The sequence below is a fragment of the Roseibium salinum genome, assembly GCF_026240905.1.
Taxonomy (GTDB): domain Bacteria; phylum Pseudomonadota; class Alphaproteobacteria; order Rhizobiales; family Stappiaceae; genus Roseibium; species Roseibium salinum.
This window is the reverse complement of record NZ_JAPEVI010000003.1, coordinates 4605331-4663001: the sequence shown is the minus strand read 5'-3', so window position 1 is coordinate 4663001 and position 57671 is coordinate 4605331. Positions and strand designations below refer to the sequence as shown.

Here is a 57671-nt window from a genome sequence, read left to right as displayed (position 1 = left end):
CGACCGTATAGGCTTCAGGGTCGGTCCTGTCGTAGCTGAACTGGATTTCATTGAAGGAAATTGTCGAGAAGTCCAGAAACGCCTTCGAATGAAGCCGGGCCTCGTCCGGGGAAATGCTCGAGGTCGCGGAGAGCTCCTCGTCGATCTTCAGGATCGATTGCAGGCCGACTTCCGCCCGGATGAACATCGGCGACTGGGCAACCGTCTTCCACAAGGTGCCCATGCAGAACAGGAGCACCGGGATCAGCTGGAATATGATCGTCTTGTGTCCCGTGACATAGGCAGGGAACAGGAAGGCCACGACGCCCAGCATCAGGAACGTGGACAGGCTGCCCAGAAGGATCAGGGACACCCAGTGCTCGACCGACCGCACCAGCAGCCTTTCCAGGACATCGGATCGCTTGCGGTAGGCGGCGGCAACCGCCTCGCTCTTGGCCGCGTTGAGGCGCAGCTCCTTTGCGCCGCGGAGGATATCGACGATCGCGTCGAGCATCTGTGCCTGCATGCGCTCGACCAGCTCCAGGATGCCGCGAAAGCGCCGGTCGATGACCTTGTAGCCGAGCGCGCTCATGCCGATCGTCGCCAGAAACACCACGAACGCGGCCGGAGACAGATAGAGAAGGTAGACAAGCGCGATGCCGAGCAGGACCATCTGCTGAATCGCATCGACGACCAGCGGAAAGGTGACCGACAGGTGGTTGGTTTCCTTTGCCACGAGATTGTAGAGCCGGCCGCGGCCGAGGCTGTCGGCAACCAGCAGTTCCGATTTGCGCAGCTTGTCGGCGATCCCCAGCCGCTTGCGGTTCAAGAGGTCCTCGATGACCTCCATGGAACGGACCAACGCAATCTGGTTGGCGAAGTAGTAGAGCCCGAAGGCTATCAGGAACGTTATCCAGTGCAGAAGGCTGGGCCGCAGCCCGTAGGACACCGTCTCGGCGACATTCGTGACGATAATGATCAGCGACGCGTTCGCCAGCCCCGCGACCAGCGTGAGCCCCAGCATTGCCCGAAGCTGTCTCGGTTCCGCCTCCCTGATGAAATCGGCCAGCACCATGGTCAGGCAGCTCCAGTCGGCACGATGGTGCCGAGGTCGAGGGAAACCCGCCGGTCGCAGCAGTCCCAGTATCTGTCGTCATGGGTGACGGCGAGGACCGTTTTGCCGCGCGCTTTGAAGTCGGGCAGCATTTCCCGGTAGAATACGTCCCGGAAATGGCTGTCCTGATCCGCGGCCCATTCGTCGAAAATGTAGACTTCGCGGTCCTCCAGCATGCACAGGATCATTGCCAGTCGCTTGCGCTGCCCGGTCGACAGATCGCGTGTGGTGAACCTGCCCTTCTCGAAACCCACCTTGTCGCTCAATTCCATGCGTTCGATCAGGCGCTCGACCTCCTCCTGCTCGACGTGCTCGAGGCCGAAGGGGCGATCGAAGAGGTGAAAGTCAGTGAAGATGGCGGAAAAGATCTCGCGGAACTCCTGGCGGTTTTCCTTCCTGATCTCCACGCCGTCGCATGTCAGCAGACCGGAGTCGGGCACGTATAGCCCGCAAAGCATCTTCAGCACGGTAGATTTTCCGCTGCCGTTGCCGCCGGTCATGAAGACGATCTCGCCTCGGTTCAGGCTGAAATTCAGCGGGCCGGCGGTGAAGGTGATCATGCCTTCGCTGTCGACATACCGGAAAGTCGCCTTGGTCAGCTCGATGGAGGAGAAGCTCCGGAAGGGCGAGTTTTCCCGCGGGGATTTCCCGGTCTTCGCTGGAAGCCCCTCGTCGAGGCGCCGTTCCAGGTCGAACACGTGACCGAGCCCCGCCTCCGCGCGCCCGATGAGCCGGATCACCGACGTCACCGCCGCCATCGGGCCGACGGCGAAGACGCTGACGGCCATGATCTTGTAGATCGTATCGGTGTAGCCGCCGAAGAATATCGGCAGAACGAACACGACCACTCCGACCAGAAGCAAGATGAAGGCATTGCTGAACTGCAGCAGCGTCACCCACCGCGCGCCGTCGCGCAGAACGACCTCCTTCAGCTCTCCGGTCCGTTCGCTGAAATGCGCGAACAGCGCATCGTTCTTGTCGGCATTCAGCCGGATTTCCTGAAAGCCGAGCGTGAAATGGGACAGGTTGTCGATCAGCCCGGCCTCATGGACATGCACTTCGGTCAGATATCCGGTCAGCGCCTTCTGGCGGTTGAGGAAGACCATGATGCCAAGGGCAAGGAACGCGGTCACCACCGCAAAGGAGACCAGCGACAGCACTGCAACATAGGCAAGGAGGGACAGCAGCAGAACGGCGCTTTGCGCGGCACCGATGATGAGCGGCAGTGTCTGGGAGAGGTGATCCGTCTCCTGGGCGACGGTCAGGTAGACATCGCCCTCGCCCATCCGCTCCAGGGTCCGCAGGTCGACCTTCCTGATCTTGCTGACGACGCGCCGGCGCGTCGCCTCCAGCCGAGCCTGCACGAAGCGGTTTGCGTGCTGCAGGGAGGTCCGGTTGGACACAAGGAAGAAGGCGAGGGTCAGCAAATAGACAATCAGAAGCTGAAGACTGATTTCCTGGCCAAGCAGCGACTGCTCGGCGGCCTGATTGATGAGACCGACCAGACCGGCATTTCCAAGCCCTGACAGGCCGGTTATGACGAAGATGAAACGACGGCTGGCAGGCGGCCCACCTCTGATCAGGCGGAGTATGTTCATTTAACATCCATCGTGGTGGTTATTCCCCCGGAATGGTCCCCGATGGGGTACCTACCTTACCGTGCGCGACTCGCGACTGCTGCGCTGCGGCAGCGCCGGAATGTCCGCCCTGGCAACTACTGGTCAAAATGTATTTTCCAATCAGCCACGGCCCGAATGCTATTCGCGCGGCCCGATGCGCGCAAGCAGAAGAACAGCGTCAACCATCGTTTTTTCCGAAAAGTTTCCTTTAGAAAAATCCGTGTTTTACCTTGAAAGGACTGTCCCTTGTGCGATCCTTTGGATACCGTGGAAGTTCAGTCGACCGGGTGAAGCGGGGCGCGTCTTTGGACAGCCTTGGCACCAGTACCGGCGACCGCGTCAGGAGTATCCCGTGGCCAAGGGTAAAATTCGCGATTTCATCGAAGATCAATTTCTGATTGAATTCGACGAGACGTTCCCGGAGACTTCCGACCTCTTCAAGGAGGGGGTGGTGGATTCCTTCGGGTATATACAGTTGATCCGGTTTCTGGAAAAAGAATTCGACATAAAGTTCACCGAGCAGGAAATGACCGGTGGCGTCATGGTCAGCCTCGAACAGATCGAGCAGGCCGTGGCAAAGAAGGTTGCGGAACGTTCACAAGCCTGAACTCGTGTAGGTTGCATTTCATGTGCGGTATCGCCGGCATATCAAATCCCGCTGTTCGCGCCGAGGCGCTGGCCGTCGATATCAGATCGATGCTCGCCCATATCGGCCACCGGGGACCGGACGGAGCCGGCTATGTGGTCGACCACGGCTTTGCCATGGGAGCGGTCCGGCTTGCCATCCTCGACCCCCAGTGGGGCGCGCAGCCCTTCAGCGACCGGTCCGGCAGATACTGGCTCTGCTATAATGGCGAGATCTACAACTACCGCGAACTGCGCATGACGCTGGAAGCGGCCGGGTACAGTTTTCAGACCCGCTGCGACACCGAGGTCGTTCTCAATGCCTGGATCGCCTGGGGTCCGGATTGCCTGAAGAAGTTCAACGGCGGCTTCGCCTTTGCGCTTTACGACAGTGCGAGCGGAGAACTCGTCCTGGCGCGCGACCGGTTCGGCAAGCGGCCGCTCTTTTATGCACAGCACGGCAACTCACTGCTTTTCGCATCAGAGATGAAGGCCTTCCTGGCAATACCGGGTTTCGCCTTCGAGCAGGACCCGGGGCAGTTGTCGTCGATCCTGGGCCAATGGACGCCCCTGCCCCACCAGTCCGGTTTCCGCGGCATCGACAGCCTGCCGATGGGACAGTGGCTGTCCTGGAAAGACGGCAGTCTTGTCACGCACACCTATACGGATCTCAGGTTTGATGCCGGACCCGATGTCGCCACGCAGGCAGAGGCGCTTCAGCTCGTCCGGGAACGCCTGACCCGGAGTGTCGAACTGCGCCTGCGCAGCGATGTCGAGGTCGGTGTCTATCTCAGCGGCGGCGTGGATTCGGCCATCGTCGCCGCGCTCGCCGGGGAGTTCTCCAGCAGGCCGCTGTCGACATTCTCTGTCGAATTCGAAGACGCGGAGTTCGACGAATCCGCCGAACAGAAGCTGATCTCGAACCATCTGGGAACCCGCCACCACGCACAACGCATCACTTATGCGGACATTGCGGACAGCACGCCCGAGGCGGTCTATCACGCCGAAGTTCCGGCGTTCCGAAGCGCGTTCGTGCCGATGTATCTGCTGGCGAAACGCACCCGGCAGGTAGGCATAAAGGTGATCCTCAGCGGGGAAGGCGCCGACGAGGCATTTCTCGGGTACGACCTCTTCAAGGAAACCCTCCTGCGCGAGGCCTGGAACCAACTTGCCGAAGACGCCCGGCGCAGCAAGCTGGAAAGGCTCTATCCGCATCTTTCCCACTATGGGCCAGAGGACATTGCGGCGGTCACCGGGCTCTACCATCAGTTCTCGAGCGAGAAGATGCCCGGCCTGTTTTCCCACGAACTCCGGTTCCAGAACGGTCAGTTTTCCGCGCGGCTCCTGAACGATCCGGCGCCGCCGTTTCAGGCGATTTCCGATTATGTGGCCGCAAATGGCGGCTATCAGAAGCTTTCCTCGGTCGAAAAGGCCCAGTGGCTCGAATACAAGACGCTTCTGCCCGGCTATCTGCTGTCGACTCAAGGGGAGCGCATGAGCTTCTCGCACGGAGTGGAAAACCGCTGCCCGTTCCTCGACCCGGAGGTTTTTGCCCTTGCGACGTCGATCAACCTGAAATTCGATGACGGCTTTACCGAAAAGCGTCTGCTGCGCGAGGCCTTTAGGGGCCGCCTGCCGGATGCGATCATCGACAAACGCAAATTCCCCTACCGCGCACCCGATGCCGCGGCCTTCGCAGCGCAGCGTCCGGATTACCTGGACCTGGTGCTAAGCGACGGCGAACTGGAAAAAATGCCGTTCCTGAATGCGAAATTCGCGCAGCGCCTGGCGAACAGGGTGCTTGAACGGCCGGCAAGCGAGATCAGCACGAAGGAAAACCAGACCTTCCTCTATCTCCTGTCCATATGCCTGCTGCACCGGAAATTCGTGCAACGCCAGGGCTTGAGCGAGCCGATTCTGCCGCCGCTGGAGAAAGCCGTGAACCTGGCCGAGACAGGCGGCGCCTATGCCTCCCAGGGGAACTTCAATTCCGTGACATAACGGCGGATCCCGGAAAGGATCTCTGGATCTGAAAAAAGGCCCGGTTTGCCTCGAGCGCCGAGGCTTTGTCCCGGTCGGCACTGCCGCTGCAGGCGTTCATATAGGCCTTGTAGCGCGCGATCGCCTGCTTGTTGAGATGTTGAAGCCGCGCCAGATGCTGGCGGAGGGCCGTCTCGGCGTCGTCCGCCAGGACATCGACGAGCCCGGAGCCGAGCGCATCGGCCGCGCTGACCGGTTTGGTCATCAGCGTCATGTAATGCGCCTTCTGATGACCGATGCGGCGGACGAGAAACGGCAGGACGCAGGCCGGAAACAGCCCGAAGAGCAATTCCGACAGTCCGAAACTGGCGGACTTGTCCGCAATGACGATATCGGACGCGGCAACAAAGCCGACACCCCCCGCGTTCACCCGGCCTTTCACGAGGCTGATGGTCACGAAGGGCCCCTGCGCAAGCTCGCGCCAGATGTCGTAGAGCGGCTCGGGATCCCCGGCGGATCCGGTCTCCGAGACGGCCTTGAAATCCCCGCCCGCGCAAAAGACTTCCCCGTTTCCCTCGATCACGACAATCGAGACCGGCTTGCCGTCCGCTCCGGTTCCACGGGCGCAGGTTTCAAGGGCCTGCGCGAATTCCTCGACCATCCGGTCGTTGATGGCATTTCCCGCATCGGGTCGGTTGAACCCGATCCGGCACACACCCCCGGCGATACTGACGTTCAGCGTCTCAAAGCTCATTTTGATTGCTTTCCGCTGCCGGGCACGCCGAGGACCAGGGCCGTGTTGACGCCGCCGAAACCGAAAGAGAATTTCAGCGCATGGCGGATGGCGTGATTTGCTGCCCGGGGTCCGACCCAGTTGACTGCCGGGTCGAGAGGATGATCCAGATTGCGGGTCGGGTGCAGGCGCCCCTCCTCCATCTGCATGAGTACGGCGGCCACCTCGATCGCCCCCGAGGCGCTGAGGCCATGGCCGAATATGGACTTGGTGGCGTTGATGTGGGCGTTTTGCAACTCCAGCATCCGGTAGGTCTCCAGTTCCTCTGTGTCCCCGGCCGGTGTCCCAGTGGCGTGGCCGTTGACATAGTCAATCCCGGCCGCCGTCAACCCGGCTTCGGCCAGAGCTTTCCCTGCCGCCCTTGCCTGTCCGTCGCTGTTCGGTTCCGGGCCACGGGTTCCGTCATTGAAAATTCCCGTCCCGAGAACACTGCCATAGAGCTTCGGGCTGTTCACCCGATCCGTCCGGCTGATAACGAGCGCGGCGGAGGCTTCCCCGTAGATGAAGCCGTCGCGGTCGGCGTCCATCGGCCTGCAGGCCTTCGAGGGACTGTTCGCGAACCGGCTGGAGCCCATCGCCCCCATGGCCCGCAGGGCCTGAAGGTCGTGAGCGGATAAATCCTGCAGGGCACCTAGCGCTATGCAGACATCCACCCGGCCGGATCGGATGGCGTCGACGGCCTGGATCACGGCCACGGCCCCGCTTGCCGATGCCGCGCCAACCGTCACGGCGAAGCCGCGGATCGGAAACACCGTGGCGCAGACGCCGCAAATATCCGTGTCCTGGAACATATGACCGTGCCGCGGCGGGACATAGGACAACCGGCCGGCGTATTCCCCGAGCGCGAGTTCCCTTTCGCGGGACATCAGGTTGCTGCCACCCACCACAAGGCCGATCCGTTCCGGGTCGACGTGGTCGAGCCCCGCTTCCTGCCACGCTTCGCTCAGCACCGAAACCGCGGCCCGGGCACTGAGGCCCACGGTTCTGGCAATGCGGGGCGGCAGAATCGCCGGCGGCTCCGGCATCTCGACCCCGATGAACGGAGTGTCCCCCTCTGCCGGTTCCCGTCCCTCGCGGCCCAGATATGAAAACAGATCGGGTGTCTCGAACAGCGCCTCGCTGAACGCGGCCTTGCCGTGACCGGCCCCGCAGGCAACGCCAATTCCTGAGATCCCGATCCTCACCGGCTCACCCGGCGGATTTTGCGTGCAGAAGGTCCGCAAGTTCGCCGATGTTGCGCGGGCCGTGCAACTGAACCATCGGGATCTTCAGGCCGAGTTGTTCCATCACGGCGAGGATGACCTCGCTGCGCTCGATGGAATCGACCCCGAGATCCGCCATGGAATCGGCTTCGGTGATCGTCTGGCCGGCCAGTTCGGGGACGGTCTCGCGGATTTCCGCAATGATGATCTCGGCAATCTTGTTCGCGTCCAACTTGGTCTTCCTGATTTCAGATCCAGATATATTTCCGGTGATAGCCTTCTATCCGCTCCAGAACCAGCCGGGTTCCGTCGCCATTTTCCGGAAAGGCTCCAGGAATGATGCCGTGGTCCAGCACGCTCTCCTTCGTGCCGAAGCGGATCGCCGCGCCTCCCGACAGGAGGTTCTCGTATTCGGCAATCGAAAGCCGGTAGCGGCGATCCAGCTGATCCGGAATTCTCATGGCCCGCAACCGTTCTGCTCCCTCCTGCGTGACCACACCGCTGAAGAATTCCGAGCAGCAGCCGGACCCGTAGGAGAAGAGACCCACCCGGATCGGTTCATGCGGCGCAACACTGTCGATGGTGCCCGCTAGGGCCACGAACACCGATCCGCCGGCCGTGTTGCCGACCCTTTTGCCGTAGGAAAGGCTCGGCGCCAGCCGTCTGTCGAAATCCTCGGCAATCGCATCGGGCTTTGCCTTGTAAAGCTTTCGCATCAGTTGCCTGTGCGCGCCCTTGACCATGCCGCCAAAGGGCGTGTGAAAGCAAAGCTGGTCGAATGTGGTCTGGAAGTCCGCATTCTCGACCCGGCGCGAATAGTCTTCGAAGGCGGCCGTGCAGCAATCGAGATAGGCCATCAGCGACAGATCCGCATCGCCGGCTTCCGTATCCAGCCCCGGACGGCAGGTGTCCATCACTTCGAAGGCATGGTTTCCGTAGGCTCCTTGGTCGAGCCGGAACACGTGCGGCTGATCGGAAACAAGCATGGCCACGGCGCCGGCGCCTGAAGTCGGTTCCGAATAGGCCCACTCCTGGATGGCGGCGGCATCGGCAAGCGCGAAGCGGGAGATATCCGTTGCGATGACCAGCGCCTTTGCGCCGGGCGAAGTCTGCGACAAGACGAAATTGACCGCCATCTGCAGACCCGCGGTGCCGGAATAGCAGGCCTGTTTCAGTTCGAACAGGCGGCAATTGGAGGGCAGGTCCAGATGTTTCTGCACGTAAGTGCTGATCGACTTGCCGAAATCGATCCCGGATTCGGTGCAGGTGATGATCATCTCGATCCGGCCGCGCTCGTCTTCGCTCAGCCGGTCGACAATGGGTTTTGCTGCATTGACCGCAAAGGTGATCGGGTCCTCGTAAGGCAGGGCGACGGCTTTTTCCTGCATCAAGAGGTTTTCGAACCGGGGCAGGTCCAGGCCGCGATGGTCGCAGAGTTCGCGGACATCGAGATAGGCCATGCCGCCGAACACATTCATGGCTTCAATGCCGACCGGAATCGTCATCACGCTGTCTCCAGCCGCACGGGCAGGCGGCCGAGGCCGCGCGCATTCATCCGGTCGAGCCGCCACTGCGGATCACCGGCAAGTTCGATCCGCGCGTATTTCTGAAGAACCGCCGAAAAAGCGACCTGCGCCTCCAGCCGGGCCAGCGGCGCACCGATGCAGAAATGGGCGCCGCCGCCAAAGGTGAACTGCGCATTTGCGGGCCGGCCGACATCCAGCCTGTCCGGATTGGCGAAGCGTGCCGGATCGCGGTTGATGGCGCCGGTCAGGCCGAGGACCGGCGACCCTTTGGGGATCAGTGTTCCCTCGACCTCGAAATCCTCCAGGGCAACGCGCAGGATCATATTGCCGCCGGGCTCCATGCGCAGGAATTCCTCGATTGCCGTGCGCATCAGGCCCGGATCGGCTCTCAGACGGGCCATTTCCTCTGGATGGCGCAGCAGAAGCAGCATGCCGTTGCCGATCAACGTGACGGTCGTCTCATGCCCGGCAACCAACATGGAGACGAGATTTGTAAGCGTCTCGTCCTCGTCCAGCGTGCCGTCCTTGTAGGCGCGGATCGCCAGCCCCATCAGGTTGTCTTCATCGGCGTCCTGCCGCGCTCTGATCTGCTCCCGCAGGAAGGCCTTGAAGACATTGAGCGCTGCCAGCGCTTCCGCCTTCTGGTCCGGCGTCATCAGGATGTCGCCGATGCGGATCAGAGATGCGCTCCAGGCGCCGATCTGTTCATCAAGGTGGGCGGGAATATCGAAGAGTTCGCATAGAATGCGCAGCGGCAACGGACCGGCAAAAGCCTCGATGAAATCCACTTCGCCGCTCTCCGGCATCGCGTCCAGCAGGATCCGTGTCTGTCTTTCAATCAGCGGGACGATCGCGCTCATCGCCTGCGAGCGGAAAGCCGGCTCATAGACCTTGCGCATGCGCCGGTGGTCGTCACCGTCGCAATTGATCATTTGCCACTGGAATTCGCTGAACAACCGGTGGCCGACCGGGTCGTTGGCACGGTAATCGTCGGAATTCCAGCCGCCTCGCCATTGCCGCGTGTCCCGCCCCATGCCGGTCGATTTCGCGACCCTTGCGAACGCCCTGTGGCCGAGGATGAAGTAAATGCCGCTGGCCTTGTCCAGATGAACGCTGCCAAGGTCCTGAAGGCGGCGCAATTGAGGATAGGGGTGTTCCAGAAATTCCGGATCGGACAGCAATGGCCACCAGTCGATGTCACCGCCGTCAGGGCTCCGGAACTCGTTCATCTGCGCGTCTCTCAAACAATTACGCCTGGGTCTCAGGCTGAATATCGGGACGAAATCGGGTGCGTTCGCCGAGCACTTTGAAGACGGGGCCACCCGGTTACAACATTTAAAATCTGTCTCAATTGAAAGGGTTCGAGAATTCCGAAGGGTCCGGGCTCCGCCTCGCCTTGTGTCAGGTCAAGTGTTTCCCAACGACATGTCGGCGTCAAGCGGTGAGGCACCGACCAGCAACCCGCTGCCCCCATGTCCACAACCGAGCCCGGAAGCCTGCCGGAGGCTCCGGCACGCTATTGTCTCTCCCTTGCCGGGTGTTACCGGCCCGTGCAACAAAGGCGGACTGCGGCGTCTCGACCAGGGTCCTAGCATGCTTTCCTCATCCCCGTCCCTTCCCACGGTCTTCTGCTTCGCCGGGCAGGGGTCGCAGTATTTCCATATGGCCGCCGATCTCATGGACGCCTATCCGGTTTTCAGGCAGTGGATGGAAATCGGCGATCGCATCGTGCGCAATTGCGAGGACTTTTCGCCGCTGGAAAAGATCTATTCGGCGGACCGCAAGGCAAGCGACCCGTTCGATCACCTGGAGCATTCGCATCCCTCGCTGTTCATGACGCAGTTCGCGACCGCCAAACTCCTGCAGCAGATGAAGCTGAAACCGGACATGCTGCTGGGAGTGAGCCTGGGGGAATTCGTGGCCATGAGCGTTGCGGGCATGATCCCCTTCGAAACGGCCTTGAAGGCGGTCGCCCGGCAGCCCGCGCTCTTCCGCAAGAACACACCGGCGGGGGCTCTCATTGCCGTGCTGGCCCCGGAAAAGATCCGCACCTCCTCCCCTCTCCTTTCCGCCGTGACGGAAATTGCCGGCTTCAATGCCGAAGCCCACTGCGTCCTCGCATGCCTTGCCGGCGACACGCAGCGCGTCCTTGATGAATTGCGGCGCCTTGATGCGCCCTTCCAGATGCTGCCCGTTCCATTCGCCTTTCATTCCGCCTGGGTCGAAGCCGCGCGGCACGACTATCTGGCTTCGGTTGCGCGCCTTTCCTTTGAAACTCCCTTCTGGCCGGTCTGGTCGGCCTGTTTCGGCAAGAAGATCGACACGATGGATGCCGGTTCGAGCTGGCGGATCGTGCGGGAACCGATGCAGGTGCGCCGGACCTTTGCAGGTCTCGAAGCGCAGGGCGGCGCGAATTATATCGATCTGAGCCCGACCGGCAGTCTTGCCGCCGTGCTGCGCCAGGAGCTTTCCGGCGAAACACGGTCGACAATCACTAACGTTCTGTCGCCATTCGGCGGAAACCTGAAGCGCGTGGAAAGTCTCTGCGCAGTGCTCGCGCCGTGATCCCGCCTATTCCAATGGGCAACCAGGCGTTTGTGCCGTCATGGCGCTTCGACAAAAAATATAACTTTTGAGTGTATTTGCTGGGTTTTACAATTAACGTGAAACCATCCCCGGAGAAACAGATGCGCAATTCTCAGACTTGGACATACCTCTGCCGGTCCCTCGCCGGTTTCGCAGCGCTCATTCTCGCGGCGTGGATGGTGTCCACCCCGGCCCTTTCCGAAACTGCCGCGAGTCTGCCTCCCGCGGACAAAGCGGTCATTCCGCCGGCGCCCGATTACGACGAGGCGTCGAGCTGGCTGGCCCGGCCCGACAATCCGGACGCGTTTGCCGTCGATATCCTCTGGGTCTATCCGACCGTGCTCTACGATCAATCGGCCTGGCTGATGGATATCACCCGCAAGGACCTGATTGCCGGAGCGGCCGAGACCGTGCACAGCGAGGCGCTGGTCTTTTCCGGGCAGGCGAACCTTTATGCTCCCTTCTACCGCCAAATGAACCTTGCCGGGTTCAACCTGCCCGAAGACGAGCGCGATGCCCTGACGGCCCATGGCGAAGAGGATATCCGGCGGGCGCTGCGCCATTACATGGAGCACTACAACAACGGCAGGCCCTTCATCGTTGCCGCCCACAGCCAGGGCTCCTATGTGCTGACCCAGTTGATCGTAGATCATTGGGGCAAGCTCGGCATCGAGGCTCAGCTCATTGCGGGTTATCTGATCGGCTGGTCGATCACCGGCGAGGACCTGCAGGACAACCCGGCCATCGATATCTGCGGAGAGCCACGTCAGACCGGCTGCTTCATCAGCTACAACTCGGTCGCTGCCGGAAAGCAGGGCGAGGCGCCGATGATCCTGAAGGGAGCGATCGTCGTCAATCCGCTGACCTGGACCCGCGAAACAAAACTTGCGCCATCAAGCCTCAATCTCGGCTCGACACTGTTCGACGGGGAAAACCCATGGCGGACCTATCCCGGCTTTACCTCCGCGCAGATCGCCGATCACGGGCTGGTCGTCGCCCCTGCCGACCCCGCCCTTCTGGAAACCCCGTTCTTTCCGCAAGGGGTCTACCACAGCCTCGACTACTCGCTGTTTTTCGAGAATATCAAATCCAATGCGGCGCAACGGATCCAGGCCCATCTTGCCCGGAAAAACGGCCCTCCCCCGCAATAGCCGGATGGCGGCTGCCTTCCAGCTACGGCAACTAGCCGCGATGCGCATAGATGTGAAAGACCGGTGCGCCGCCTTCTGACATCGGGTGGCTTTCGATGCTGCAGCAATAGCCGTGCTTTTCAAGGTCGGCGCGGATCGTGCGAAGTTCGTCCTCGCCCCGATGAATTTCCACGAGCAGCTGGCGGATATTCCGCCACAGGTCCGGTCCGATCCCGTCCAGCACCGCGCGTTCCTGACCTTCGGTGTCGATCTTCAGAAGATCGATCGGACCGATCGCGAGCCGTTCCGCCACCGCGTCCAGCCTGTCGATATCGGCCGTGATCTGTTCGGTGCGGAACAGTTGCTCGACAAAGGCCTCGTCATCAATCATTTCCTGGGCGCCGGTCCTGTCGATGATCGCCCTGATATCGGCGCTGACGCCAGTGCCAAAGAGAAGAGTGCGCAGACCGTCCGAGAGGGTTTTTCGGGCACCGGCCTCGGAGGAAGAGAGGGCGGTAATGCCCGGGCAATATTCGAACTCGATCTTTCCCGGTGCCGAACCGAGCGCCATGTTGAAGATCTCAACGGTGCCACCCATGTCGGCCGCATTGGCCCTGAGCGCGGCGAAGGCTGCAGGCATGGGCTCAAGGGCACAAATTCTTGCCTCTGGACACAGATCGCGCAGTCGCAGGCAGAACAGCCCGATATTGGCGCCCACATCGACAAAATTGCCCCCGACCGGCAAGGTCAGTCCGTGCCGGCTGAAATCCGCGGACATGACTTCATGCCATCCGAACCCGACTTCATAGGCATTGACGCAACTGACCGTGCGTCCATCCGGCAGGGTGGCGGTCTCAAGATTCACCCGCATGTCTCCTCCCCGGCTGCTTCATCAGCCGCTCGTAAACTTGTGCCCTTCTGCAGAACGGCTCGGCCACACCACAGAGGGAATAGCAGGCCGAAGTATTTGCGGCAAAGGGCTGAATGTGGATCGGCTCCACTAACAGACCCCGCTGGCATATGGAAATTCAATAACTTGTGACACCGATCGGCGTCGAGACCCCTCGCTGCATCACACACCTTGTGGAGCCGATCCACATACCGCCACTTGATCCCACCTGATCCCGGAAACGCTTTCTTGCCAAGTGCTCTTGCGCGTCACAACAGATCAGGCATCTGGAACTTATCTTTCTGCTGCCCTTGCACCCCAACCAGACGGAAAGCTAATCAAGCAATCAATTAGCGGCGGGAAACGTTATCTCACAGCGGTGACCGGCCGGCAGACCGTTTTCGGGATTGGGCAATTCAACTCGCAGACCGAATGTGTTGCTGGCCGCATCGAAGACCCGGTCAATTATCGTAACCTTACCGGTATAACGGCCACCGATCGGTTTGTTAGGCAGCACGACTGCTTCCATTCCAGGATGGATCCTGCCGTATTCACTCACGGGAATGAACGCCTCCACGTGTAGTGGGTCCAGCTTGGCGATGGTCGCCAATTGGCTGTCCTGGTCGAGATACTCGCCGCGAAAGAGTGCCCGTTCGAGCACGACACCGTCGATCGGGCTCCTGATGGTCTTCTGTTCAAGGACACGCTTTGCCCGGTTCAATTCCAAACCGGCGATCCGCTTGCGCATCCGGGCAATTGCCAGTTCGCGGGTCACGACCTCCAGTTCAGCGATGGCTTCCTCAAGGCTGTCCGTCGATGTAATCTTGCGCTCCGCAAGCGTGCGCGTGCGCACCAAACGGCTCTTTGCAAGACTGTATCGGGCCTCCTGGGCTTCGATTTCCGAGGTGCTGGCAGCTTGTTCAGACATCAGATCGACGGTCGCCGCTTCCGTTTCTGAACTTAGCCGGGCAATGATCTCACCCTTGTGCACATAGTCACCGCGCTCAATCAGCACTTCACTCAACAGGCCCGGGACCAGGCTTCCAACCTTGACCACAACCGCCGGATCGATAACGCAGTCAAAGGATTGCGCGGCAAGCGGTGATGTCATCATCAAGAAAAAGATTGTCCCAAAGGTGCATTTCAGGCGCATAGGCACGCCCTCAATTCGACTTCCAGTCCAATGCCCCATCAAAATACTCTCCGGCACAACCCTACTCCGCACTGCCTGAAAACGCTAGCAACACGCCGAGCCGCCGATCCTGGGCGAGCAAAGCCTTGCGGTCTCGCGAGTGAGCCTGTTCGGCCCGCCATTGGGCCGCAGTGAACAACGCTCTGCCAGCGGACGGGCCGATAAATCGCCCGGGCCGCCGCAACGCTTTCAGCAGAACGAGATCCAGCAACGGGTCTTCCAGCGACAGGATCTTTTCTGTTGTCCCGGGTTCCCCCCGTCGTCCGGCCCGGCCTTCCATCTGCCTGTCGATCCGTCCGGCATCGTGACGCTCGCTCAGGATGACATGCAAGCCACCGACTTCGATGACGGCCGGATCCAGTTTGATGTCGACGCCGCGCCCTGCCATGTTGGTGGCAACGGTAATACGTCCGGCCTCCCCTGCCCGGGCAATGATTTCGGCTTCTTCCGCGCTCTGCTCCGCATTGAGAACCGTGTGCTCTAGCCCCGATGCGGACAGCCATTCACTTGCCGAACGCGACGCATTGACGGAGCGGGTGGCAATGAGTACTGGCCGTCCTTCGGTCACGAGCGAGGCAGTTCTCTCGGCGATCGCCTGCCATTTCGCTACCAAAGTGGGGCAAATGCGAGTTCCCAGATCGCGCTTCTTGGAGGGCACATTGGGAGGCACGCGAAATACGGCGGTCCGGTAGACGGATCGGAATTCGGGACGCACCTCGCGGGCCGTTCCCGTCATCCCGGAAAGGCGCCGATAGCGGCGAAAGTACCTCTGATAGGTCATGCGTGCGATCGTCTGTTTGCGACCGGTCACCTGACAGCGTTCCTTCAGTTCGATCAGTTGGTGCAGTCCATCGCTCCACGAGCGGTCCGGCATGATGCGCCCTGAATATTCATCGATGATCTGAACCTTGCCCTCTCTGACGAGATAATGCTCTCCTTTGTAAAACAGCAGGTTGGCCACGAGCGCTTGACGGGCGGCCTCCTCACGGCGGACGCGATTGCTCCAGATTCCGCCCATGATCAAGGCACGCTCGGCAATCAGGTCACGTCCGTCAGCCGTCAGGTCGATCCGTCTGTCTTCCACGATCAGCCGGAAATGAACGCCGGGGACGAAGGCGTTAACGAGGCGAAAGGCATCTTCCGCCCAGACCTGTTCCTCCGCCGCGTCGGTTTCGCGCGAAATGATCAGCGGCGTCCGCGCCTCATCGACCAAAACGCTGTCGGCCTCGTCGACAATGGCAAAATGCAAGCCGCGCATGACGGATGATTTGTTCCGTTCGCCCACCCAGGAAAGCCGGCGCAATTTGGAATAGAGGTTTCTCGGTCTTCCTCCGAAAACGATCCGGTCCCGCAGGTAATCGAAGGCGATCTCCTTGTTGCTGGCATAAACGATGTCGCTGGCGTAAATCGCCGGTCGATTCTCGTGTTCTACCTCATGCGTGATGACGCCGGATGTCAAACCGAAATAGCGGTAGATCGGCTGCAGCAACGCATGGTCTCGTTCGGCAAGGTAGTCATTCACCGTGATAACGTGCACGGGTGTGCCTGCCATCGCCGCGGCGGCTGCCGTCAATGCCGCCGTAAGTGTTTTTCCCTCGCCTGTGTCCATTTCGATGATTGATCCGTCGAGCATCGCAAAACCGGCAAGCAACTGGACATCATGATGACGCAAACCGAGCTTGCGGCGCGTGACTTCTCTCAACAAGGCGAAGCATTCAACGGCATGTTCGCTGCGTTCATAGCCTCCCAGCCGAATGCGCGGCCGCACTTTCCGGACACGCAATTCCAATTGGTCGTCGGAAAGTGAAAGGAGTTCATGCTCCAAATCATTGACCATTTGAACCCGGCGCAATAGTTCCCGGCGCCGCGACCAGTCGAGCAGCGGCTCACGGGCACGCTTGAAAAGATTCTCGATCGTGTCGAGCCAGTGCTCGCTCGGATCCGCCTGCTCCGGATAAACTTCCAGAGCAGGTGGTATCCAGGCGGCTACGGGCGCGTTTGCGAAGCCGGTGTGCAATGAAGTTTAGGCCGTCGCCTCTCCCCCGTTCTTCCTGGCAGGCGCCTTCCGGCTTGCCTTTGACAGAGCTGCCGCTTCAATGCCTTCGGCACTTTCCGCAAGGCCTTCCTCTGGAGATTTTGCCGCAGGAAACCGATCCAGCATGTCCGAGAAATGGCGCAGTGAATGCAGGTGTAGATATGTGCATTCCAGTTCGTCATTGTTGAACAGGTTCTGCAGATCTTCCGCCGAAAGATTCTTGAGTTTATCGCGATTGACGGTCATGAAACCCGACAGCGAACGTCTTTCCCCGGTGTTCAAATTGAACTGCGCCTGCATCGGTTGCAAAAGTTCGAGCGCCTTTAAACGGTCGCAGTACTGTTTCGTCCGCTGGAACCGTGCCTGATAGTCCTGCAGAAAGTTGAGCACGTTCTTGAGATATTGCGTCTGCTCGCCGTCATTGTCGAACAAGCGTTCACCGCGCCCCTCACGGTTGCAACCTTTGAAATCCTCATCGATGTGCAGAATGAAGGTCCTGCCGGATTTGTCGGTTGAAAATACGAATGGAAAGCGACGAACGAAGGCAGGAACGTATTTCCCGAGCCACTCGCCATTTTCTCCGACAAAAAGGTTTTCGGTCTGCTGAGCGCCAAGCACGACAACGGGCATGACGGCGTCTTCGTTTCCGGCGAAGACAATCGGATATTCCGCGGCAGCCTGTGCGAATTCGATTGCGGTCAACGGCACCGAGTTGACCTCCTTAGCAAATTCGTAGGTGGCCCCGGCCTTCACCGACAGATCCTTGTGCCGGTCGACAGTAACGGGATGCGCGTTATGATAGAACAGAAGTTGTGTAGACACGTGATTTCCCCTTTGATTTACACGGGTACATTGTCTAGCGGGAGAAACTTATACATTATTTTTGTTATCTTTATTTGAAGGCATCCTAGCTTTTTTAAATGAAAGACACAACGACGTCGACGTCTAGATTTGGAACAATTTCAGGAAAACCTGTCTTGACAATCGATAGAGACGCTCCGCAAGAGGTTGTTTTCCATGGTAAAATTTTACGAACACTCGACTTCCCACACGGGATGTTATCTGACTTTCGGTCAAAAAGACATCAAGCTGCAGCAATTTTTCTAACGTACGGTTACTCTGAGTATTCGATGGATCCAGAGCAATTTTTCCCCCTCCCATGGTGCTGAGAGCCGCACTCGGTAAGGTATCGCTCAATGCAGGAACCTCGCGTGCGATTTTGGCCTGATATTCAATTTGCGGTTTTTCAACGAAACGGACCTTAATCTGCTGGCTCTTGTTGCGCACGAGGTCCGCACTGCCTTCGGGAACGATCACGCGGATCGGCGGATCTTCGAACTGTGCAACGTAGGCCACGCGTTGCCCTCGCCGCACGAACCGGCCGAGAAGATCCTTGGCTCCGGGGATGACAAGCGTGCCCTTGCTGTCCGCCTTGACGACGAGTGCGCGTTCGCGGATCTGCGCATTCTCAAAGTCTGCGCGAGCCAGTTGAAGTTCCTGCCGGACGATCCGGGCATTGGCCTGATCACCGCGGTCCTGCTTGTCGAGCCTGTGCTCCAGCTCGCGAATGCGAATGCTCAGCAATGCGACACGGCCGGACAGAAGAGGATCTTCCAGCCGCATCAGCGGACTTCCGGGGTCAACCTGTTGCCCGGGCATGGCCAGCAGCTCCAGAACAGTGCCGTCGGACTGGGCATGGACAACCCCCTTTCCCGGGAGCCAGACGATCCCTTCTACGACCGTTGAATAGGGCAGCGGAATCGCAAAAAGCACAAGGCCAATGCATGACAATGCCCCACCGACGACGCCGAACGCCCGGCCTCGGTTCTTGCGCAGTTGCGGGCTCGTCAACACAAACCATGTGTGTTTTCCAAGCGGAACGCCAATCATCAGAATGACCGCCCAGATCGCGATCAATGTTCCGATGATGAAGAATTTCTGTGAGACGAAGACGGCGATGGTTGCCATGATGACAAGCCGATAGCAGAAGGCGGCTGTCGCATAAGTGACGAACCAGAAAGCTTCACCCGGCGCAGTGACCGGCGACGTTGCCGACCTGATGCCAAAAGCCGTCCGCTTGAAACAGTAGCCGAGATACTTGTTGGCCCGGCTGCCGAGGTTGGGGATCTCGAGAAGGTCACTGAGCACGTAATACCCGTCGAAACGTAGCAGCGGATTACCATTGAAAAACAGCGTCGATACGCCGCCGATCAGCATCACGTTGAAGGCGAATGCCCGCACGAGGCCGTCGCCGGCATTGAGCCACACGATCAGTGCCAGGCAGGCGAGAAAAACCTCGACAAGGATACCTGCGGCTCCGACCAGCGCTCTCTGCCACTTGCCGGTGAAGGCAGCGCTGTCGGACGCATCCACGTAAGGAACCGGCATGAACACCAGCATCATGATGCCGATCTCGTGAACATCACCTCCCCAGCGCTTTATCGCATAGGCGTGTCCGAGTTCGTGCAGAGCCTTGATCGCCGGGTAGGAGAGCAGCAGGAGAACGATGTTTTCCGTCGACAGCACCCTGTCGGTGACATTTTCAGTGAGCGCATCCCAGTTCATACCGGCCAGCACCGTGGCATAGGCGACGAAGGCGACGTAAAACATCGCCCCGAACCAGCTTAACAATGGCCGAACCAATGGATAGGTCGCATTCAGGAATTCGTTGGGATCGATCAGGTTGAGGCGGATTGCCAGTGGGTTCATGAAACTCATCATGAGCTTGCGGTTGCGACTCTTGCGGCCGCGGTCGGCGATTTCCTCGATGTCAGGCGGAACGTCGCCGAAAAGGACGTCGGCCGCATGCAGCTGCCCCAGCAGATTGACGACTTCATCCTGGGCCATCACCTTTTCACTGAGATTGTCGCAGGCAATATCCCAGACTTCCTGCATGCTTCGCTCGCCATTCATCAGACTGATGACGAAGTAGGTCTCCGGGGCAAACCTGTGGAACCGACCGGAAGTCCGGTCCTGCATTACGTACCAGAGCTGCCCTCTGAAAATAGTCCGGTGAATGCGGACATGCGCGCGCAGGCGTAGGTGAAGCTGGGCGACGCGATACCAGGACTGGCTGAAATACGATTGTTCCATCCAGCAGCCCTCAAGGTATCCAACGCCACGTGGCCAAATAGATCCAGTTGATCATCTTTTCCGTGTAGGTGCTGATGAGAAGCCGTGTATCGACCGACGTTTTCGCAATCCCCTCCATTCCGGGCCGCAGGCGCCCTGTGACCTTGTCGAGACTGGCCTCGACCCGGAAATAGTTCCGTCCTTCCTTCTGTTCGGAAATGGCCGTGATCTGCTCGATACGGTAAGTCATTGGCTCCCGCGGAAGTGCGGTCACGCGCAGCACTCCACTCTGGCCGATCTTGATGTTGCCGATGTCGACTTCGTCCACTTCCAGGAGGACCCGATAGGAATCGAGCGGCGCGATCTTGAAGAGTTCTTCGCCTCGCTCGACGACCGCGCCAATCGACTGGCTGAGATCGCCTTCGACGACATAGCCATCAAACGGTGCAACCAACCGCGTCCTGCGAAGCTGTTCGTCGATCAGCGCAAGTTGGGCTTCGGTCTGTTCCACCTGCGCCTTGATGATCAGCGCCTCGGCTCTTTCGTGCAGGGTCAGGGCCCTGTCATATTCAGTCATCTTCTGCTGGCGCGTGGTTGCCAGCCGGAGTCTTTCGAAACTCAGGTCCTGATCATCGAGCCGGGCAAGTTCCTGCCCTTTCTTCACAAGCTCGCCCGACCGGACCCCTTCATCGGCCACATACCCGTTGAACGGCGCAACGATTGTCCGCTGGACCGTGCCGCGGATAATCGCCGGCGAGGTCACGGAATAGTCTGTTGTGGCAAGGCTGAAGAACGTCACCAGCGCGACGGCAATCGCGGTCGCCAATTTGCGGCCGAAATAACCCGCTCCGAACAGCCGTTTGAGCTGTTCCCCGGCAGAGTCGAAGATCTTGAGGATTAAATATCGGTCGTTGAGCCTTTTTTCCTGAAGGACCGGACCGACAACAGCCGCGACGGCATCACACAGGTCCACCGTCGCCCCGTCGAATGGATTGCCTGCCGGCCTCTGCAGCGTCATCGCGCCTATGATCTTGCCGCCCGCCTGAAGCGGCACGGTAAGGATTGCCCCGCTGCGATGAAGCCGAGCCAGCTCCTCGTGGGCGAGACTGACCCGGTATTCCCAGGTCTCCTCGGCGGGGTAGACGATCACGGCATTCTGGTCGACCGCTTCATCCATGGCCGAGCCGATGTCGCGGATAAGGTTCATCTTGTTGCCGAAGCCGGACGCGTGCGAAATTGCCGCCACGCGGCACTTGCGCCTTTTCACGAAGCCGACGCTTACGGGATCGGCCTTGAGGCGCGTCGCCATTTCCGTGGCCAGCGAGGTCGCCGCGCTGATACCCCCCTTGGCTTCAAGCACGGAAGAAAGCATGTCGAACGCCAGCCGGCTGCGTTCGCCGAGTTCCTGCTCCTCTTCCTGGAGCCGGCGCCTGAAAAAGGCTTCCACCCAACCTGCCGCCCACTGGATCTTGCGCATGACCTCGGTATTGGCTGCAATCTGCTGCGACACCTCGACAGTGCAGACGCCATAGAGTTTGCCGTCGACGAAAAGGGGACCTGAAACGATCTGAGACGGTGCATCGTCACCGGCCGCTGCCATGGCCATGCCCTGCCGCTTCGCAAGCGATTTGTTGGCGGCAATCAGATGCTGTTCGCCGACCCGGGACCTTTCCGGCCAGTAGGCGACCGGCACGAAAGGCCCCGCCTCCGGATCGCCGATCAACACGACGCCGGTGACGTTTCCAGGAAACTGCCGGCAAAGGATAGCCAGCCAAGAGTCGATGAATTCTTCAGGAGACTGGGCACTGCGGAAACGGCTCCACAACGCCTGGTCCAGCATGGCATAGCTGACCGCTCCGGAGCCGTCTTCGCTCCGGACCGGTCCGGTTTCACTTGCACTCTGGTCACTCATTCACACCAAACTCGAACCAAAGCGGTTACTCCTCCAATCGTGGCAGCCACCTCACCGGAGACTGAACAATCCCGACAAGCGGGCAAACAGTCCCTGCCGGGCCTTCCATTCCAATGCCCCGCCCAGACCGTCGGCGTCATCGTCGTTGTCGGAATCCTGCTCATACTGATCCACTCCGTTGCCGGCATTGGTATCTGTCGCAGCATTGACAAATGTTCCGCTCGTCTCGTCGAAGACCCAGGCCGTGGCCTCACCTGCCGCGCTGACTTGCGGCAGAGATTCAAGGACACCAGCGACCTGGCCGTTTGCCTGTCTTGAGGTGGCCGCGGGTGCCGCGGACGAGCCATTGGATTGCGGAGCGGACGGACCGTTCCCTGCCGGCGGTGGCGCTAAGGTGCCGCCAAGACCGGCTGGGGCGGAATATCCATCAACTTCGTCGCCGGATATCCCGGCTGAGTGCATCAGATCCAACGCTGCCGGGTGGACAAACAACCCGAGCGTTTCGTCATAGACCCGTGTCGCGCCTGCACTGCCGTCGCCACTGGCATCCGGCAACTGGCGCACGCCAGCCTGCAGCGTTTCTGCCATGACACCTGTGCCGTTGTGTTCCAGGCCGATCTGGTGTCCGACCTCGTGAACGAGAACACTCAACAGGTCGTACCGTCCATCGGCGGGGCCGCCGGAAATCGCGAACTGCGATCCGCCGTCTCCTTCAACGAACTCTTCGTTTTGGAGCGGCGTCAGGTCGACGAACCAGCCATGACCAGCGGCGTCACGATCAATCAGGATCGCCCCGAAGACAGATTGCGCCAGTTCGCCATCGGCCAGATCGACCACCTGAATGTCGAGCTTGCCGAGGGCGGCGAGCTGTGAAGCATCGAGCTGTCCGCTTTCCCGCCAGACGACGATGGCGTCGTCGAGCAGGCCGAGGGCATCCTCGCGGGTGATCGCAAGATCGACCGATCCGACGATGGCATTCGATCCGGCCGAAAGCAGATTGTCGGAAGTATCGAAATACGGATCGTTCGTGCGGATGCTCAGCTTGTCGAACGACGCCAGCTGGTCGCCGTTCATCAGGCCGACGCCACCGTCCACCAAGGCGGAGTAGAAGCCGTGGTTGGTCACGAAGGCACCGTCGACGCTGATGCTGACCGAAGCCCCGAGCAGCGACAGGCGCAGTTTGTGATCGACGCCGTCGACCATCGCCCGGCTGTAAGTAGCGTCCACCTGGTAGCCGCCCTTCAGACTGACATGGCCGACGAGTACGAGATCATTGGCCGCATCGAGTGCGACGAACTTGTAGTCGCTCGGGCCGTAGACATCAAACGCGATGCCGGCAAGGCCTTGCGAGTTGAACGCCGTTTCCAGTTCAAGATAGGAGTTCACCTGCAATTTCGTGCCGATATCGACGGTGTTGACCTGTGCCCCGCCTTCTGCAACCAACCGCCCAGCTGACATTGCCCAGCCATCGGAGGCCGTCAGTTCGTATGTCCCGGCACCATCGAAATTGTCGGTATAGTCGAGCGTCAGTTCGGGCGGCAGTATCTGCACGGTGAAATTGTCCACCGTTGACTTCGAGCCGTCGTTACCGAAGCCGACCAGGCCGCGATTGAGCGCAACCGGCACGCCTTCAACGATGCGCGGGTCGAACGTGTAGCTGAACCAGTTCACACCTGCGACCGCCACAGTCACATTGGTGCCGTTGACGGCGACCAGCACATCGTAGCTCTGGCCGGGTTTCAACTGAACCGGTTTGTTCGACTTGACCACCTGATGCCAACCAGTCTCGTCGCGGTAGCCCATTTCGATCTGGTCGTTCGAAATATTGATACCGGCATATTTGAAATCAGTCTCCGAATAGTAATCGAAGATGATATAGGCGTTCGCCTTCCAGCCGCCGGTCGGTTTCTGCGCGGTCAAGCTGGCAGCGATTTCGTAGTAAACGGGCAAGTAGGCATCGACATAGAAGACAGCTGCGGACTGGCTGGTCTTGCTTTCCGCTGTCACGGCAACCTTGCCCTGCTGGACGACGAAATTGCCCTGATCGACCGCAAACGGATTGACCCCGTCGTTGACATCAGCCGAACGGAGAACGTCGCGGCGTCCACCTGGAATGTTGCCTGGCTGCGGGTCGGTCGGACCGCCCGTCTGATCCTGCCAGAGGCCGTGGTCGCGCTGCATGACGAGACCCATTTCCCCGAACGGATCGCCGAGCAACTGACGCACGTTGGAATACCGGCTGTAGGAATTGTGAATGCCGGTATCCGATGTCCGCGTTATATCGACGCCGTCGCTGGCGGCCTGTGCCGACAGGAAGTCGAACAGGTGCGGCGGCACCTGGCGGCTGACAGTCGCGATGCCAAACGGTGCGAAAGGCACGATGTAGCTGTTGTATTCGCCAGCCCAGTCGATCAACCGGTCGCCGCCGGTATTGCCGATCAGGATATCGAGTCCGGCACCGCCGAATGCACGGTCTTCCCAGATCAGATGTGTATCCGGGGCATCGTTGAGACCCCTGGTATCGTCGTAGCTGGTGCCCGGTCCGCCGAAGACATCGTCGGCGTTCAGGAGATCGTTGCCCCAGCCGCCGTAGGTACGGTCTCGTCCGGTTCCGCCCACGATCCAGTCGTTGCCGTGATCGCCGAAGATCCGGTCATCGCCATCCGTTTCGCGTGCAACCTGATCCCCTATCGGATCGCCGTTCGGCTTGAAGTCGATGTAACCGAGAACGTCAAAGCCTTCATTGTCGAGCTGGTTGAGGAAGTAGTGCTTGAGCGTCGACGGATCGACGCTGTCGTCCTTCCACACCACTGTCTCGCCTGCGATCTCGTCGAAAAGGATCACCCGGCGCGGGTCATACTCGTCATAGAGGTAGAACTCGCCAAGGCGGCTCTGTACCGGTTTCGGTGCATTCCAGGGATTCGTGTCCGCTCCAAAGAGCAGCACGTTGCCCGGGTTATAAGGCCGGCTGAAGTCGATCCGAACCAGGCCGATCAGGTCTCGAAGCTGGCCGTTCTCGTCCAGTTCCGATCCGGCAATGCGCGGAGCGTAACTCTCGGACAGTGCTTCGCCGCCGCCGATTGCATCGTCGCCGCCGCCACCATGAATGAAGTCGTCGCCGAGACCACCGAAGATGATGTCATCGGCAAAGCTTGTCACGAATAACGGATCGTCGATACCCGGTGCCAGATCGAACGGGGTCAGGTCGACGCTCTTTTTCAACTGATCGGCGATATTGATCAGTTCGGTCTGCACCTGGCCGGGAGTATAGATGAACTCGTTGAGTACGTTGCCCTGGCTGGTGCGCGTGTCCGGATCCCGGTCGAGCAAAGCTTCGACCCCGAAGAGATTTTCGCCATGCGTCGCGGAGTTCCGGCTGGTGTAGATCCGGCCGTCGTCGCCCAGGATACCGTCGGTGCCGACACCGCCGGAGATCCAGTCGTGGCCCCAGCCGCCGATGATGTCATCGTCCTGGGCGTCGCCGAAGATCGAGTCGTTTCCGCCCGCTCCGTAGATGGTATCGTCACCGGTTTCGCCGTGGATCTCATCGCCCGCGCCGATATCCACTTTAGCTTCGAAACCGAACATGTCGCGCATGGTCGGGTCATCGAAACCAGCATCGAGATCGAAGTGGTCAGGCCGGAAGTCAGGCCCGCCTGGCGTGTAGTCGAGCAGGCGCACGCCGCGCACGATCAGCTTTTCATTGCCATAATTATCATAGGCAAAGGACACGTAGTTCGGGCTGTCTGGATCCCATTCGCCGGTTCCGTCACCGCCGAAATTCACGTCCGGCGTAGCATCAAGGAAGCTGTTGATCCCGACGATCCGGATGATATCAGCATTGTCGCCGGCAATCGTATCGGAATCGCGTGCGTGAAGCTCACCAACCGCCGTTCCATCTTCCAGAGGATTGACTTCCATCGCAGTATTGTTGTCGAAGCCGTTGTTGCGGTCGATCTGAGTCCCTGCACCGCCAAAAATGGTGTCGTTGCCGTCAGGTCTGCTGTTCGCGGTAACCAGGCTGAAGTGGGTCGACGAACCGCCGACCAGGTCGTCCTGGCCGAGACCACCGAAGATGACATCGCATCCTCCGCCGCCTTCGATATAGTCCTCGCCGTCCGAGGCTGCCTCGAAACTGCCGACGACCTTCAGCGGACCGATCGGATCCTCGATGCCGGCAGGCGAGCGTGCCGCGCCGACATGCGCCTGCGCTGCCGCCGCGCTGTCGATCGATCCGTCACCCTGGATAACGTCGTTGCCGAGCTGGCCGAAGATCTCGTCATGCCCGGCACCGCCGGCGAGATAATCGTTGCCGAAGCTGCCGTCACCGGCATTACCGTAGTCGAACTCGAACGTATGCAGGGCGGCATAGTCGATCTCGTATTCGCTCCACCACTGTGGCCCGGACGGATCGCGGTAGTTGCGCTTGATGCCGTCGGTCAGGAGCAGGCCGCTGTTTTCACCGCCGAGGGCTCCCGGCTGACCGTCGGGTGCGTACGCATAGATCGGGTCCACACCGTTCGGTAGAGCACGGTCGGTCCTTGCATAGAGAAGGGCTCCGGCAAGCGCCTGGAACCTGGCGTTCAGGATGTCGTCGAGAAGATTGACATCTCCCGGCTCGCCCATCCTGGTGAGGTAGACGTTGTCACCGAAGATAAGATCATCTTCCTCGCGGCCGTCGATCATGTCGTTGCCGGCGCCGCCGATCAGGATATCGGGCAGGTTGGTGCCGAACAGGATGTCGTCGCCGCCGTTCTGCAATTCAACCGAGTTGATTTCCAGGATCGAGGAAAGTTCGGTCGTCTGGATCTTCTGCAGGAGGATCGGCGGCTCGTTCGGATCCGCGACGAACTGCTTGATCACGCCATGGTCGCCGAAGATGATGTTCGGCAGATCCTGCAAGAGGTTGCCGTCTTCATCCACCGCACCGTTGCCGTCGATGAAATCACGGCCCGCGACGAGATCGTCCCGCACCAGCGACGGCGCCGGTTTGAAGGTGCTGTCCGTCTTTTCGAGACCGTCATCGACGGTCGGTTCAGGGCTGTTGTCGACCGTGGCGATATCGAGCGCACGGGTCAGGATGTCCACATTGACGCCGCTGTCGCCATAGATGTGGTCGGTGCCGCGCTGACCAAAGATGGTGTCGTCACCGGAGCCGCCGGCAAGATGATCACCGGCCTGGCTGCCGTAGATCAGGTCGTCGCCAGCGCCGCCATAGGCGGTGAAGCCGACGGTCGGCATTTCGTCGTCGGTTAGATTCGCGAACAGATTCCGGGCGTCGATGGTGTCGTTGCCGTGGAACTTGTAAGGATTGGCGAGCGGGAAGATCCATTCGTCATCTTCGTTTTCGCCGTCCGGCAAATGCGTGAACGGGTCGTAGGGCTTTTCGCCGAATTCAAGGCCAAGCCGGTCGTAGGTGTGACCGGAATACCAGACACCGTCCTGGCTGGTGTCGCCATAGATGACGAGCGGGCTGTCCGGCCCGGCGCCGCCATTGATGACGAAGTGATCACCGCCGACGCGCTTGCCGCCGTCGAGGGTGACGTCGTAGCCAAAGATGGTCAGCTTGGCCATGCCGCTGGCATCGGCGCAGTCGTGCAGGGCTGCATCGAGCAGCACCAGCTTGGTGCCTCCTTCAATAATGTCGGCAATGGTGAAGCCGCCGGCATAACCTTCGATGAAGACAGTCTGGCCCACATAGAAGCCCTGATCCGTCCAGGACGTGCCCGGAACCGTCAGCTCGACCGTCGTCTCCAAGGACGTGCCGCCGCTGAAGGTCACTTCCTCGACCGCGATGTGAACCACCTGGGTGATCTCGGTCTTGAGCGCTTCGGCCACATGCACGCTGAGCACGACGTCGTCGGACGCTGCGAAAGCGGGACCGCCGAGGATCATGACCGAGTCATCACCCCAGATCTCGAAGGCATCCGCCGGAGGCGCGCCGGTGAAGGGGGCAGCGGCAAAGTCGTCGAGATTGGCAAAGCCGAGCACCATCCGCGTGTGCGTCTCGCCGGAAATCTGGACATACTGGCCAACCGAATAGCGATCCGCCTGCCAGCTCCGGCCGTCGTTGCGGAGCACGAAGTTTCCATTGACCGGTTCGCCGTCAATTTCGTGCTCGCCTGAGGCGAGATCGAAATTGCCGGTAGTCTGGGTCCAGGAGTTGCCGCCGCCATGCAGCATGGTCAGGGTGCCATGCGGCCCCTGAACGAAGGCGGTGATCACCAGCTGGGCCGCGGTCGGGATGTCCTCGCCCTCAAGCGTGATGGTAAAGCCGTCGTCGGCAATCGCGTCGTTATTGTCAACCAGGCGCCATTCGCCCGACACGGTCTCGCCGCTGTCCGGATCCAGATAGCTCAGGTTGACGAGATGTCCGACGAGGAAACCGTCTTCTTCCCATGTGCGGCCATCCGACCGCGTCAGGGTGCCGCCGAAGCCAGAGAGCACTGCAGAGGCAACCGGACCGTCGCCGATGTCGACGCCGAGAAGGTTGTAGCTGACAAGTTGGTCGAGACCGATGATCTTCTGTTCGCCGGAAAGCGGCGACGGGAAGTCAGAACCGTCGAGGACGAGGATCGAGTTGTCGTTCGGATCCCGGTAGGGTTCGCCGGTTTCCGGATCGATGATCGGAACGCCGAAGGCGTCGAAATATTCGATCGCATCCTCGATCGCAATGATCGTCCATTTGTAGGTCTCCGGATCATAGCCGTCGATGGTGACCGTCTGGCCGACCAGGAACCCTTGCGATTTCCAGTCGAAGTTGTCGCGCTGAATGACGTTCTTGCCTTGCAACTCCGGCTGCTGCGCATAGAGGAATGCGTAGTCAGAATCGTTCCAGGAGTTGTCGAACTCGAAGATCTGCTGCGCGGAGACAAACGGCGTTTCGTGCAGCGTGTCGTAGACTTCAATGTAGTCGTTGCCTTCACCGAGCATCATGTTGATGACTTCGATCGAGCTTTCGGCAGCGTCCGTGCCGAAGCCGCCGGCGCCGAAGTTGACTTTGCCGTAACTGATGCCGCCCGGGACGATCAACGGTTCGCCGAACGTATCCGTGCCGCCATAGATCGAGAAGTCAAGTTCTTCGGCCATGCCGAAGCCTTCGATTGCCGGCCGCAGCTGCACGTCGCCAAATTCATCGACATAACCGCCGACTGTGCCGTTGTTGTTGGCCTTGCTGGTATCGTGGAAAATGTTCAAGACGTCGATCTGCTGGCTTTCCGGTGGTTGCTGACCGATGGCGATCAGGAACCTGTCGGTTTCGCCCGGCAGCTTGACGCCGTTGGTGAGCGAGCGGTCGGCGCCTGTCGGGCCGCCTTCGACCGCAAGCGGTCCGCGCAGTTTCGACAGAAGATGACTGCTGACCGGGAAGACCTTCACGCCTTCGCGTGTCGATGGAACTTCGTAGAAGGGATCCGCCGCCAGTTCGACATTCTGCTGCTTGAACCAGGCATCTGCCGCCGTCGGATCGCCCGAGAAGGTGACATGGACGGCAATTCGGCTGACCTCGACATTGAGCGTACCGGAGAACCATGCCGGAAGAGCACTTGCGGCTGCACCACCCGGATTGTTTTCCAGCGTGAACTGCAGCCGGTCGTCCTTGGTGTCGTTGTCCCCGCGGATGATGGCGATCTTGAAGTCCGCGAAGTTGCCCGTCAGAGCGCCGTTCACGTCGAGTTCGCTGATGCGGACACGCTGGCCTTCAAGGAAGCCTTCGCCGAGCCAGCCCTGTTCGTTCGAAGCAAGTCCGGTGCGCAGGAGACGATCCACATGGATGTCGGATCCTGCCTCATGGCTGAGCTGCTCGTCGATGATGCCGTTTTCAACTGTCACCTCACCCGACCACAGGAATTCCGGCGTCAGGTCGGAGAGCGTCACCACGTCCAGGATCTCGTCGGTACCGACCAGGCCGGCAAAGGACTTGTCGAGCGTGATCGTCTGATGGGTTACGTCGGCGACGAAATACTGGCCGTCATAGGACGCACCAGCGCCACCGATCAGAAGATATTCGCCGACCTCCCAACCCTCGTCTTCGAAGCTGCCGAGATCGAAGCCGGTGCCGCGCGTGATGGTGCCCACACCGCTGTCATTCTCGAAGATGATCGAGCCTTCGAACAGTTGGGTCGGCCGCAACTGGCCAATCTTCTCATAGACAACCGGCACCGCAATACCATCGCCGTCGGTAATGCCGGTGACATCGGCCAGACCGTCGGTCAGGATGGCGACATCGACGGTCTTGCTGGTATCGGCCACCAGGCCGTCGAGGCCGGGCTGGCGGGTCAGCCGGATCAGATAGTCGTCGGTGCTTGTCGGGTCGTTCTTGATAAAGAGGGTCGTGCCGCCGCTTTCCAGCGTCACCGCACCTGGCGTTTCATTGTCGATGACTTCGACATCTAGAATGCCCGGGCCTGAGCGCAGGTTCGGGAAGATATAGTTCCCGTCGGCATTGACGGTAGATTCGTCGCGAACGAAGTTGATGACTGCGGTATAGGGATCCTCGGGCACGTAATCGTCCCAGGCTTCGATCACGACGCGGACCGGGCTGTCCCAGTTGGTGTGGTCGAAGGTGATCGTCCGCGATGCTTCGTCGAACTGATGGCCGATCGCGTTGAGCGAACTATTGAGCAGCTTGATCGCGGCGTCCGCATCGGTGTTCAGATCGAGACGCACAACGATAAGGTCACCAACCTCCGGAGCTTTGGAAAGTTGAACCAGAATTTCGTCCTGCAAACCGGTATATATGCCGCCGCCCAGGTCCTCTCCCTCGATGACGAGGGTCCGGTTGTCCTCGATGAAGGACCCCGGCTCGACTTCGAACACCTGCACGCCGGGCGTGTCGTTGTCGCGAACCTCGACTTCGACATTGCGCACGTCGGTTGCATCGTAAAGGTCGTAGTTTGAAATGACCGAATGCTGGATGACGACGACCCTGTCGCCCTCGGCACGGGTATCGTCCGGCGCGAAAACGTAAACGTCCTGTTCGGCCATCCAGTTCGTATGGTCGAACCGCAGGACGATCGCACGGTTGTCGATTTGCGTCGGTATGCCGTTAATCAGGATCGTGCGCTGGAAGTCGCCATCGGTGACAACTGCGCCAGGATCGACCGTCGACAGCCAGATCGTGTCGCCTTCGCCGTTCGGCAGGAAGCCCTGATTGACGCCGCCAAGGCTGACCGTCGAATGATCCAGCAGGTCGTCCCGCTCCTCTTGCGGCGAACGCGCCGCGGAGACGGTCACATAGACCACCTGTCCGGCAGCCAGTTCCTCGGCCAGGCGGACGGTGTAACGGTCGGCATATTGATCGCCGATGTTCAGTTCTTCACCGACGACGGTCCGTCCATCGGTCACGCCCCCGGTTTCTTCATTGATGACGACCAGGCCTTCTTCGGGCGAAGCCACATTGTAGTCGAAACCGTCGACCAGCAGGTTATCGTAGAGAATGTCGTCGGACGTGACGAGGTGGTCGACCGCGCCGGAAACGCCTTCCAGCTCGCGGGTAACGATGTCCTCGACCACATCGCCGGCAACGTTGATCGTGTCGGAGCCGAGGCCACCGATGACGCGATAGGAGACGCCGAATTCCGTCGACAGGACGAAGAACTCGTCATCACCTTCGAGGCCGTCGACTTCGACCACCTCGATCGTCGAATAGCGCACGTTGAGGCCTGCGCCGAAGATGCCGTCCTTGCTGATCGCGATGTCGTCGGCAAATTCGGTGCCGAGAATGACCAGCTTGTCGAAGCCGGTGCCGCCATCGACCGAGACCGGCGCATTCACGTTGTACTGCACTTCGTCCTGGCCGCCGCCGGCCCGAATGTCGGGTGCCTGGCCGATGGAGAAGCCGAGCCCGATCTGTGGCGTCGCGACGCCGTCCTCATCCAGCACGATCGTGTCGTCGGTGAAATCGCCCTGGGTCAGGGTCAGGTCGACATAGTTGATGTTGAGGTCGTCGTTGACGTCGAACACATAGTTGGGTGCGCCGCCGTCGGTCGGCAGCTTGGCCTTCAATGCAGTTTTGTAGTCGGTGATTTCCGCGCCGCTATAGCTGGTTCCCAGCACCGCGTTGAGGTCAAGCGCATCAATTGCAGCTTCCCCGGTAATATCATCTCCAGGGTTGTCCGGATCCTCACCGTCTCTCAGGTCTTCGAGGGCGCTGAGAACCGCGACACCGTCATCGAGATCTGCCTTGTCCAGCATGCCGTCATTGTTCCAGTCGAAATCGACGGTAGCGGCAAGCGCAAAGGCGCGAACGATGAAGAGGTCGTTGTCGTCGTCGCCTTCCAGGCGCAGTTCGGCCTGGTTGGAATAGACGCGGAAGATATCGTTGCCGGTGCCACCCTGTGCCACGAGCGGCGCGGTGATGCCCGGGCTCAGCCAGCCGCGGGTCGTTGCGACCAGATTGCTGAAGACATCTTCTGCAAGAAGATTGCCTTCCGCGATATTCCGGTTCGCGCCGAAGATCTGTCCGATCTGGAACGTATCGTAGCCCAGTCCGCCATCGAGCGTGGTGATCACAGTCGTATCGTCGGTGAAGAACGCATCGTTGCCACCCTGACCTTCGATGGTCAGGCGCCCGTTGAGGCCCGTGTCGTAGTTGATACGCTGGACTTCGGACGAACTTTCGTTGCCCGCGACCACGTCTTCATAGGTCGACAGCACGCCATGAAGCATGGCAACCGTGCCCGGACGGTCAAATCCGGTCTCGCCAGGAATGTCGACGCCCGCGCGCAGCAGGAAGATATCGTCTTCCGGATAAAGATCGCCGGTACCGGGATCTCTGCCGTTCTTGTTCGCAGCGGTACTGTCGATGCCATAGATGAACGCTTCGTCGACACCGTCATCCTCATCACCCTTGTCGAGGATGTTGATGATGTAGTTGCGGTCTCCGACGCCGTTCGAGCCGGTGGTATAGATCTTGTAGAGATCGCTCTCCGCCTGGCCGTCGAGCGTCAGCGTGTGCTGGGCGACGACATCTGCCGTATCCGGAGACGTCCGCGTCAGCGTGTCTTGCAGGTAGTAGACCGTCATCCGGTCTTCGCCGTCATTGGCGACGCCGGCAACCGTCGACGCGCTGCCGTAGACCCGGGTCTTGGACCCGAGGGAGATATAGCCTGCATCGCCAAGGTTCGTGCCGCCGCTGAGCCCGGTCGGATCGCCGAACTGGATGGTATCGACATCGGCGTTGCCGAAAATCTGGGTGAGATGCACCGGTGCGAGTTCGGAAGGTGCCGCGGTTCCGACCGGCATGTTGCCGGACTGGCTTCCCGGGGTCACGTCCGCGCCGGCAATAATCCGCCCGCGCAGGATGAGGTTGGTGCCGTAGTTCAAATCGTCATCGCCATGGTCGCCGCGCAGGACGATGCCTTCGGCCGCGAGAATTTCGCTGTTTTCATCGGTAAAGACGCTGTCGCCGACAAGCAGCGTCACCGTGCCCATTTCCGCGAAGACCTGCCCATTCGGAACCAAACGGTCCCAATCTGGTTGGTTCCCGGGCCCTGTTGTGTTGTCCTCGGCAAAGAGAGCCGTTCCGCTGTCGATCAGGAACAGGTGCTCGTCGAGTTGCCCGCTTTCGCGAACCGTAAGAGTGACGTCGCCAAGATAGGTGTGAGCGAATACGAGACGCAGTTCGGCATCGGTTTCCGTCAACCAGATGCTGTTGGTTGCTTCCAGTCCAACATCGTCCTCGTCCGTGTTTAACCAGGCGTTGAGGTTCTGGAGATACTGCGCAGCATTGCTGGACTCAGCGTCTCCGGCCAGCGGGTCCCCATAATTGGTCGATCCACGGCGGCTGTCGATTTCGAGATCATTGCCGAATTCACCGATGCTTGCACCGGCACCATTGGCATCGAGATCGATCGTCTGCCCGAGAATGTTCGGATTTACCTCACCGGGACGGCGGTCCACAATGGAGCCTGCAGTCGTGCGCAGCGACACGTCGCGGTCTGTATCGACCGTGTGAACATGAAGGTCGCCGACGGTTTCGTCGATGAAGATGCCGAGCGTCGTGGAAGCCGTCGTATCATAGGCACGCAGGACGCCATCCGGGCCGGTATTGTTGTAGTCCACGTTGATTTCCAGGAAATTGCCGAGACTACCGGTTCCCGGAATTCCAGGAATGCCGATACCGCCCAGAAGTCCGCTGGAAAGGTTCAGCGGGTTGGGGTTGAGCACGCGCGAGGCAACCAGCGAGTGGTCCGGGTTCACGAAGCCCGCTGCCGCAACCATGGTGATGTTCTCGCCGGAGACATCCGCCTCTTCAGGCAGAGAATCCCGGTCGTTGTCGAGAATGCGCATCGGCGAATAGAGCAGCACGTCCGAGCCGTTCGACCGGATCCGTTCGACCTGCATGTCGCCGGTCTTTTCGGTAAGCGCGATATAGCCGTTTGTCAGGACGTCGATGTCGCCCGTGCCGTTGATCTCCGTAATGCCGAGAACGTTGACGATCTTGTTGGCGGCAAGGTTGGTATCCTCGGCTGCCCTGACGATGATGTTACCGGTCGGCGTGATGCCTCCTGCTTCCAGACCCGGCAGCTCGTAGAGCCCGTTTGACGGATTCCGCCCGCGGAAGTCATAGGTCGAGGCGATGCTGGTGCTGGAATTGGCAAACAGACCCCGGCTCGCAGGCTGCTGCGATCCGTCGTTCTGGTCGAAGAAGGTGTAGTGGACTTCACCGTTCGTATCATTGTCCCACTTCACCAGGACGCCGCCGAAGAGGCCGGCGCCGGTCTGGTTGAGGCTGGACTGCAACACCAGATCGATAGTGTTCCCCGCTTCGACGCGGTCGATGTCGATGATGTAGAAATCTACCCCGGCCGTGCCTTCCCGCTGCATGCCGCGCAGATCCATCTTGATGTCCTGGCCTGCATCGACCGTGAAGGATTCCTTGCTCGTCAGCGCATGGGTGTCGTTGAAGCCTCCGGATGTGGAGAGATTGATCTTCTCCCCGGCTTTTGCTTCCGCGAGGGTCGAGGCAAGGCCGACGCTCAGGCCATTGTCCGACACTACGGCGTAGTAATAGCCGAGATCGCTCAGCCCGCCGATGACGGACCCACTGGTGCGGTCGTATTGCAGGAGCTGGCCGGTGACGAACTGGTTCGCCTGTCCGATGAAGATCTCATCGGTGAGTGCGTTGACCTGTCCGGTCTTGAAGGAGGTTGCTTCCGGCAATCCGGCGCTGTCGACGAGATCGACGTTGACCCGCGATGCGAGATAGCCATCGGGATTGCCGACATCCGCCGGCGGGTTCGAATGTCCGACGCTGCCGGATGCTTCCATCTTGAGGGTATGGGTTCGTACGAGCGATGTCGTGCCGCTGCGCGCACTTGTCCCGTAGATTGAGCCGACCGCGTTCAGGATGAAGGTCGTACCGATCGGATTGTCGATGAACCCGTTCAGGTAGATATCCGCACTGGAGGCGAAGCCTTCAATGCCGAGGCTCTTGATCTCGATGAGCGTCGGAGCGACTTCCTGTTCAATAGTAAAACTCATGGCACCCGGCGTTCCGCCAATGCCGGAGATCGTCGGATCGAACCAGACAACCGGTTGGTCGCCGTCGGCCACGCTGATGTCGTTGATAATGATGTCCTTGTCGGACTTGTTGGTGATCGAGACTTTCTGCAGGGTTTCCCGGAATGTCCAGGTACCGCCGGAGCCGGCGATGTCGGACCCGGACGCTGCGGAGGTCTTGAATGCCACGTCGCCCGGACCCGGGTTGGTGATGTCGTTGACCACGATGCTGTCGCTCAGGATCGTATCGCCCTCACCCTCGGCGGAACCGCCGCCACCCGTGCTGTCGTTCACGGTAATCTCGACAGCTTCCTCGATTTCTCCGTTGGCACCGATTGAGAGCGTCTTGACCAAGAGGGTCGGGGACCGTCCGGACAGGATCAGGACGTCCGCGTAGAAATTGATTTCATCGAGGGACGAGGATTCGTTGAGAGGATCTGCATCCCCCACGGCAAGCGAGCGCTTGCTGACGTCGGCATCGACGCTGCGGCTGATGCTGCCGCCGTTCTCCGTTGAAATCCAGAAGGCAAGATGCTCGTCTGCCCCGCTCGGAATGCCAGAGTTCGTCGGATGCGCCAGAATTGCGTCGTTGAATGCGCGCGGACCAGCTGTCACCTGGGCATCGGTCACCCCGTTGCCGGCGCCTGTGACATGCGAACGCAGGTCCGTCTCGTTGTTGGCATTGGCGTCGACGAAGCCGAAGAGCCCCGTCGCCCGGGCAAATGCCTTCGAATGTGTGTCGACGTTGTCATACTTGGTGATCAGGTCGACACCTTCATAGCCGGTGAGCTGTGAGCCTTGGCTGAGGGTCACGTCGGCATCGAAAAAGGCATCGATATCGCCGGTCGACGTGCCTTCGCCGTAGAAGCCGGCCCCGCGCCCGTCGCCTTCGGCGCGGATGTAGATGCTGTCGGAGGTCGCGGCCAGCCGCGCCCGGTTAGAGCTGAGGATCGCATTGTCGCCAAGCTCGACCAGCGTGTCAGCAGTTAGGACATCGATGTGGGTCTGCGCATCCGCGTCACCGCCGAAGCCGATCCCGGATCCCTTGGATTTGCCGGTCAGGTTGACGCGTGAATTCGCGCCGAGCTGGGCCAGGCCTCCGACCAAGGCAACAGCATTGTTGCCAAGGGCCGACGTCGTGGTGAAATTCACCGTGATTTCGGTTCGCGGTGTCACAGTGCCGACAAATCCGCCGGCATCGCCATTGCTCGACGCATTGGTGTTTGCCCGGCTTTCGGAACTGATGGTCAGGTTGTTGTCCGCAACCAGACGCGCATCGGCGCCGATGGTCGCGACACTGGTCAGTGTCTGGTGGCTGCGGCTATTGGCATCGCCGATTGCGACGAAACCGCCGCTGCCGTTGGTTGCGCGCGCCGTCGAGTTGGTTTCCGCCCAGGTGGAAATCACGACATTCGTCGATGTTGTGAGAAGGTCGGCGTTCATCGTCGCCGTAACATTCGGACTGTTGTGGACATCCGCGTCGTTCAGGGAGACCCCAATGAATCCACCACCGGATCCCTTGGCATTCGCCGAAGAAATGCCATCGCCGGACTGGGGCGCGACTTCGTCAAGCGAGACGCCGCCGGGCCCGGTCAAAAGTTGCACAGGAGACTGCGAGACGGAATTCACCGTAATATCGATCCGCAGCTGCTGTTCCGATGAGCCCGGTTGAGGTTGCGCGAGATCGACAACCAGCTGGCCGACGCCGTGGTTGGCATATGGCCCGGTAAGGCTTGTCGGCGTCAGGCCGATGACTGGCCCGCCTTCGCTGGCGGAAAGCTGGAACGTGTTCGCAGTCTTGTTGACGACGTAATAGATCTGGTTGTCGACGAGACCGCTGATACCGACATTCTGCGCGCGTACGAAGGAATGCAGGTCGGGACCTGAGCCAGGCGACAATTGAATGATGGCCTCATCCACGGTAACGCCGTTGACCGCGGAGCGGGCGACACTTGCCAACTCGCCGGTATCGTTGAGAAGTTGCTCCATCTCAACGAGCGTGATCGTGTCGTTGCCCGTGCCGCCGATGCTGGCGATCGTGTAGGTGCCGTCATTGGCACCCGCGCCGGAGATGGTGATCAGGTCACCGTTCATATAGCCTTCGGCAGTCCAGTCACCGCCCGTCCAGACGATCATGTCTCCGGCCGCATCGCGAATGAAGTCGAACGCCCCATTGACCTGGGTCGCCTCGAAGTCGGGCCCGCCGCTCAAGGTGAGCGTGTCGTTGACGATGCTGGTGATCGTATAGGTGCCGTTGCCACTGACAGAGCCGGCATTGGTCACATTGATGCTGTCGCCAACCCCAAAGCCTGCGCTCAGCCAGCTGCTGCCATCGGTGCGCAGCAGTTTCTGGGTGCCGCCGTCCTCGATGAAGTGGATTTCCGTCGTGACAACATCGTTCTTCTTCAGCTGGATCGTCGTTGGGTTGACGGCCACCACGCGGTAGGTTGCGCCGTCGGTCAATCCGCCGATCGGCGTTTTCACATAGTCGCTCGACGGCGACATCGTGCGGTCGATGTAATCGGTGACGGTGTAGATGACCCGATCGCCGGTCGAGAAGCCGTGATTGGAACCGAAGGTGATGTCATCCGACGCCGCACTTACGTCGCCGGTGCCGGCAACCGCCGCGTCGGGCGCCAGATAGCTGACCTTGTCACCGTCATTAAGGCCGTGAGCGATGATGGTGATCGTGTTGTTGGAAATATCCGTGGAGTCGAACGTGTTGACGTTGCCGAACGGATTCGTCGCCTTGGCGGCCGAATCTACGAGCTGGATGGTGAAGTCGTCCAACACCAGCACATAGCGTAAATCGCCCGCTGCCGCGCCGAGGCTGGCGTCGGCAAGACCGAGATCCGGGCTGTAGCGGACCGCGTCGCCATTCGAATAACCATGCTTCTGGTTCAGGAAGGTAATGCGTTCCTGTTCGGCGTCGATGCTGATCAGCTTGTCGATTGCCGTAACCGGCGTCAGGTCGACAACAAGCTCCCCGAGACGGTGCGAGTCCGCGGTCCTCTGGCTGGAGAAACTTGGCGAGCCGAGATTGACGATGTCCGTACCCGCTGCGTCGTGCGACAACTGGAAGAAATCGTCGCCGGGATTCGCCTTGACGACATAGTATGTATTCTCGTCCTCGAGTTCGCCGAACGGCAGGTCGGCGACCTTGATGAGGTTGTGCGTGTCGTCGAAGTCGTCGAAATTCACGGGGCGGTTGATCCCGATGATCGGTGTGTCGAAATCGCCGGTCGTCTGGCCTCGATCGGCCGTCACAGACGTGTCTGTTCCGTCGGCGAAGGCATTCACCGAGGTCAGCGTAACTGTACTGCCCGCGGCGCCGCTGGAGATCGTGTAGGTGCCGTCGCGCGCCCCCGCGCCACTGATCGTGAACTGGGTGCCGTTTGTGAAGCCGTCGGCAGCCCACGTGCGGCCATCGTTGCGAGTGATCTGGTCGCCGCCTGCGTCGCCGTTGAAGGTCATGCTGGCGTTGATGATCGTCGCGTCGATCGAAGCGGCGCCCGACAGCGTCAGTGTACTGGCGGTCGCCGCCGTAATCGTAAAGGTTCCGTTAGACCCGGAGCTGTCGGTGATGATGGCCTCTCCGCCGTTGCCCGGCCCGAAGCCGTCGGCAACCCAGCTGCCGCCGTCGAGACGCACCACCTGCACCGTCGCCGAGCCATTGGTGCGAACAAAGTCGACTGGAACGTTGTTCAGCGCCGCGCCGCGCTTCAGCTGGATTGTGACGTCGTTGACCTTGACGACGCGGTAGTCGTCGCCCTCGGTTAGCCCCAGAATGGGCGTAGTGGTCGTGCTGCCCGTCGGTGGCGTCACCGTGTAGCGGACGACGTCGTCCGTCTCGAATCCATGCGCCTTGAGCACTTCGTCGCCGTTCGCCAGCGTCTCGGTGAAAACGATGTTGTTCGCGCCCGTACTGTGGGCGAGGTCAGCCTCCTCCTCGATCGCGTCACCAGGATCGATCGTGAGATTGAATATGTCGATCATGTTCGAAAGCGACACGTCGACCGAGCTGTTGCCGAAGCTCTGTGGGTCCGGTGCATTATAGGTGACAGCGTCGCCGTCGGCGAAACCGTTGCCAACGATGGTAATCCTCTCGGTGCCTGTATTGACGTCATCCACGGCATCAAATGAACTGAATACCGCGTCCGGATTCGTGGCGTTGCCGACGGTATCCACAAGGCGAATCCGCGTCGCGTCTACGACCAGAACGTAATAGGCCTGTCCTTCGGTCAGGCCGAAATTGGCCAATGCACCGGAAGCGCCCGGATAGTATACGACCTTCTCGCCGTTCGCGAAGTTGTGCGGTCCAACGAAGGTGATGATTTCCGTGTCGCCATCGACATTGGCCGTGTCGAAGACCGAGCCGAGATAAATCAGCGTGTCATCAATATTGCCGTCGCCATCGATGACATTGATGACGTTATATTGCCGGTTGACCGAGATGACGCCGTTTTCGGTCGGGATAACGGAGGGCCCTTCGAGCCCGCCGATCAGCGTTCCTCCATTGAGGTCGTATTCAACTGTTTCACCGGTTCCCAGACCATGACGTTCCACGGACAGCGTGTTTGTCGCATCGTCCGCATCGAGGATCGTCCCACGCTCAACGGTGTTTTCGTTCACCGGATCCACCGGCTTGCCGATCGCCGAGATCGTGACCGTACCGGAGACCGTGATCACCGATCCGTCGCCAATCGTGCTGGAGACAGTCGCGTTCGCATAGGCCTCCGCATCAGACGCACCGGCCCCGAAGAGGCCGCCGATCGCGGTCCCCTTGACCCGGGCATCGCTCTCCGTCCTGCCGTCGGCGAGGATGGTTATGTTCTGCGCCGAAGCGATATCCGTATTGTTGCCGATCGACGCCGATACCGTTGGATTGGCCCTCGAGATCGAGCTGTTGATCGTCAGCGCGCCCAACAGACCGCCGGCGGCGGCTTCGCCGACTGCACTGGCGGCGTTGAAGGATTTCGCCTCGATTGTGATGTCGTTTGCCGACGTCACATCGCCGCTGAAGGTTGCGGTTGCCGAACCGTTGGCTTCCGCTTCCGTCACGGTCGCACCAACGGCTGCAGCACCGAAGGAGAAAACCTCCGTGTCGGCCGTCGCGAAGTTGCGGATCCGCGCCTTCAGGTCGATATTGCCGGAGATAATCAAATTGCCGCCTGCCCCGACCGAGGCAGTGACTTCGGCGTTTGATTTCGCCGTGGGCGCCGCGCCCTGACCACTTACCAGTCCACCTCCCGATGCTTCTGCGGAAGCGCGCGCACCCCGGTCCGTTGCGGCATCCGCCTCGTCAAATCCGTGGGACGCCAGGATTGAGATACCGGCCGCCGTGATCGTGGCGTTGCCGCCGATCGATGCATCTGCCGTCGGCAGAATGTCAACCGATGCGAAGCTTGTTCCGACCGCCGCGAGGCCCACCGACAGGGCGAACACATCGGCGGAGGCATTGTGGCTCATGCGGTTTTCGATATTGATGAGACCGTCAGAGAAGATTTCAGAGTTATCGCCGATTGCCGCCTTCGTATCGGTATGGATTTCGAGCACCGCGAAGTTGAACGTGCCCGCGATCGCACCGCCCGCCATCGCGAAGGTATCGAGGTCGGCATCGATCGTTGACCGTGCCTCGATGTTGATGTCACCAACCACTACCGTCTTGCCGATATCGGCGTTGATGCCGATGGAGGCCTCGACTTCCTTGGTGTTGGCATCGTCGTCGCCGATCGTCAGCTGCGTGAACGAGGCACCGACCGCCGCCGCCCCGACCTGAACGCCCGTCGTCGTGAGATCAAAATCCTGGGTCGAGTTGGCGAGCACATTTATGGTGTTTGCTGAATCAATGACCGCATGGTCGAGGATCTGGGCGCGCACCGCGCTTGTGTCGTTGACGACCACCACGGAAGCGCCGAGGCCGACAAAACCGCCCTGGAGAGCAACGGACGTGACGTCGACGTCCTGATTGAACATCGCCTTGACGGTCAGCGTGTTACCGGCCTTGAGCTTGCCGTCGGCCTTCGCGCGCACCTGGCCCGACAGATTGAGCACGGAGACCGAAGCCCCGGCGCCGACGAGGCCCACTGCAGCGTTGCCGAGCACCAGGTCGACCGTCATCTTCTCTTCGGCCATCACGATGATGTTGTTGCCGGCATTGACGTCACCGTTGCCGATGGACGCCGATGTGCCGCGTTCGGCTGGCACCGAGGCACTCAGCATCAGGCTCAGATCCGCGCCGCTCAGTGAATCGGTGCTCAGCCGGTTGGAGGCATCGCCAAGCTTGCTGGCGAGGCGTGAATTCGCAGTGTTCGCGTTGGCATCGGATTCGAAGCCGCCAAGCTCCGACCCGAGGCCGCTGACACCGTCGTCGGCCTGGTTTCCGGCCTCCGTGGATGCATCGCCTGAATCGCCCTGCAATGCGTTTCCACTACCACCGCTCTTGTCGTCGTAGCCGTCGCTGAAGTTTTCGCCGATCGACCAGACCGAAACCGAAGCGCCCAGCCCGACCACACCGCCGGCACCGGAGAAGGTGAAGCCGGTCAGGTTCTTGATCGAGACGGATCCCACCTCGACATCGCCCGCCGCCTTGACGATTGCCCCGGCATTGATCGCGGCCACCGTGTCGTTGGTGATCCGGCCGAAATCAACGGCACCCGCGAGCCCAACGAACCCGACGCCGAGCGCTCCGGCAAAGCTGGTGACGCCCACCTTGTTGGACGCGTTCACATACACGCCCTGATTGCCGTTGACCCCGTTCGATGTCAGGTAATTGGCGGCATCGTTGTTGATTTCCGCGCCGAGGCCGATCGCGGCCGTCGTGTCGGAATCGATGATCGTCACCGTGACGCCGCCTGCGATACCGGCATAAAGACCGATGCCGCCCGCAACGGAAATATGCGTTGCTGCTTCCGACGCTTCTGCCTGGACGATCACACCGTTCACAGGTGCGCCCTTCTTGTCGAAGCCGTCGCCGGCCCCATTGATCGTTCCGTCCAGGACGCCGGATATTCCGGTTCCGTTGCCGAGCGCATCCACCTCGGCAGCATCGCCGATCGAAGCTTCAGTCCGTTTCGTAATGGTAACCACGCCGACCGAACCGGCGGCACCCGCACCGCTGATACCGATGCCAACTGCGCCCGAGACAACGGTGAATTGCGTGTCATCGCTCGCCAATACGGCGACGTCACCGCCCGCATCCACATCGGCGGAGCCGAAGATCTGGGCTTGTGTCTGCGCATCGAGGCTCAGAACCGATACACCGCCTGCCAGGCTGAAGGTTCCACTGAAGGCAAGGCCTGCAGAGACGATCAGGATCTTCTCCTTTGCGGTGGCTATGACTTCCACATCGTCTTCGGCCTGAACGTCTGCACCGGTTCCGATGATCGCCTTGGTGCTCAAGGTGACGACCGAAACGTCGACGCCCGGAGCAGCAGCACCGCTGCCGGCAAATGCGGCACCAGCGCCCACTCCGACATGATTGAAATCGCTCGCCGCCGCGACAAGGACGGACTGGCCGCCATTTGCGTTACCGGTCAGATCCTTGTTGATCATGGCGTCGGTCTGGATTTCGGCCTTGGTCTTTACGTCAATCACATTGACGGCCGCGCCGATTGCAACACCAACGCTGCCACCGCCGCCGACGCTGATTGCGAAGGTTTCGACATCGTCCTTGCTGGTGGCCGAAACGGCCACGCCGCGGAAGCTGTTGTTGACGGTTGCGGTTGCCACGCGCTCCTGGGTGAGGCCCGGATCGACGTCGGCATCTCCATCCGTGCCGTCCTGATCCAGATCGCTGAACTGGCTGAGACCTGAAGGTGCACCGGCTTCAAGGTCGCCCTTGGTGGGCTTGGGCGGTGCCGTTGGCGACGATGTCCCCTCGGGATCATAGCCCGCGATGGCGGCCGAACCGGCGAAGCTCACATCGTAGCGTCCAGTCCGCGCCGAGACTGTATCATTGCCCTTGCCCGTGACATCTGCCCCGGTTTCGATAAGGGCCTCGTTGACCTTGTCGACAACCGCGACACCGGCCGAAGCGCCGATGCCTGCCGATCCGCCGATGGCAACGCCGCCAACGATCAAGTCGAGTTCGGTTTCGTCCTGGGTCTGGACCAGAACGCTGCCATCGGCAAAAACATCCGCGCTGGAGCCAATCTTTGCACGGGTCGTCAGATCGAGAATGAAGACATCCGCCGAAACGGTGATGCCGACGTTGGAGCCGCCCCCTGCAGCGACGGAGAAGGACTTGATATCTTCATTGTTGATCGCCTCGATGGTGACATTGCCGTCCGCATCGATGGTCGTGTTGGAACCGACTTTCGCTTCCGTCACCTTGGTGAGCGTCGCAACGTTGACGCCGGCACCGAGCCCTGCCCCGCCGGCGGAAATCGCCAGGGAACCGGAAATCGTCAGAATATCTGTCTCATCTTCCGCATAGATACGCACGCCCGGATCGTTCGACCCATTGAGGGCGTTGACGGAACTGTTCGCTCCGAGATTGGCAATCGTCGTTTCGTCGAGAACCGTCACCGCGACGGAACCGGCAATCGCCGCGCCGCTGCCCGAACCGCTGCCGGCAGCTGCGACAGTCGTGACGTCGTCGGTCGACGTCGCTTCAATCTTGAGACCAATGGCACCGTCGGTCACGATGGACGCATGCCCCTTGACGTCGGCCTTGACGTTGTCGAGGTGAACCAGGACGACGCTGGAAATACCGACTGCACTGCCGCCGAACCCGAACGCAACGCCGCCTGCAAGGGCGAAGAGCTCGAAATCACCGTCTGCGGAAACGGTGACATTCCCGGAGGCGGACAGAGTCGTCTTGTCGAGCGCTGTCCCGGCCTCGATTTCGGTGAGCGTATCGGTTTCAAACACAGCAACGCTGATTGATGCCGCGACGCCGGTCCCGCTGGTCGACAGGCCGAACGTCGCCGCGACGGTCGTCAGCTTGTCGTCGGAGTCGGATTTGACTTCGAGATTGCCCCCGGTCGTGATCAGGTCGGCCGAAGAGCCTATGGTCGCCTTGGTTTCGCGGTCGATGACGTTGACGTCGATACCGATGCCGACCCCGGCGTTGCCGCCGGACAGGCCAATGCCACCGGCCGCGGTGAACAGGGTCATCATGTCATGGGCAAAGACGGTAATATTGCCGTCCGCGTTGATCGTGGAGTTCGCGCCGACCGAAGCGGTCGTGCGAACGAACATTACGTTCACGCTTGACGAACCGCCGATGGCCGCGCCGCCGCTCGACGCCGCGACACCGGCGGCGAAGTTGGTGAAACTGAGCGAGACCTCCCCGATCACGTCGAGATCGATGAGTTCCGTGAAGGGCACCAGGCTTGCATCCGCCTCGATGGTAACGCCGCCACTGTTCGCATTGATGGTCGTTCCCGTGCCGACCGTTGCCTTGGTTTCGAGTGTGTTGACGATATTCACGGACACCGCGATGCCAACACCGGCACTGCTGCTGGCGGTCAACGCCGCGCCGCCGGCCAGGTTCTGGATCTCGTTGTGACTGTCCGCGGAGACGATCACACCGCCGGCCGCGGTCGCCGTGATTGTGCTCGAGTTGCCAATCTCGGCGATGCTGGAGCTGTCGACGTAGTTGACGGCGATCGATCCGCCGATGGTCGTCCCCTTGGAAGCGGCGCCAGCAAGAGCGCGCACCTGATAACTGTTCTTGGTGTCTGTCGGTTGAACCGAGCGAACCGCGACACTGCCGCCCGTAACATTGGCGGAGTTCCCGATCCGCGCCTTTGCGTCGACTTCGGAAATGTTGAGGCCGACAGCAGCGGCAACACCGGTCGTGGCGTTGGAATCGAAAGCGGTCGCATCCGCGATCGCCTTGGCCGTTACCTGCGTCTCGACTTCAACAACCACCGCGCCGGACGCCGCGAGGGTGACGCTGTTGTCAATCAAGGCGTCCGTTGTCGCCCGCATGTAGTTGACGGCAATGGCCGCCGCGACCTGTGTTCCGCCGCTTCCCGTCCCCTTGCCGGACTGGGTATCGGAATTGGTGTTGGCCGTGCCGACGCTGCCTGTCCCACTCTGAGTCGGGGCTTTCACGGCATCGCCGGACTGGGTGCTCGTCTGGCCGCTCTTCTTGTTGACTTCGCTGTCGGAATCGTCGCCGCTCTCGTCCTGTCCGCCCGCGCTCGCCATGGTATGAACGGTAGAGGTCAGAAGCGACGTTGCCTTGACGGTGACGCTGCCTGCCGTGCCGCCGATGCTGCGCGCGATTTTCGCGTCCGTATCCGTGAAGCCAATGTTGAGGCCGATCGAAATACCAATTGCCGTGCTGCCGGAAGCAGCCGCGTCGGCCATCGTCACGAGCGATCCGGTGTGATGGGCAACAGCAGAGAGTGCACCGCCGGTAAGCGCCAGGTCGCCGCCACCCGAGCCGATGATGGCGCTGGTCTGGTTATCGACATAGGCAATGGCGATGACACCACCGACGCTGGTTCCACCCTTGGCCCCCGCTTTCACGGTAACCGGCATGGAATGATTAGAGGTTGCAGCGGCCTGCAGACTGGAGGCAGTGCCGTTAAGGACGTGGCTCTTGCCGTCCTCAACACCCGCGTTGGTCTTGTTGATGTCGATACCGATGGCAATCGAAGCGCCGACACCGGTGGAAGACCCGCCGCCGACGGCCTCGGCTGTCGCGGTGAGCTTGGTCTCGGTCGTGTTCGTCGCCGTCATCGACACGGCACCGCCACCGAGCACGAGCGTAGACGCACCTGTGGCGCCGCGGCCGAACACCGCATGGGTATCGGTGTGAACGACGCTGAGCGCAAAGGATCCGGCAACGCCGATGTCGCCGGCGCTGGCGCCGGAAACGGACTTCGCCTCGAAATCGTGCTTCAGGTTGCCGCCAACATTCTTCATCGTGGCGCTGAGCACTAGACCGTCAGCATCGATGGTCGTGCCGGTGCCGATGATGGCCTGGTTGGTCATGTCGGCAACATTGATGGCAACCGCGATGCCGACAGCCGTTGCGTCGTCGCTCTTGGCGCTACTGTCCGCAATCGCCTTAGCGTCCATGTTGTTGGACGCCAGCAGCGAGAGATTGCCGCTGGTTACGGTGACACTGCGACCGTCGGAAACCGTGGCTTCGGCGGTGGAGCTTGAAACGTTGATGGCAATCGCAGCTGCTACACTTACACTGCTGCCTTCACTGGAGGCCGACTGTGAGGAGCTGTCCGACTTGCCGGATTTTTCATTGGCAAGGCCTGTCGATGAATCCTTCTGGTCATCCGCCGTCGAGCCGTCGTCACTGGCACCTTCTGCCGAGGCTTTTGCGGTCGTGATCGAGGAGCCGTCGCCATGGGCGGCCAGCGTGATAGCTCCGCCGGTCGTGGTGTTGCGGTTGATGTTGGCCGTCGCGGTGTCGTCCACGAAGGCGAGGGCGAGCGACGCGCCAATTGCGGTGTTGCCGGTGGCATCGCCATCCGCGGTCGTCGTGGTCTCGCCGTGATGGGTAGCGGTCGCGTTGAGGGTACCTGAAATGTTGAGCGCAGTCGCGCCTGTGCCGATTGAAGCCTCGGTCGTGTTATCGACAACGGCAAGGGCAAAGGAACCGCCGACGCTTGTACCGCCGCCTTCCGCGCCACCTTCCGCAGTGATGGTGTTCTTGTGCGAGCCGGTCGCCGAAAGCGTGACATTCGCACCATTGGTAAGCACGGACCCATCGGAAAGAACCGCTTCGGTCAACTGGTCGTTGATGTCGATGGCAATCGAGGCACCGACACCGGTATTGCCGCCGGTGGCGTTGGCCTTCGCTTCAACGGTCGCCTCGCTGGTCGAGGCCGCCGTGAGCGAGACAGAGTCCGTCCCTGCATTGACGGTGCCCTCGATCGCGGCGCGGGTATCGCTGTTCACATAGGAAAGCGCAAACGAACCGGCGACGCCGGTTTCTTCCGCAGAAGCGCCGGACGTCGATTTCGCTTCGAAGTCGTGCTTTGAGTCGCCTGCCGCCTTCATTGTGGCGGAGGCGGAAACGCCGCCGTTGACGATTGCCGATGATCCGACAACCGCGAGGTTTTCCATCGTCGCGACGTTGATGCTGACCGCGATGCCGACACCGGTCGAACCATCGGCCTGAGATGCATCCGCAATCGCCTTGGAATCCATGTTGTTTGACGCAGCCAACGTCAGGTCGCTGTTGATCGTGACGTTGTTGACCGAGGCGTCGGCCGTCGACGTGGACACATTGAGGGCGAGAGATGCGGCAACGCCGACACTGTCGCCACCGGCCATGCCGTCATCGGTGGAAGCCGATTGTCCGGATGTATCGTTGGTTTTGTTCGAACGATCGTCTGCGAAACCGGTCTGCTTGCTCTTCTGCGAATCCGCATCCGTATCCGCGCCCTTGTCCTCGCCTTTGGCCGAGGACTTGGCAGTCACCAGGGACGACCCGTCCGCCGCGGCCGTGAAGATGACGGTTGGCGCTGTCAGGTTGCGCTTGGTCGTCGCCGTGGCACGATTGGTGACAAAACCGAACGCCAGCGCCGCACCGATTGCCGTATCGCCGCCCAGGGCCGTGCCATCCGCCAGCACGATGCTTTCTCCGTGATGGGTCGCTGTCGCGCTGATCGCGCCGCCCGTCGTCATCGCCGTACCCGTGCCGATCGACGCCTCGGTGACGTTCTCGACGACCGCGATCGCGATGGCACCACCCAGGGTGAAGCTGCCGTCACCGGCGCCACCGGCTTCCGCCTTGGTGTCGTCCTTGTGATTGCCGGTCGCCGACAGTGTCAGCGTGCCTACGTTTGAAGCCTGTGTACCGTCGAGGATCGCTGCCTTCGTCGTATTGGTGCCGATATAGAGCGCGACGGAGATCCCGACGCCCTTGTCCGCTGCGGCAACGGGAACTTTGTTGGGAATGGCGTTGGTGATTGCGCTGGTCATGCTGTTCGCGGTCAGCGTCAGGTCGGCACCGTTGAGATTGACGGAACCGTCGACGACAGCTTCCACGGTTGTGGTCAGCACGTGGATGGCAAGTGAACCGGCGAACTGGAAATCGGCCCCGTCGCCGCCACCCGATTTCGCCTCCACCTTGAACGTGTTGTCCGCATCCATCATTGCCGAAACGGAAACGGTCGATGCGGTAAAGTTGCCGCCTTCAAGGGAGGCACGCACAGTCGGCAATTCGAACCCGAGTGCGACGGCGACGCCGACACCGGTGCCGCTGCTCGCCGTCGAGGAGCCATCCGCCAGGGTCGAGACCGTGTCGGTGCTCGACGCGCTGAGCATGACCGAGCCATCGGTCGTCAGGTTGCTTGACGTGGAAATCACGGCCTCGGTGGTCGGCCGGTAGATGGTCACCGAAACGGCGCCGGCGAAATCGATATTGCTGCCGCCGGACGTGTCTGTCTGGGCCCGGTCGGTCGTATTGCCGTCATCGTTGGGATCGGCAAGGCGATCTTCGGAGCTGTTCGACGTACCATCGTTTTCGGCACCGCCGGAAGTCGAGATGGCGCTCGACAGGACATTGGCGTTGAGCGTGGACGTGACGGCGATGGAATCCGGGTTATTGCCGTTTCTGGCGTTGATCGAAGAGGTGCCGCCAACGGAGGCGACAGTGGCGATCCCGACTTCGGTCACGGCGAGCGTCGCACCTTTTGCGCCAGCGTCGGCCGAACCGTCTGCAATGGAATCGATATCAAGTGTCGTTGAGGCTCCGAGCGCCACTGCGCCGGCAACCATGATGTTCGAAGCGCCGGTCACACGGGTGGACACACCGCTGCCGAGGAAATCCGGGAAGGCGTCGCTGCCTTCGATGACCACGACAGTCACTGCGGCATCGGCATTGGTGTTGGTGTCGCTCGAATCGGCATCGTCCTCAAAGGCGACGGTAATATTTGCGGCGGCCATGGCCGACAGCCCGGCAGCGGACAGAGTCGTCCCGTCGAGCTTGATCGAGGCCGTCGGAATGACGACGATCAGTGAGGCATCGACGGTGCTCCCGATCGTCGATGGCGACGCACTGACATTGGCGACCGCGTCGGCAGTCAGCGTAACGTTGCCTGTCGCGGTCAGGCTACCTCCGGTCAGGTCGATCACTGCTGTCGGTAAGGCCACGAACAGACCATCCAGTGCTTCGCCTGGAGGATCGATGTGGCCATCGTCGGAATCGTCCGCGTTGAGGAGGATATTTCCTGTTGCGTTGATTGATCCGCTGACGGTGATGTTTTCCGCGTTGATCGTGATGTTGTTCGCCGTCAACGATCCAGTGACAATCACGACATCCTTGCCGTCGTCACCATTCACGATGAGGTTGATGCCTGTGAGGTCGACCGTTCCGCTGATGGTAAGCTGGTCACGCGAAAGGACCGGTATATCTTCGTCTTCGCCGAGATTGATCGTCAGACTGCTGCTCGGTTTGGCAAAAGTTACGGATCTCGAAGGTAAAAATTGAGAATGGGTCGGTGTCCCCGACGGTCAGCATGCCGCCGGATTCGGTCAAAGTTGCCGTGTCGGAAAACGCGGAGAGATCAATGACACGGTCAGTCGTATTCGAGTTGTCGGTAATAGGTTCAAGGCCGGCATAAGTCAGGACGTCGCCGTCACGGGCGACTGTGCCGGAATGGGCGTCATATGCCACGTATTCGACGCTGTCATAGGTGCCGCCAGTCAGCACAAGGCTGTCGAAACCGCCTTCGCCGCCGTCCAGGATCCCCGACAAGGAACCGGATTCGGACACAAAAAAAGTGTCCTCGTTGTCGGCTGAACCAATCAGGTTCTCGACTTCAACGAAGGACACACCTGCAACATCGCCTGAATTGGGCCCGACAATGTTCCAGACGGCATCTTCCGGCGGCCCTGTCACCGCATCCGTCCCGGCGCCGCCGGCCACGAGGACCTTGCCGTCAATCCCGTTATCGAAGCCGTCGTGCAGGAACGTGTCGTCGCCATCTCCCATATCGACGGTAAGGCGGATGTTCGGGTTCGCGAAGGCATAGGAAACCAGCGCGTCGGTGCCGGCGGCGTCGATCAGCGACATTCCATCCCGATTGCGACCGATGTCCTGAATTCGGAGGGTCTGTCCCTGCCCGGTCAAGTCGGCAAAGACACGCTGCTCAGCGCCAGTGGTGTCGTTCACGTAGGATACACCGGAGAAACCAATGGTATGGGTGATCTCCCCGCGAGTCATGGTGACATCGCCAGATGTCCCGCTGTCGGTCCCCAAGAGGACTTCGTCAAACTCACCGTCGCTCAAATCGAGCCGATCATTGCCCCCGCCGCCGTCGAAATGAACGTCAATGGCCTGGAGAAATTCCTCGCCAAAGTCGATCGTCAGCGTGTCGTCACCGGATGTGCCGGTAACGGTGATATATTCGATTTCCTGGATGGAGCGCTGATCGATGAGATTTCCGGTGCGCTCGTCAAAAATCTTCACCGCCTGAATGAGATTATCGTAGCGCAGCGCGTAATCGGCCCCGCTGTCGCCAACCATGTCGACGGTCATTGGCATGAGGTCCGCGGACAGGAGGTAACGTGGCTCGAGGGCCTCCAAAGCCAGGCCCGGCAAATGACTTGTCTCGGAATGCGGCTTCTTTCCACGCAGACGTCTGTCTCCGGTCCAACGCATGAGGCGTGCGATGAATCCGTCCTCTGCCACAGGACCCAGAGTAGTCCAGGACCGTTTCTTTTCCTGCTTGTCTTTCCGATACTTACGGGGTTTATTCCGAATGGAGCCGAGAGAAATTGACATGGAACCCGCCCTTTGAAAAAGTGACGCAGAGGAAGCTCAGTTAACGCCAGTTAACTTCTTGCTTCAAGCGAATTCCGATAATTTTTTTTCGAATAAATGCCCGGATTTGAATTTATCCAACATTTTCATGTAATTATGTTAGTTAACCCTTTCAGACAATTAACCAACTCTCCGATACTCTAGGAGCAAAAGACTTCAAACAGGTAAATAAATAAGTATTCATCTACATTATTCGAATGTCCATCGTATTCTCTAGATGAAATCACGATTCCTATGACAAATTCATCTGATTTTATAGAACACGCTTCTAGTTCTGCAATCGAAAACTCCGATAAGCTGGCTAAATTGTGCTCATCCTGCACCTGGCGACGAGGTCTTTGACCTATCTTGAGCTATCCTCGGAACGTTATGCGGTGCATAAGCTGATTGTTGCGGACCGAAGACAGGGCGGACCGGACGCTCTGAATGCACACAAGGAACGCGCACAAGCAGCATTCCTGATCGAAGCATTTGCCGAAACATGGCAGGACGACATCGCTGAAGCCTACCATTAGAGACCGGTCCTGCATGACGAAAGCGGATTGCGGCAAGTCTACAGCACATGCCGGCCACCGCGGAATTGCTAGAGCGTTTGCTCTGACTGGCACGGAACCGGTGCCACCGTCTTCGGTTTTGCCGGGTAGCCTGCGTAAAACGCCGCGGACCGATGGCAAGCCATCAAATGCCATCTAGATGGCAGATGCGAGCTGTGATATATTTACCAGAAAAGGAGTCTCTTGATGGCAGAACCCCAACTTTCAGTGCGCAGCGCAAAAGCTCGCGACTTGGCCCATCGGCTCGCCCGCCGCGAACGTCGTTCGATTGCCGACATTGTCGAGCGCGCACTTGAGGCGTATGAGGTGCGTGAGGCTGGCCGAGAACCTGCGTCAGACTTTTATGTTCGCATCGCGGAGACATGTGGCAGCGATGTCGATCTGGAGGCGGTGATCCGTGAAAGCCGCAAAATTCATGCAGGTCCGGATCTTTGATTTTTCTCGACACCAATGTGATTTCAGAAACACTGAAAAAAGCACCTGAGCCGGGCGTGATTGCTTGGCTGGTGCGGCACGATGCCGAACTGGCGCTGTCGACGGTTACGATCGCCGAAATCGCATTCGGCATACAGAAAATCCGTCCGGACCAACGCGCTGAGCGCCTTGAACAGGGACTCTCGGACTGGCGGCGTAGGTTTGCTGATCGGATCTTTGGTCTTACTGAAGCAGCCGCACTCGCTTATGGCGACATCATGGGCGCTGCCGCGCGTCAAGGCCGTGGCATGTCGGCGCCGGACGGCATGATCGCGGCGATCACGCACGTGAATGGTGGCCGCCTGGCCACGCGAAATCTGAGCGACTTCACGACTACAGACCTCGATCTGATTTCACCCTGGGTGTTTTAACCCGAGGGCACTGGATTGAAATGCCTGCATTTCGCACCTGCTGAAAAGGCTGGAGCAGATTGAGCGGCTCAGAGCCGATCTTGAAGCAAGATGCTACTCTTGGGTGAGTCGCCATGTTCCGGGATGCTGTTTTCGATCCGGACTGATTTCGCAAGCAAGCCGCCGGTGCTTCGCTCTCAATCCCCAGTCGTCTTTAACCTGTGGGGCCTCTTGCGTTCTCTTATTGCGCACTATCTCTGGGCAATATGGATCGTCCTGCATTCATCGGCGACGATTGCCAGCAGATGGCAGCCATCCTGGGTCACGCCACAGATTCCAATCACCGTCCAAGAGCGGCAACCCCGAGGCGCCTCTTTAAACGGCGGAATCCCTAGTGAAAATTCGAAGCGTGTAGCGAATGATCGGCAGGTGTGGGGTCCGACGGTAGCGGTCCTCCGCTACCAATTTTCCCAGTGTCCAGCCCGAAGACATAGGTAACAGTTTGTACCGGAGACATAGGTTACAACCTCGTGCCGAACGGGTTGTCGATTTGTAGCGCGCAAGTTCATTTGGCAAATCGCGCAACTTCATTTGGCATCCGTTTTTTTGCGAATGAAACCAATCAAAAATACGGCTGGCTGGGAAATATGTTCATGCGGCTCAAAAGACAGAAGTTGTTGTCCGCAATCAGGTTTTTCGTATTCGCAGTTTGTTTATGGTATACTGTCACGGTTATTGCCTTCGTGCTAAATTCGTGGACCGTAACACAAGCAGCTTACATGGCAATTTTCGGCGGTATTGGGTTTTCTTTTTGGTTCGTTGCAGCAATCTGTGTTTCGGATTTTCTTACAAACTTAATTCCTGATTACTTCATAAGATTGGTAATATTCGTTGTTATCTTGAGCGTGTTGGTTGTCGTTGTAATGCAGGGATTTCAAAGGCTCTATATCGTTCCAGTTCATTTCTCGGAAAAGAATTTCATCGATCTTCCCATGCTGATTGTTTGCGTTGCATATGTATTACGAAAGTTACTGTCAAACAGGCAGACAGTATAACCTTCTCTGATCCCGAAGTAAAAGATGCGTTGTCGACCACAGTTGCCAGACATTCGCGGCTGTTGTCGTCAATGACACACAAGATCCGGAACCGGCTCCGATCAATCAGAGCATCGGAGACAAAGTCGAGAGACCAGCACTGATTGGCGGCTTCGGGGACGGATGCGAGATCACCGAAGCGGTTCATCTGGTTGTTGCCTCTGAAAAGGTGCTACTCGCCAAACCCGAGATCGATATTGGTATCCCACCCGTCTTTGGAGGGACACAACGTCTACCACGCTTGCGACCGGTGAAGCGTGCGCTGGAGTTTCACCTGACGGGGATATTTTCGGGCCTGAACGTGCCTACGAACTGGGCCTGGTCAACAAGGTCGTGCCCGCATGACTGGCAGATCGAATTCTGCGGCATTCACCGCTTGCTGGCGCCCGGATCATCGCTGCGGTTACACGCGGGCTCAACACGACCATAGCCGGGGGGCTGCAGAACGAAAGCGAACAGTTTGGCCGGATGGCCAACTCTTTTCCGGACTGATTCCATTCTATCTCCAGTACGTCGATCACGCAGCCCACGCCCGGTTTGGCGATCGTCCCGTCGGCAATTGGGAGGTCTGGCTGAATGTAATAAACGTTGAAGCAGATCGCGGGCCCACCGAGCGAAAGCTATTTGGCGCATTCTACGGAGAAGGCCCTGATTGTGACGACGCGGGCTGGCGTGAAATGGCGGCCTTTTCAGCCTGCGTATTGCGTCCTCTGGAATGGTCTGGCTTCCTGTTCCAGACGCCGGAAAACAGAGACGGACGCACTTGTCCGTCACGTGTTTCAAAACTCCATTGTGGCGTAGCGCGATCAAGCTGGAGACCGACGACACGCTTTCGCCCGCCACGATGCAGTGATGCCTCCATTGGAGGCAGTACTGCTGGATCAACCTTTTTTGCTGTTCGTCGGATAACAGTCTGTTTTCACCCCAATACAAGCCCAAAACCAGAAGTTGACATTCACACTGAAAACCCATAAGCATGTCGCATCGATATTTTCTTGCCGAGCTTTGGTTATAACGCGATTGGCACCGCGTTCTGAACGACACTCCCTTTAAAGCATCGTTATCACCATCCGTGAGCCTCAGGCTTTTCGGTTCCTCTCTCTATGCTATGAAAGGGTTCATCATGACCACTGGCACAGTAAAATGGTTCAATTCCACCAAGGGCTTCGGCTTCATCCAGCCTGACAACGGCGGCCCGGACGCATTCGTCCATATCACCGCTGTCGAACGTGCTGGCATGCACGAAATCGTTGAAGGCCAGAAAATCGGCTACGACATGGAGCGCGACACCAAGTCGGGCAAGATGTCCGCCTGCAATCTGCAGGCCGCCTGATAGATCCGGAACCTGCTTTCCCTTGACCACGGATGCACTGGCATTGTCGAAAGCATGAGACCAAGCAAGGTCAGGCGAGTTGCCTGGCCTTTTTCGTTGCTGCTCACCGGTGAGCGGTCTCCACGAGGAAAGCCATGACCGAGAATTACAGCAAACTTCGCCAGCAGGCCGAGGCCGCTTTTGGTAAGGCCCAGTCGCAACTCTTCGAACGCCAACGTGCAATTGAAGACCTGAACTCGATCGTAATCGCCCGCGACGAAAAGACCGAGAGGCTGCGGGAGGCTCGGCTTGCCAAGGAATTGCACGACAGCGTGACCTCAGCAACCAAGCTTACTTCGAAACGCGCAAGAAAGTCCTGAAGTCGCTCAGCGTAACCCGTCAAATGGAATTGAGATTTGAAAAATATTAGAAACAACGAACACTCCGACCGCCGTAGTGCTGCGAAGGACGCCAAGGCGGCTCTTGTTGAGGCCTTTCGAGCCGCAAAGAAAGCTGCCGAACCGACCCGAGAAGCCAGACAGACGGAGCGGCGTTTGATCGCAGAAGCTCGTGACAAGCGCCGCTCCGAGCGCGAGCAGATGAAGCTTGATGAACAAAATCGCGTTGCCGCGGAAGCAGCTGCACGAGATGCCGCCGTTACTGCCGCAGCCAGAGCTGAAATCGACGCTCGGGAGCTGGCTGACAAGAACCGTATCGAACGTGTCCTGCAGGACGAGGCAGCTCGTAAAGCTGAACGCGACCGGCGCTACGCAAATCGAAAGGCCCGTCAGGCCTGAAAGTGTCATGACGCGGGCCGTCTTCCCTGGCCGGATTCGCATAACATCCAATATGAATCGTTGATGTGCTCCCGAAAAATGCCCCCGATTTGGGTTAGAATTTTCTGCGACGACTTTCCTGGCTATGATTGAGACTCAGCCCCATGGGCTGCATTGAGCCCGTCTGACCGATGATGCGCGCAGCGCAAAAGGCTGTTCCCTGTTCCTTGGAGGTATGAACAAGACCTGTACTGATACTTGTCATCCGACACTTCTTCTGCGTAGTGCGTTACCGAGAAATTGACGTAATCGCCACTACCATTGCACCGGAGACCGGGAAACAGCAGGCTTGATGGCCAATCACCGGCGGGGCCACGCCTAACCATAACTTCAGGGAATCCGATAGTTCTGGAGCCGCAAAACTACATGATCAAGTTCATGTAGTTTTGCTGAGCCACTACCTGCCCTGCTGTCGAGTTACACTACGTCAGTTGGCGGCCGGAACGGGGCAACTCATGTCCCCTTCCTCGCAATTCAGATAACCCTCGAATTGCTCGGCACGGGCTTGTGTAAGGCCATCCATGCACTGGGCGATGAGCATGGGCATGACACTTCCTCCGGCCGCTGCTGCGGTCTGGAAATCACACTCGGCATCGCGAAACTTGATCCAATCTCGCTGCGCCTGAACAAGCAGCTTCTTCGTGTCGGCGTCTTCCTTCAGTCGGGCTGCAATCTGCTTGTAAAGTTCATTGAGTTTCTTGTCGGATTTTTTGAGCGCGGCATCGGCGCATCGGTCCATAGCGATCTGATCCTCGGCGTTGTCGTAGCATTTGTCCTGAGCAAATGCGAATGCCGGCGTGGATAGAATTATCGCAGCAGTCAACATCACAGATTTCATTGACCGTCCCTCCGTGAAACCAAAATATTTGCGGACCTATGCGCCTGCCATGGTCACTTTAACTGGCCGTCCTGACCCTTGTCGGCCGTGGCGAAATCGCTCATGACTTGACGCAGGAACTCGTTGCGGCTCACACGACCATCCGTATTGGCGTCAGTCGTGGCAAACTGCTCTGGTGTGAGCACTTTGGCGACTTCACCTTCGACGAGGACACCATCTCCGTTTTGGTCGAGGCTGGTGAAGCTTTCAGTCATGAAAGACTGATATTCCCCTTGGCTGACACCCCCGTCATTGTTGGCGTCGATCTGGTTGAGATGTCCCTCATGAATCGCCGGCCCTTGTTGAGCTGTCGCCAAACCGGTTCCAGCAGAGAGGACAAATACTGCTACGAGAAGCGTCTTTTGCATTTGCATACTCTCCCTTTGTTAGCGACATGCCAGGCGATTGCCAAGATATCCGCCGCCGCCCAGGCCGACTGCCTCAGCAAGCACGGTTCCCGACCCGCCGCCGATCGTGCTGCCGATCATTGCGCCAATGACTGCGCCACCGACTGTACCCGCGATGCATCCGAATTCGTGATTGCGTGCCTGCACTTGCGGGTCCGAACTGGCCTGGCAACCCGCCAGAAGCATCGCTACGCTAGCAATGCCGATTACATTTCGCTTGAGCATTCCTTCACCCCTTGGTTAGCACTGCGCCCCAGCACTAAACACAGGTTGAAGCACACAATTTACGGGAATTCACACGCGCGGGTGAAGATAGTGGCGTGTTTCTGACAGACGGTAAGTTTTGACAAGTCTATTCGCATTCAACGTTGACCGTTTGAATGCGGTTTCCGGGAAATCTGGACTGGGGCAGAACGTCCGGGAAGAAGCGTTTTACAGACGCCCAAACTGACTGTTATCGCCAGGATGTGACCGGCTACCATCAATAGCGGCGTGGTTCTCGCCACTCCCCTTGCTAAAACCGGGGTGTTCAATGCAGATCCCGTTGGTAAACGAACTTCGGCATCTGCCAATTGAAGCGGAGAGCCATCAAGCGCATGGTCAGTCCCAGGGCCGTTGCGGCAATCATGACCGGATCATGGGGCAGTCCGAAGTGCAGCCCCAGGACGTAGAGGCAGCCTGTCACCACCGAAACACTGGCATAGAGCTCGCTTCTGAACAGCAATGGAATCTCATTGCACAGAATATCTCGCAAGACCCCACCTACGCAGCCGGAGATCATGCCGGCAACAACGATCACAATCACCGGCATATCCATCTCCATCGCCACGTTGCACCCGAGAATGGTGAACAGAACCAGA

General features: G+C 59.6%; 29 protein-coding genes and 2 pseudogenes (2 of these 31 only partly in view). 11 read left to right on the top strand and 20 right to left on the bottom strand.

Translation table 11 applies throughout. The features are described 5' to 3' along the window. Both ON753_RS26120 and ON753_RS26115 read right to left on the bottom strand, forming a co-directional pair. Positions 1-1054, bottom strand: the 5' portion of a protein-coding gene (locus tag ON753_RS26120) for an ATP-binding cassette domain-containing protein (RefSeq protein WP_265966929.1). 596 nt of this gene lie to the left of the window's left edge; only the first 1054 of its 1650 coding nucleotides appear in the window; the start codon lies at positions 1052-1054; the stop codon falls past the left edge of the window. 2 nt (positions 1055-1056) lie between these two features. Further along, positions 1057-2691, bottom strand: a complete 1635-nt coding sequence (locus tag ON753_RS26115) for a cyclic peptide export ABC transporter (RefSeq protein WP_265966927.1) — start codon at positions 2689-2691, stop codon at positions 1057-1059. 100 nt (positions 2692-2791) lie between these two features. Here ON753_RS26115 and ON753_RS26110 point away from each other — a divergent pair, with 100 nt between their 5' ends. Next, a complete protein-coding gene (locus tag ON753_RS26110) occupies positions 2792-3319 on the top strand; it encodes an acyl carrier protein (protein WP_265966926.1) in 528 nt (175 codons plus the stop codon). A gap of 20 nt (positions 3320-3339) precedes the next feature. After that, positions 3340-5337 carry an asparagine synthase (glutamine-hydrolyzing) gene (asnB, locus tag ON753_RS26105; protein WP_265966925.1) on the top strand — a complete coding sequence of 666 codons (1998 nt, stop codon included), beginning with the start codon at positions 3340-3342 and terminating at the stop codon, positions 5335-5337. Here the strand turns inward: asnB and ON753_RS26100 are convergent. Genes ON753_RS26100 through ON753_RS26080 form a run of 5 tightly spaced genes read right to left on the bottom strand, consistent with a single transcriptional unit; the run spans position 5321 to position 10066 of the window. Further along, a complete protein-coding gene (locus tag ON753_RS26100) occupies positions 5321-6070 on the bottom strand; it encodes an enoyl-CoA hydratase/isomerase (RefSeq protein WP_265966924.1) in 750 nt (249 codons plus the stop codon). The genes asnB and ON753_RS26100 overlap by 17 nt on opposite strands. After that, positions 6067-7293, bottom strand: a complete 1227-nt coding sequence (locus tag ON753_RS26095) for a beta-ketoacyl synthase N-terminal-like domain-containing protein (protein WP_265966923.1) — start codon at positions 7291-7293, stop codon at positions 6067-6069. Before ON753_RS26095 ends, ON753_RS26100 begins: the two co-directional genes overlap by 4 nt. A 4-nt stretch (positions 7294-7297) precedes the next feature. Beyond that, on the bottom strand, positions 7298-7543 hold the full coding sequence (locus ON753_RS26090; protein ID WP_265966922.1) for an acyl carrier protein: 246 nt from the start codon (positions 7541-7543) through the stop codon (positions 7298-7300). 16 nt (positions 7544-7559) lie between these two features. After that, positions 7560-8816 carry a hydroxymethylglutaryl-CoA synthase family protein gene (locus ON753_RS26085; RefSeq protein ID WP_265966921.1) on the bottom strand — a complete coding sequence of 419 codons (1257 nt, stop codon included), beginning with the start codon at positions 8814-8816 and terminating at the stop codon, positions 7560-7562. Next, positions 8816-10066: a cytochrome P450 gene (locus tag ON753_RS26080; RefSeq protein WP_265966920.1), complete on the bottom strand. Its 1251-nt coding sequence runs from the start codon at positions 10064-10066 to the stop codon at positions 8816-8818. The genes ON753_RS26085 and ON753_RS26080 overlap by 1 nt, the downstream gene beginning before the upstream one ends. Before the next feature lie 364 nt (positions 10067-10430). Here ON753_RS26080 and ON753_RS26075 point away from each other — a divergent pair, with 364 nt between their 5' ends. Together ON753_RS26075 and ON753_RS26070 are read left to right on the top strand one after the other, a co-directional pair. Further along, a complete protein-coding gene (locus ON753_RS26075) occupies positions 10431-11402 on the top strand; it encodes an acyltransferase domain-containing protein (RefSeq protein ID WP_265966919.1) in 972 nt (323 codons plus the stop codon). Between the two features lie 122 nt (positions 11403-11524). Next, positions 11525-12574, top strand: a complete 1050-nt coding sequence (locus ON753_RS26070; RefSeq protein ID WP_265966918.1) for a DUF3089 domain-containing protein — start codon at positions 11525-11527, stop codon at positions 12572-12574. A gap of 31 nt (positions 12575-12605) precedes the next feature. Here the strand turns inward: ON753_RS26070 and ON753_RS26065 are convergent, their stop codons facing one another. The 8 genes from ON753_RS26065 to ON753_RS26030 form a co-directional block, all read right to left on the bottom strand. Further along, positions 12606-13424, bottom strand: coding sequence for an FkbM family methyltransferase (locus ON753_RS26065; RefSeq protein ID WP_265966917.1), 819 nt, complete (start codon positions 13422-13424; stop codon positions 12606-12608). A gap of 364 nt (positions 13425-13788) precedes the next feature. Next, complete coding sequence (locus ON753_RS26060) at positions 13789-14652, bottom strand: efflux RND transporter periplasmic adaptor subunit (protein ID WP_265966916.1); 864 nt, start codon at positions 14650-14652, stop codon at positions 13789-13791. A 4-nt stretch (positions 14653-14656) separates the two neighbouring features. Then, on the bottom strand, positions 14657-16651 hold the full coding sequence (locus ON753_RS26055) for a preprotein translocase subunit SecA (protein ID WP_265966915.1): 1995 nt from the start codon (positions 16649-16651) through the stop codon (positions 14657-14659). A 6-nt stretch (positions 16652-16657) separates the two neighbouring features. Next, on the bottom strand, positions 16658-17422 hold the full coding sequence (locus ON753_RS26050) for a SapC family protein (RefSeq protein WP_377047220.1): 765 nt from the start codon (positions 17420-17422) through the stop codon (positions 16658-16660). Between the two features lie 192 nt (positions 17423-17614). Beyond that, positions 17615-19762, bottom strand: a complete 2148-nt coding sequence (locus tag ON753_RS26045) for a peptidase M50 (protein ID WP_265966913.1) — start codon at positions 19760-19762, stop codon at positions 17615-17617. Between the two features lie 10 nt (positions 19763-19772). Next, a complete protein-coding gene (locus ON753_RS26040) occupies positions 19773-21653 on the bottom strand; it encodes an efflux RND transporter periplasmic adaptor subunit (protein ID WP_265966912.1) in 1881 nt (626 codons plus the stop codon). Between the two features lie 51 nt (positions 21654-21704). After that, positions 21705-49424 carry a hypothetical protein gene (locus tag ON753_RS26035; protein ID WP_265966911.1) on the bottom strand — a complete coding sequence of 9240 codons (27720 nt, stop codon included), beginning with the start codon at positions 49422-49424 and terminating at the stop codon, positions 21705-21707. Positions 49425-49473: 49 nt separating this feature from the next. Then, on the bottom strand, positions 49474-50745 hold the full coding sequence (locus ON753_RS26030) for an LEPR-XLL domain-containing protein (RefSeq protein WP_265967284.1): 1272 nt from the start codon (positions 50743-50745) through the stop codon (positions 49474-49476). Between the two features lie 500 nt (positions 50746-51245). Here ON753_RS26030 and ON753_RS26025 point away from each other — a divergent pair, with 500 nt between their 5' ends. From ON753_RS26025 to ON753_RS26015, 3 genes are all read left to right on the top strand, one after another. Next, the gene (locus ON753_RS26025) at positions 51246-51422 is read left to right on the top strand and encodes a GSU2403 family nucleotidyltransferase fold protein (RefSeq protein ID WP_265966910.1); all 177 of its coding nucleotides are present in this window, start codon (positions 51246-51248) and stop codon (positions 51420-51422) included. Positions 51423-51647: 225 nt separating this feature from the next. Continuing rightward, positions 51648-51896 carry a type II toxin-antitoxin system VapB family antitoxin gene (locus ON753_RS26020; protein WP_265966909.1) on the top strand — a complete coding sequence of 83 codons (249 nt, stop codon included), beginning with the start codon at positions 51648-51650 and terminating at the stop codon, positions 51894-51896. Beyond that, on the top strand, positions 51893-52306 hold the full coding sequence (locus tag ON753_RS26015; RefSeq protein WP_265966908.1) for a type II toxin-antitoxin system VapC family toxin: 414 nt from the start codon (positions 51893-51895) through the stop codon (positions 52304-52306). Before ON753_RS26020 ends, ON753_RS26015 begins: the two co-directional genes overlap by 4 nt. 1059 nt (positions 52307-53365) lie before the next feature. Here ON753_RS26015 and ON753_RS26010 read toward each other — a convergent pair. Beyond that, positions 53366-53500 (bottom strand): annotated as a pseudogene (locus ON753_RS26010) (IS3 family transposase); the annotation flags it as partial. On the opposite strand from ON753_RS26010, the pseudogene ON753_RS26005 reads away from it, so the two are divergent. From ON753_RS26005 to ON753_RS25990, 4 genes and pseudogenes are all read left to right on the top strand, one after another. Continuing rightward, positions 53492-53871: pseudogene (locus tag ON753_RS26005) on the top strand (enoyl-CoA hydratase-related protein); the annotation flags it as partial. The pseudogenes ON753_RS26010 and ON753_RS26005 overlap by 9 nt on opposite strands. A 631-nt stretch (positions 53872-54502) precedes the next feature. Beyond that, positions 54503-54712: a cold-shock protein gene (locus ON753_RS26000; RefSeq protein WP_062491466.1), complete on the top strand. Its 210-nt coding sequence runs from the start codon at positions 54503-54505 to the stop codon at positions 54710-54712. 134 nt (positions 54713-54846) lie between these two features. Continuing rightward, a complete protein-coding gene (locus ON753_RS25995) occupies positions 54847-55071 on the top strand; it encodes a hypothetical protein (protein ID WP_265966906.1) in 225 nt (74 codons plus the stop codon). A gap of 36 nt (positions 55072-55107) precedes the next feature. Continuing rightward, positions 55108-55488 (top strand): DUF6481 family protein, encoded by a 381-nt coding sequence (locus tag ON753_RS25990; RefSeq protein WP_265966905.1) that lies wholly within the window; start codon positions 55108-55110, stop codon positions 55486-55488. Positions 55489-55954: 466 nt separating this feature from the next. Here ON753_RS25990 and ON753_RS25985 read toward each other — a convergent pair whose 3' ends face one another. From ON753_RS25985 to ON753_RS25970, 4 genes are all read right to left on the bottom strand, one after another. Further along, on the bottom strand, positions 55955-56365 hold the full coding sequence (locus ON753_RS25985) for a lysozyme inhibitor LprI family protein (RefSeq protein WP_265966904.1): 411 nt from the start codon (positions 56363-56365) through the stop codon (positions 55955-55957). Positions 56366-56418: 53 nt separating this feature from the next. After that, a complete protein-coding gene (locus tag ON753_RS25980; RefSeq protein ID WP_265966903.1) occupies positions 56419-56772 on the bottom strand; it encodes a CREC-EF hand family protein in 354 nt (117 codons plus the stop codon). Between the two features lie 18 nt (positions 56773-56790). Beyond that, the gene (locus ON753_RS25975) at positions 56791-57018 is read right to left on the bottom strand and encodes a hypothetical protein (protein ID WP_377047269.1); all 228 of its coding nucleotides are present in this window, start codon (positions 57016-57018) and stop codon (positions 56791-56793) included. Between the two features lie 322 nt (positions 57019-57340). Then, positions 57341-57671: the 3' portion of a trimeric intracellular cation channel family protein gene (locus tag ON753_RS25970; RefSeq protein ID WP_265966902.1), read on the bottom strand. Its footprint extends 296 nt past the window's final position; 331 of the gene's 627 nt are visible here — the last part of the coding sequence; the start codon falls outside the window, past its right edge — the gene reads right to left on this strand; its stop codon occupies positions 57341-57343.

Coding starts and splice junctions, on each gene's coding strand:
- ON753_RS26040 (WP_265966912.1), bottom strand. CDS start 21,653: ATGAGTGACCAGAGTGCAAGTGAAACCGGACCGGTCCGGAGCGAAGAC.
- ON753_RS26080 (WP_265966920.1), bottom strand. CDS start 10,066: ATGAACGAGTTCCGGAGCCCTGACGGCGGTGACATCGACTGGTGGCCA.
- ON753_RS26115 (WP_265966927.1), bottom strand. CDS start 2,691: ATGAACATACTCCGCCTGATCAGAGGTGGGCCGCCTGCCAGCCGTCGT.
- ON753_RS26000 (WP_062491466.1), top strand. CDS start 54,503: ATGACCACTGGCACAGTAAAATGGTTCAATTCCACCAAGGGCTTCGGC.
- ON753_RS26065 (WP_265966917.1), bottom strand. CDS start 13,424: ATGCGGGTGAATCTTGAGACCGCCACCCTGCCGGATGGACGCACGGTC.
- ON753_RS26100 (WP_265966924.1), bottom strand. CDS start 6,070: ATGAGCTTTGAGACGCTGAACGTCAGTATCGCCGGGGGTGTGTGCCGG.
- ON753_RS25995 (WP_265966906.1), top strand. CDS start 54,847: ATGACCGAGAATTACAGCAAACTTCGCCAGCAGGCCGAGGCCGCTTTT.
- ON753_RS25985 (WP_265966904.1), bottom strand. CDS start 56,365: ATGAAATCTGTGATGTTGACTGCTGCGATAATTCTATCCACGCCGGCA.
- ON753_RS26075 (WP_265966919.1), top strand. CDS start 10,431: ATGCTTTCCTCATCCCCGTCCCTTCCCACGGTCTTCTGCTTCGCCGGG.
- ON753_RS26085 (WP_265966921.1), bottom strand. CDS start 8,816: ATGACGATTCCGGTCGGCATTGAAGCCATGAATGTGTTCGGCGGCATG.
- ON753_RS26020 (WP_265966909.1), top strand. CDS start 51,648: ATGGCAGAACCCCAACTTTCAGTGCGCAGCGCAAAAGCTCGCGACTTG.
- asnB (WP_265966925.1), top strand. CDS start 3,340: ATGTGCGGTATCGCCGGCATATCAAATCCCGCTGTTCGCGCCGAGGCG.
- ON753_RS26070 (WP_265966918.1), top strand. CDS start 11,525: ATGCGCAATTCTCAGACTTGGACATACCTCTGCCGGTCCCTCGCCGGT.
- ON753_RS26030 (WP_265967284.1), bottom strand. CDS start 50,745: ATGCGTTGGACCGGAGACAGACGTCTGCGTGGAAAGAAGCCGCATTCC.
- ON753_RS26045 (WP_265966913.1), bottom strand. CDS start 19,762: ATGGAACAATCGTATTTCAGCCAGTCCTGGTATCGCGTCGCCCAGCTT.
- ON753_RS26110 (WP_265966926.1), top strand. CDS start 2,792: ATGTCCGCCCTGGCAACTACTGGTCAAAATGTATTTTCCAATCAGCCA.
- ON753_RS25980 (WP_265966903.1), bottom strand. CDS start 56,772: ATGCAAAAGACGCTTCTCGTAGCAGTATTTGTCCTCTCTGCTGGAACC.